Annotated in this window: 47 protein-coding genes (1 of these 47 running past the window's edge); 26 read left to right on the top strand and 21 right to left on the bottom strand. The window is 68.7% G+C overall.

Annotated features, from left to right (window positions below; all coding sequences use genetic code 11):
• Window positions 1-387 precede the first annotated feature (387 nt).
• From U1T56_RS16085 to U1T56_RS16030, 12 genes are all read left to right on the top strand, one after another.
• Window positions 388-1122, top strand: coding sequence for a GntR family transcriptional regulator (locus U1T56_RS16085; protein WP_418160502.1), 735 nt, complete (start codon window positions 388-390; stop codon window positions 1120-1122).
• Between the two features lie 474 nt (window positions 1123-1596).
• The gene (locus U1T56_RS16080) at window positions 1597-2502 is read left to right on the top strand and encodes a dihydrodipicolinate synthase family protein (RefSeq protein WP_418160501.1); all 906 of its coding nucleotides are present in this window, start codon (window positions 1597-1599) and stop codon (window positions 2500-2502) included.
• A 3-nt stretch (window positions 2503-2505) separates the two neighbouring features.
• Window positions 2506-4023 carry an aldehyde dehydrogenase gene (locus tag U1T56_RS16075; RefSeq protein WP_418160500.1) on the top strand — a complete coding sequence of 506 codons (1518 nt, stop codon included), beginning with the start codon at window positions 2506-2508 and terminating at the stop codon, window positions 4021-4023.
• Window positions 4020-5366 (top strand): NAD(P)/FAD-dependent oxidoreductase, encoded by a 1347-nt coding sequence (locus U1T56_RS16070; protein WP_418160499.1) that lies wholly within the window; start codon window positions 4020-4022, stop codon window positions 5364-5366. The genes U1T56_RS16075 and U1T56_RS16070 overlap by 4 nt, the downstream gene beginning before the upstream one ends.
• A 44-nt stretch (window positions 5367-5410) precedes the next feature.
• Window positions 5411-6265, top strand: coding sequence for a glycine betaine ABC transporter substrate-binding protein (locus U1T56_RS16065; protein ID WP_418160498.1), 855 nt, complete (start codon window positions 5411-5413; stop codon window positions 6263-6265).
• A gap of 118 nt (window positions 6266-6383) precedes the next feature.
• On the top strand, window positions 6384-7472 hold the full coding sequence (locus tag U1T56_RS16060; protein ID WP_418160497.1) for a quaternary amine ABC transporter ATP-binding protein: 1089 nt from the start codon (window positions 6384-6386) through the stop codon (window positions 7470-7472).
• Window positions 7473-7506: 34 nt separating this feature from the next.
• Window positions 7507-8355, top strand: coding sequence for an ABC transporter permease (locus U1T56_RS16055; protein ID WP_418160496.1), 849 nt, complete (start codon window positions 7507-7509; stop codon window positions 8353-8355).
• On the top strand, window positions 8352-9203 hold the full coding sequence (locus U1T56_RS16050; RefSeq protein WP_418160495.1) for an ABC transporter permease: 852 nt from the start codon (window positions 8352-8354) through the stop codon (window positions 9201-9203). Before U1T56_RS16055 ends, U1T56_RS16050 begins: the two co-directional genes overlap by 4 nt.
• Before the next feature lie 26 nt (window positions 9204-9229).
• Window positions 9230-10027, top strand: a complete 798-nt coding sequence (locus U1T56_RS16045) for a pyrroline-5-carboxylate reductase family protein (protein WP_418160494.1) — start codon at window positions 9230-9232, stop codon at window positions 10025-10027.
• A 42-nt stretch (window positions 10028-10069) separates the two neighbouring features.
• Window positions 10070-10675 carry a dimethylsulfonioproprionate lyase family protein gene (locus U1T56_RS16040; RefSeq protein WP_418160493.1) on the top strand — a complete coding sequence of 202 codons (606 nt, stop codon included), beginning with the start codon at window positions 10070-10072 and terminating at the stop codon, window positions 10673-10675.
• A gap of 47 nt (window positions 10676-10722) precedes the next feature.
• A complete protein-coding gene (locus U1T56_RS16035) occupies window positions 10723-11454 on the top strand; it encodes an SDR family NAD(P)-dependent oxidoreductase (protein WP_418160492.1) in 732 nt (243 codons plus the stop codon).
• On the top strand, window positions 11451-12185 hold the full coding sequence (locus U1T56_RS16030) for an SDR family NAD(P)-dependent oxidoreductase (RefSeq protein ID WP_418160491.1): 735 nt from the start codon (window positions 11451-11453) through the stop codon (window positions 12183-12185). The genes U1T56_RS16035 and U1T56_RS16030 overlap by 4 nt, the downstream gene beginning before the upstream one ends.
• 8 nt (window positions 12186-12193) lie before the next feature.
• Here the strand turns inward: U1T56_RS16030 and U1T56_RS16025 are convergent, their stop codons facing one another.
• Complete coding sequence (locus tag U1T56_RS16025; RefSeq protein ID WP_418160490.1) at window positions 12194-13123, bottom strand: LysR substrate-binding domain-containing protein; 930 nt, start codon at window positions 13121-13123, stop codon at window positions 12194-12196.
• Between the two features lie 117 nt (window positions 13124-13240).
• Here U1T56_RS16025 and U1T56_RS16020 point away from each other — a divergent pair, with 117 nt between their 5' ends.
• From U1T56_RS16020 to U1T56_RS16010, 3 genes are all read left to right on the top strand, one after another.
• Window positions 13241-14518 carry an aromatic ring-hydroxylating oxygenase subunit alpha gene (locus U1T56_RS16020; protein WP_418160489.1) on the top strand — a complete coding sequence of 426 codons (1278 nt, stop codon included), beginning with the start codon at window positions 13241-13243 and terminating at the stop codon, window positions 14516-14518.
• A gap of 63 nt (window positions 14519-14581) precedes the next feature.
• On the top strand, window positions 14582-15670 hold the full coding sequence (locus U1T56_RS16015) for an FAD-binding oxidoreductase (RefSeq protein ID WP_418160488.1): 1089 nt from the start codon (window positions 14582-14584) through the stop codon (window positions 15668-15670).
• A gap of 28 nt (window positions 15671-15698) precedes the next feature.
• A complete protein-coding gene (locus U1T56_RS16010; RefSeq protein WP_418160487.1) occupies window positions 15699-17264 on the top strand; it encodes a trimethylamine methyltransferase family protein in 1566 nt (521 codons plus the stop codon).
• Window positions 17265-17443: 179 nt separating this feature from the next.
• Here U1T56_RS16010 and U1T56_RS16005 read toward each other — a convergent pair whose 3' ends face one another.
• The 16 genes from U1T56_RS16005 to pcaD form a co-directional block, all read right to left on the bottom strand.
• A complete protein-coding gene (locus tag U1T56_RS16005; protein WP_418160486.1) occupies window positions 17444-18220 on the bottom strand; it encodes a heme ABC transporter ATP-binding protein in 777 nt (258 codons plus the stop codon).
• Complete coding sequence (locus U1T56_RS16000) at window positions 18220-19302, bottom strand: FecCD family ABC transporter permease (protein WP_418160485.1); 1083 nt, start codon at window positions 19300-19302, stop codon at window positions 18220-18222. The genes U1T56_RS16005 and U1T56_RS16000 overlap by 1 nt, the downstream gene beginning before the upstream one ends.
• Before the next feature lie 13 nt (window positions 19303-19315).
• On the bottom strand, window positions 19316-20158 hold the full coding sequence (locus U1T56_RS15995) for a heme/hemin ABC transporter substrate-binding protein (RefSeq protein WP_418160484.1): 843 nt from the start codon (window positions 20156-20158) through the stop codon (window positions 19316-19318).
• On the bottom strand, window positions 20155-21249 hold the full coding sequence (locus U1T56_RS15990) for a hemin-degrading factor (protein ID WP_418160483.1): 1095 nt from the start codon (window positions 21247-21249) through the stop codon (window positions 20155-20157). The genes U1T56_RS15995 and U1T56_RS15990 overlap by 4 nt, the downstream gene beginning before the upstream one ends.
• A 7-nt stretch (window positions 21250-21256) precedes the next feature.
• The gene (locus U1T56_RS15985) at window positions 21257-23374 is read right to left on the bottom strand and encodes a TonB-dependent hemoglobin/transferrin/lactoferrin family receptor (RefSeq protein WP_418160482.1); all 2118 of its coding nucleotides are present in this window, start codon (window positions 23372-23374) and stop codon (window positions 21257-21259) included.
• Window positions 23375-23468: 94 nt separating this feature from the next.
• Entirely contained in the window at window positions 23469-23642 is a 174-nt protein-coding gene (locus tag U1T56_RS15980; RefSeq protein WP_418160481.1) for a hemin uptake protein HemP, read from the bottom strand.
• Between the two features lie 190 nt (window positions 23643-23832).
• Window positions 23833-24684 carry an energy transducer TonB gene (locus U1T56_RS15975; protein WP_418160480.1) on the bottom strand — a complete coding sequence of 284 codons (852 nt, stop codon included), beginning with the start codon at window positions 24682-24684 and terminating at the stop codon, window positions 23833-23835.
• Between the two features lie 6 nt (window positions 24685-24690).
• The gene (locus U1T56_RS15970; RefSeq protein WP_418160479.1) at window positions 24691-25137 is read right to left on the bottom strand and encodes a biopolymer transporter ExbD; all 447 of its coding nucleotides are present in this window, start codon (window positions 25135-25137) and stop codon (window positions 24691-24693) included.
• A gap of 1 nt (window position 25138) precedes the next feature.
• Window positions 25139-25870, bottom strand: a complete 732-nt coding sequence (locus U1T56_RS15965) for a MotA/TolQ/ExbB proton channel family protein (RefSeq protein ID WP_418160478.1) — start codon at window positions 25868-25870, stop codon at window positions 25139-25141.
• Between the two features lie 833 nt (window positions 25871-26703).
• The gene (locus tag U1T56_RS15960) at window positions 26704-28065 is read right to left on the bottom strand and encodes a 3-carboxy-cis,cis-muconate cycloisomerase (RefSeq protein ID WP_418160477.1); all 1362 of its coding nucleotides are present in this window, start codon (window positions 28063-28065) and stop codon (window positions 26704-26706) included.
• 52 nt (window positions 28066-28117) lie between these two features.
• On the bottom strand, window positions 28118-28951 hold the full coding sequence (locus tag U1T56_RS15955; RefSeq protein WP_418160476.1) for a 3-oxoadipate:acetyl-CoA acetyltransferase: 834 nt from the start codon (window positions 28949-28951) through the stop codon (window positions 28118-28120).
• Window positions 28952-28983: 32 nt separating this feature from the next.
• Window positions 28984-29157, bottom strand: coding sequence for a CoA-transferase (locus tag U1T56_RS15950; protein ID WP_418160475.1), 174 nt, complete (start codon window positions 29155-29157; stop codon window positions 28984-28986).
• 13 nt (window positions 29158-29170) lie between these two features.
• Window positions 29171-29779 (bottom strand): protocatechuate 3,4-dioxygenase subunit alpha, encoded by a 609-nt coding sequence (pcaG, locus tag U1T56_RS15945; RefSeq protein ID WP_418160474.1) that lies wholly within the window; start codon window positions 29777-29779, stop codon window positions 29171-29173.
• A gap of 4 nt (window positions 29780-29783) precedes the next feature.
• Window positions 29784-30509, bottom strand: coding sequence for a protocatechuate 3,4-dioxygenase subunit beta (gene pcaH, locus U1T56_RS15940; RefSeq protein WP_418160473.1), 726 nt, complete (start codon window positions 30507-30509; stop codon window positions 29784-29786).
• Window positions 30506-30910 carry a 4-carboxymuconolactone decarboxylase gene (gene pcaC, locus U1T56_RS15935; RefSeq protein ID WP_418160472.1) on the bottom strand — a complete coding sequence of 135 codons (405 nt, stop codon included), beginning with the start codon at window positions 30908-30910 and terminating at the stop codon, window positions 30506-30508. The genes pcaH and pcaC overlap by 4 nt, the downstream gene beginning before the upstream one ends.
• Entirely contained in the window at window positions 30903-31694 is a 792-nt protein-coding gene (gene pcaD, locus U1T56_RS15930; RefSeq protein ID WP_418160508.1) for a 3-oxoadipate enol-lactonase, read from the bottom strand. Before pcaD ends, pcaC begins: the two co-directional genes overlap by 8 nt.
• Window positions 31695-31859: 165 nt before the next feature.
• Here pcaD and pcaQ point away from each other — a divergent pair, with 165 nt between their 5' ends.
• Window positions 31860-32804: a pca operon transcription factor PcaQ gene (gene pcaQ, locus U1T56_RS15925; protein WP_418160471.1), complete on the top strand. Its 945-nt coding sequence runs from the start codon at window positions 31860-31862 to the stop codon at window positions 32802-32804.
• Window positions 32805-32813: 9 nt separating this feature from the next.
• On the opposite strand, the gene U1T56_RS15920 is transcribed toward pcaQ, so the two are convergent.
• Window positions 32814-34178 carry an MFS transporter gene (locus U1T56_RS15920; RefSeq protein ID WP_418160470.1) on the bottom strand — a complete coding sequence of 455 codons (1365 nt, stop codon included), beginning with the start codon at window positions 34176-34178 and terminating at the stop codon, window positions 32814-32816.
• 112 nt (window positions 34179-34290) lie between these two features.
• The gene (locus U1T56_RS15915; RefSeq protein WP_418160469.1) at window positions 34291-35469 is read right to left on the bottom strand and encodes a 4-hydroxybenzoate 3-monooxygenase; all 1179 of its coding nucleotides are present in this window, start codon (window positions 35467-35469) and stop codon (window positions 34291-34293) included.
• A gap of 446 nt (window positions 35470-35915) precedes the next feature.
• Here U1T56_RS15915 and U1T56_RS15910 point away from each other — a divergent pair, with 446 nt between their 5' ends.
• The 8 genes from U1T56_RS15910 to U1T56_RS15875 all read left to right on the top strand — a co-directional run bounded on the left by U1T56_RS15910 (window position 35916) and on the right by U1T56_RS15875 (window position 45367).
• Window positions 35916-36593, top strand: a complete 678-nt coding sequence (locus U1T56_RS15910; protein ID WP_418160507.1) for a TetR/AcrR family transcriptional regulator — start codon at window positions 35916-35918, stop codon at window positions 36591-36593.
• 294 nt (window positions 36594-36887) lie between these two features.
• Window positions 36888-37454, top strand: coding sequence for a TRAP transporter small permease (locus U1T56_RS15905; protein ID WP_418160506.1), 567 nt, complete (start codon window positions 36888-36890; stop codon window positions 37452-37454).
• 12 nt (window positions 37455-37466) lie between these two features.
• Window positions 37467-38747, top strand: coding sequence for a TRAP transporter large permease subunit (locus U1T56_RS15900; protein WP_418160468.1), 1281 nt, complete (start codon window positions 37467-37469; stop codon window positions 38745-38747).
• A gap of 46 nt (window positions 38748-38793) precedes the next feature.
• Complete coding sequence (locus tag U1T56_RS15895) at window positions 38794-39816, top strand: TRAP transporter substrate-binding protein (RefSeq protein ID WP_418160467.1); 1023 nt, start codon at window positions 38794-38796, stop codon at window positions 39814-39816.
• A 69-nt stretch (window positions 39817-39885) separates the two neighbouring features.
• A complete protein-coding gene (locus U1T56_RS15890) occupies window positions 39886-40308 on the top strand; it encodes a universal stress protein (protein ID WP_418160466.1) in 423 nt (140 codons plus the stop codon).
• A gap of 57 nt (window positions 40309-40365) precedes the next feature.
• Entirely contained in the window at window positions 40366-42303 is a 1938-nt protein-coding gene (locus tag U1T56_RS15885) for a bifunctional sugar phosphate isomerase/epimerase/4-hydroxyphenylpyruvate dioxygenase family protein (protein WP_418160465.1), read from the top strand.
• Between the two features lie 625 nt (window positions 42304-42928).
• Entirely contained in the window at window positions 42929-44341 is a 1413-nt protein-coding gene (locus U1T56_RS15880) for an MFS transporter (RefSeq protein ID WP_418160464.1), read from the top strand.
• Between the two features lie 192 nt (window positions 44342-44533).
• Window positions 44534-45367 carry a shikimate dehydrogenase family protein gene (locus U1T56_RS15875; RefSeq protein ID WP_418160463.1) on the top strand — a complete coding sequence of 278 codons (834 nt, stop codon included), beginning with the start codon at window positions 44534-44536 and terminating at the stop codon, window positions 45365-45367.
• A gap of 182 nt (window positions 45368-45549) precedes the next feature.
• Here U1T56_RS15875 and U1T56_RS15870 read toward each other — a convergent pair whose 3' ends face one another.
• Window positions 45550-46464: a DMT family transporter gene (locus U1T56_RS15870; protein WP_418160462.1), complete on the bottom strand. Its 915-nt coding sequence runs from the start codon at window positions 46462-46464 to the stop codon at window positions 45550-45552.
• 161 nt (window positions 46465-46625) lie between these two features.
• On the opposite strand from U1T56_RS15870, the gene U1T56_RS15865 reads away from it, so the two are divergent.
• The gene (locus tag U1T56_RS15865; RefSeq protein WP_418160461.1) at window positions 46626-47315 is read left to right on the top strand and encodes a TetR/AcrR family transcriptional regulator; all 690 of its coding nucleotides are present in this window, start codon (window positions 46626-46628) and stop codon (window positions 47313-47315) included.
• Window positions 47316-47584: 269 nt separating this feature from the next.
• Here U1T56_RS15865 and U1T56_RS15860 read toward each other — a convergent pair whose 3' ends face one another.
• Window positions 47585-48487 carry a LysR family transcriptional regulator gene (locus tag U1T56_RS15860; RefSeq protein ID WP_418160460.1) on the bottom strand — a complete coding sequence of 301 codons (903 nt, stop codon included), beginning with the start codon at window positions 48485-48487 and terminating at the stop codon, window positions 47585-47587.
• A 261-nt stretch (window positions 48488-48748) separates the two neighbouring features.
• Between U1T56_RS15860 and benA the strand changes: the two genes are divergently transcribed.
• On the top strand, window positions 48749-49734 hold the 5' portion of the coding sequence (gene benA / locus U1T56_RS15855) for a benzoate 1,2-dioxygenase large subunit (RefSeq protein WP_418160459.1). The gene runs 367 nt beyond the window's last position; 986 of the gene's 1353 nt are visible here — the first part of the coding sequence; its start codon is at window positions 48749-48751; its stop codon lies off the right edge, out of view.

The following is a 49734-nucleotide window of genomic DNA, read 5'->3' as shown; positions in this document are numbered from 1 at the left end:
CCCGCCGTGGTCGGCTGATTGGTCTTCGACCCGCATCGAGGACCGGCATTCCTACACCACGCCCAGGGGCACGATCGCATATCATCGCGGCATGGCCGAAGGGGTCACCCTCGCTTGCGGGGGTTATCCGCAGGCGGAGCCCCTTGCGAATACCGCCATGGGCCGGTACGCGGCGGAGAAGACTGGCATGGATCGCCCCTCGTTCCGCCGGACCCCGGGTTCGGCGCTCCCCCGAAGGGCAGCCCGAAGGCAGGTCTTGTTCCTTCCCAAGGATTGTGTACATATTGCATATAGCTTGTACTCTCCCGAGATGCGACGACGCGTGTGGCCCCGGGACGCACGGGAAGTCGATGCCTCGCCGATGGAAGCCGGCGCCAAGAAAGTGACATGAAGAGCAGCAAGACGACGCTCTACGAGACGCTGAAGCGTCAGATACTGACGCTCGAGCTCCCTCCCGACCACGACCTCGACGAGGTCGGGCTCAGCGAGGAGTACGGGATTTCGCGCACGCCCGTCCGGGACGTCCTCCGGCAGCTGGCGGGCGAGGGCTATCTCGACATCCGCGAGAACCGGGGCGCTCGCGTCATCCCGATGAACCACGCGACGCTCCGCGACTTCTTCCTCGTCGCCCCGATGATCTACGAGGCCGTGGGCCGGCTGGCCGTGCAGAACTTCAAGCCTGCCCAGATGGAGCAATTGAAGGAATGCCAGGAGCGGTTCCGCGCCGCCGTCGCGCGGCGCGACTCCGATGCCATGGTCGTCGAGAACACCCGGTTCCATGCGATCATCGGCGAGATGGCGAACAGCGCCTTCCTCAAGCCCAGCCTGAACAGGCTGCTGATCGACCATGCGCGGATCGGCTACACCTTCTTCCGGCCCACGGATGACGAGATGGAGGCGAACCTGGCGAAGGCCTGCGAGCACCATGACCAGTTCATCCGGGCGATCGCCGAGAAGGACGAGGCTGCGGTCGTGCGTCTCGTGTTCGAGCACTGGGAGCTGTCGCGCCGGAACATGGAGATGTTCATCGCGCCGAAGGGCCTGAGCTCGGAGGCCTTGAAGCGGCTGGGATCCGCGCCGCGGGACCTCAAGCCGAAGATCCGCCATCCGGCCAAGGCCTGACGCGATCCCCGGCAGAGCCTCCTCCCCCTCGGGCCCTTGGGCCCATGAACCTGCCATCGGTGCGCCGGGGCCGCCCCCGGCCCGCGCCGCCGATCCGGCCTGGATGACGCCAGGCATCCGCTCCCTTTCCCGTTCATGCTCGCGCACCGGCGAAGCCCGTGCCCTCGGTGCTCGGACACGAGACGCACACGACCCGGCTGCGTCCGGCCGGCACACATGCTGCATACTGCTTGTTCGATATATTGTGTAACTTAATAATACATTTTGTTGACAGCGCCCGGCCGCGATGGCATTCTTGCTGCCAGTCGATCGACGAGCCAGCGCGTGCAGTCGGGGAGGATCGGCAGCCCACTGCCGTCACGAGAGCGCCGCAACGGGCTCGTGATGCCGACGTTCGACCGCCGGCTCGTGAGCGGCGCCCGCCCCAGGGCGGCCGGGCCAGGCCATCAGGGTCTCACCAGTAGGATCCGAAACGTGAAGTTCGAAGGCATCTACACACCTGCCGTGACACCCTTCGGGCCGGGAGGCGAGATCGACCGGGCCGCGTTCGCCGACGTGCTCGAGAGCCTGATCGCCGCGGGCGTCCACGGCATCGTCGTCGGCGGCTCGACCGGGGAATATTACGCGCAGACCGCCGAGGAGCGGCTCGCCCTGGCGGCCTTCGCCAAGGAGGTGATCAAGGGTCGCACCGCCCTCATCGTGGGCACGGGCGCCACACGGACCGAGGATTCGGTCGCTTACGCCGAGCACGCCAGGGAGATCGGTGCCGACGCCATCCTGGTCGCTTCGCCACCCTACGCGCTGCCGACCGAGCGCGAGAACGCGGTCCATGCGCTGACGATCGACCGCGCCGCGAATCTGCCGATCATGCTCTATAACTATCCCGGTCGTACCGGCGTCATGATGGGGGAGACCTTTCTGTCGCGGGTCAGCCGTTCGAAGAACTTCCGGGCCATCAAGGAAAGCTCGGGCGACATCAACCGCGTGCACCTGCTGGCGCGCGAGTTCCCGCACATCGAGATGTCCTGCGGCATGGACGACCAAGCGCTCGAGTTCTTCGCCTGGGGATCGAGAAGCTGGGTGTGCGGCGGGTCGAACTTCCTGCCCAGGGAGCACATCGCTCTCTACGAGGCCTGCGTCGTCGAGAAGGACTTCGACAAGGGCCGGGCCATCATGAAGGCTTTGCTGCCCCTCATGGCCCTGCTCGAGGGCGGTGGCAAATTCGTCCAGTGCATCAAGTTCGGCTGCCAGCTCGCGGGCCTCGAGGTCGGCGACGTCCGCCCGCCGCTCAGGCCCCTGAACGACGAGGAGAAGCGCGGCCTGCAGACGGTCGTGGCCAACCTCAAGCGCACGATCGCGCACATCACGTCGGAAAACTGAACCATGAGCGATCTGCTGACCGCCCACGAGTACAAGGCCATCGCCGAGACCATGACGATCGGCGGCAATGCCTTCATCGACGGCATCGCCCGGCCAGCGATCTCGGGCGAGACGTTCCCGACCATCAATCCCGCCACGGGCCGCGAGCTGGCCCGGGTCGCCGCCTGCGACAAGGCCGACGTCGACCTCGCGGTCCAGAAGGCGCGGGAAGCCTTCGAGGATGGCCGCTGGCGCAACCGGGCCCCGGCCGAGCGCAAGCGGGTACTGCTGCACTTCGCCAGGCTGATCGAGCGCAACCGGCATGAGCTCGCGGTGCTCGAGAGCCTGGACAGCGGCAAGCCCGTTGCCGAGTGTCAGACGATCGACGTTCACGAGACGATCAACACCATCCGCTGGCACGCGGAGCTGATCGACAAGATCTACGACAGCACGGCTCCGGTCGGCCAGGGTGCCGTGGCGCTGGTGGTGCGCGAGCCGATCGGCGTCGTCGCCTGCGTGCTGCCGTGGAACTTCCCGCTGCTGATGATGGCGTGGAAGATCGGTCCGGCGCTGGCCGCGGGCTGCTCCGTCATCGTCAAGCCGGCCGAGGAGACCTCGCTCACCGCGATCCGCCTCGCCGAGCTCGCCTTCGAGGCCGGTGTTCCGGCCGGTGTGCTCAACGTCGTGACGGGCAGCGGTCCGGCGGTCGGCGAGCCCATCGGCCGCCATCCCGGCATCGACATGGTCAGCTTCACCGGCTCCACCGAGACCGGCAAGCGCTTCCTGCGCTACGCCGCGGACTCGAACATGAAGCGGGTCGTGCTCGAATGCGGCGGCAAGAACCCGGCCATCGTGTTCGACGACGCCGAGGACCTCGACCTGGTGGCCGAGCAGGTCGTGCTCGGTGCCTTCTGGAACATGGGCGAGAATTGCTCGGCGACCTCCCGCCTGATCGTCCACGAGAAGGTCAAGGACGAGCTTCTCAGCCGGATCAAGGCCTACATGCGCGAGTGGCGCATGGGCGATCCGCTCGATCCGAGCAACCGGGTAGGCGCCCTCGTCAGCCGCGACCACTTCGAGAAGGTCAAGTCCTACATCGACCGGATCCCGGCCGAGAATCTCGAGCTCGTCGAGGGCGGCAGGACCGAATGCGGCGCGTTCATCGAGCCGACCGTCGTGGACGGTGTGACGCGCGAGAGCAGCCTTTTCCGGGACGAGGTCTTCGGACCGCTCCTTTCGGTCACGACGTTCTCGAGCATGGCTGAAGCCATCGCCCTCGCCAACGACACGCCCTACGGTCTCGCGGCCTCGGTCTACACCGGCAGCCTCAAGCGGGCCCTCAAGGCGGCGCGCGAGATCCGGGCCGGCACCGTGACGGTGAACTGTTTCGGCGAGGGAGACATCACCACCCCCTTCGGCGGGTTCAAGGAATCCGGCTTCGGCGGCCGTGACAAGTCGATCTTCGCCCACGATCAATACACCGAGCTGAAGACGATCTGGATCGACACGTCCGACCGTTCAGTCGACGAGACGATCTGGTGACCGGGCACGTGATCCGCCGCCTGCCCGTCGACACCGGCCCGTCCGGCTGGCTGGCCCTCAGCGCGCGACGAATGCCCGTCCGCGCCCTCGACCGCGACCGGACCGCGGACTGGCTCATCGTCGGCGCGGGCTTCGCGGGCCTGTCGGCGGCCCGGCGTCTCGCCCAGCTCCGGCCCGGCGAAACGATCGTGGTGGTCGATGCGCGCGAGGTCGCGCAGGGGCCGGCCGGACGCAACTCGGGCTTCATGATCGACCTGCCGCACAACCTGGCGGCGGGCGAATATTCGCCGGGGAGCGCGGCACAGGCGAAGCAGGAGATCGCCCACAACCGCTTCGCCATCGCCTTCGCCACCGCCGCGGCCGCCGAATACGGCATGCCGCGGAGCATCTTCGATCCTTGCGGCAAAACGAATGCAGCCGCGACCGCGCGCGGCGAGAAGCTGAACGCGGACTTCGCGCGCGCGCTCGATCGCGCGGGCGAGCCGTTCGAAATGCTCGACGCCAAGGCGATGCGGGACATGACCGGCACGTCCTACTACACGAGCGGGCTGCACACGCCCGGTGCCGTCATGATCCAGCCAGCGAGCTACATCCGCATCTTCGCGGCGGCCCTGCAGCCCGTCGCCGACATCTACGAGAACTCGCCGGTGGTGGGCCTCCGGCGAGAGGGCAAGCTCTGGGCGGCGCGTACACCGCGCGGCACCGTCCGGGCGCCGAAGGTCATCCTGGCCGTCAACGGCCACATCCAGGACTTCGGTCACTTCGGCGGCCGGCTGATGCACATCTTCACCTACGCGTCCATGACCAGGGCGCTGCGCCCCGGCATGGCCGGGTACGGGCGCACGGGCGTGGCGGCCTGGGGGCTCCTGCCGGCCGACCCGATGGGGGCGACGGTGCGCAAGATCACGCATGGCGACGAGGAGCGCATCGTCATCCGTACCCGTTTCACCTACGACCCGAGCCTCGAGGTCTCGGAGGCGCGGGTCGCCGGGATCGCGGCCGAGCAGCGCCGGTCCTTCGACGCGCGCTTCCCGCATCTCGAGGGCCTGCCGTTCGAGTTCAGTTGGGCGGGGGCGCTCTGCCTCAGCCTGAACCACGTCCCGGCCTTCGGCGAGATCGAGGAGGGCTTGTTCTCGGCCTGCTGCGAGAACGGCCTCGGTACCGTGAAGAGCACGCTGGCGGGGGTACTGGCGGCGGATCTCGCGACCGGCACTGCTTCGACGATCCTCGATGAATACCGGGCACAGCCGGCGCCCAAGCGCCTGCCCCCGGCGCCGCTGGCCTATCTCGGCATCAACGCGTTCATCCGATGGCAGGAATGGCGCGCCGGCCGCGAGGGCTAGGGGCCTGATGGTGAAGACAATCGTCAGACAGGAGAGGTGAGAACATGAGGAAGTGGCTTCGGGCGGCGCTCGGCGCGCTCGCCCTCTTGGGGATCGCGGCCGGGCCCGGCCACGCGGAGGACAAGACGATCCGCATGGGCACGATGTCCTGGGAGGATCTGACGCCGATCACCGGCATCACCAAGAAGGTGCTCGAGGATGCCGGCTACACCGTCGAGGTGACCAGCTTCTCCGAATGGGGCATCGCCTACGCCGCCCTGACCAAGGGCGACACGCAGATCATGGTCTCGCAGACCGACTACGTGGCGCACGACTACTGGAACCGGAACAAGAACCGGCTCGAGAAGCTCTCGCCCGTGTCGCACGGCCTCTATCAAGGGATCGCCGTGCCGAAGTACGTGCCGATCGACTCGCTGGAGCAGCTCAACGAGGTGGCCGACAAGCTCGGCAACAAGATCATCGGCATCGAGCCCGGTGCCGGCCTGATGCGCGACACCGCCAATGCCGTCTCGGCCTACGGCCTGAAGCTGCAGCTGGTCGAGGGCAGCACCGCCGGCATGACCGCCGCCCTGAAGTCGGCGGTCGACCGCCAGGACTGGATCGCAGTGACACTCTGGGAACCGTCCTGGATGTCCCAGAAGTTCGACGTCAAGTATCTGAAGGACCCGAAGGGCGTCTTTCCGCCGCCGCAGACCTACTACTGGATCGGCCAGAAGGGCTTTTCGGAGAAGTATCCCCACGCCCGCGAGGTGATCGCCAGTGTCTACGTGCCGCTCGCCGAGATCACGGCGATCAACGCCGCGGTCAAGGACGGCAAGACCATGGACGAGGCCATCGCCGATTGGATCAAGAGCCACGCCGACCTGATCAAGCGCTGGGAAAACATCAAGAAGGGCTGATCCGGCTCGCCGGCAGCGCCGCCCCGCAAGCCTCATATCGGCGGGGCGGCGCTGCCCGAAAGGGTTTTTGGGACCGCACCAAGGCACGGCGCGACGTCCCGAGTGAAGGGAGGTCAACATGTCACCCGCCATGGACGGCAACGGTCCCCTGATCGACTGCCGGTCGGTCTGGAAGGTCTTCGGCAGGCAGGCCGAGGCGGCGATTCGCGCCATCGCCGAGCGCGGGCTCGGCAAGGCCGAGGTGCTCAAGGAGTTCGGCTGCGTCGTCGGCGTCGCCAATGTCAGCCTCACCCTGAACAAGGGCGAGATCTTCTGCATCATGGGGCTCTCGGGCAGCGGCAAGTCCACGCTGATCCGCCTGTTCAACCGCCTGATCGAGCCGAGCCTCGGCAAGATCTATGTCCGCGGCGAGGACATCGGCGCCATGAACGCCGCGCGGCTGCGGGAGACCCGGGCGCGGCACGTCGGCATGGTGTTCCAGAACGTCGCGCTGCTGCCGCACCGCACCGTGCTCGAGAACGCCGCTTTCGGCCTCGAGGTGCAGAAGGTCGACAAGGCCAGGCGTCTCGAGATCGCGAAGGCGGCTTTGGCGAAGGTCGGCCTCGGCGATTGGGGCAACCGCTTCCCCAACGAATTGTCGGGCGGCATGCAGCAGCGCGTCGGCCTCGCCCGGGCACTCGCCGCCGACCCCGAGATCATCCTGATGGATGAGCCGTTCAGTGCGCTCGACCCGCTGATCCGGCGCCAGCTGCAGGACCAGTTCCGTCGGCTCTCCAAGGAGCTGGGCAAGTCGGCGATCTTCATCACGCACGATCTCGACGAGGCCATCCGCATCGGCGACCGCATCGCCATCATGAAGGACGGCGCCATCATCCAGGTGGGCACGGCCGAGGACATCGTCTTGAAGCCCGCCGATGATTATGTGGCGGACTTCGTCGCCGGTATCTCGCGGCTGCACCTCGTCAAGGCCCATTCCGTCATGCACCCGATCGATGCCTTCCGGGCCACTCGCCCCGACCTCGACCCGTCGAGCCTGCCCCGGACGTCAGCCGACGCCGACGTCGACGAGCTGATCCGGATCACCCTCGCGAGCCGGCAGGACGGGATCGCGGTGGTCGAGAACGGCGCCCTCGTCGGCGTGGTCACCACGCGCAGCCTGCTACAGGGTGTCAAGGGCAAGGAGCCGGGCGAGACGATGGCACTTTGAGGCAAGGACCGGATCGGAACGGGAGCGGCGAGCCATGGACACCCAGGACCTGACGAGCGCCATCGACGACGCGATCGACAACGGCCTCGACTGGCTCAACACCTACGGCGGGGATGTGTTCGACGCGATCCGCCTCGTGCTCGACGGGCTCTTCGAGGCGATCGCCTGGGCGCTGCTGGCGCCACCCTTCTACGTGACCGCGCTGCTCGTCGGCGCCTTGGGCTGGTGGGCCGTGAGCCGGCGCTTCGGTGTCGCGGCTGCGCTCGGGCTCGCGTTCTGCGCCGTGATGGGGCTGTGGCCGGAGACGATGCAGACCCTGGCCCTGGTGCTGGCGGCGAGCGCTCTGGCGCTCTTGATCGCCATCCCGCTCGGGATCGTGGCCGGCTTCTACCCGCGGCTGAACGCGGCGCTGCTGCCGGTGCTGGACATGATCCAGACGCTGCCGCCTTACATCTATCTTCTGCCGGCGGTGGCGCTGATGGGCTTCGGCCCGGCGACCGCCCTCGCTGCGACCGTCGTGGTCGCGATCCCGCCCGCCCTGCGGCTGACCGCGCACGGCATCCGCTTGACGCCGCTGAACTTCCTCGAGCTCGGCCAGGCGAACGGCAGCTCGTCGGCGCAGATGTTCGTCAAGATCCGGCTGCCGTTCGCCATGCCGAGCATCATGGCGGGCGTCAACCAGTGCCTGATGATGGCGTTCGGCATGGTGGTGATCGCCGGCATCGTCGGCTCCGGCGGCCTGGGTGCCACCATCTACGACGCGGTCCGCACGCTGCAGATCGGCAAGTCGATCGACGCGGCCATCGCCATCGTGATCCTGACCATGATCCTCGACCGCATCACCGAAGGGGCGGTCAAGGACGAGCGGGAGGCAGCCGCATGACGCCCGACCTGCCCTTCATCTTCTCGCCAGGGTCCCTCGTCGCACCCGGCGTCGACTGGCTGAATACCCATCTCCATCCGCTCTTCGCCGGAATCAGCATGGTCGTCGAAGCGGTTCTTACGGCGGTGCAGTACGTTTTGACGGCCCTGCCGGCCGGCGCGCTCATAGCATTCGTGGCGGCGCTCGCCTGGGCGCTGGCGAGCTGGCGGATCAGCCTGCTCGCGGTGGGCACCTTGGGCTTCTGCTGGGTGATGGGCCTGTGGACGGCATCGCTGCAGACGATAGCACTGGTGTTGGTTGCGGTCGCGATCTCGGTCGCGATCGCATTTCCACTCGGCATCCTGGCCGCGCGCGAGAAGCGGCTCGAGCGGGCGCTGCGGCCGGTGCTCGACGTGATGCAGACCGTGCCGCCCTGGGTCTATCTCATCCCGGCGGTGATCTTCTTCAGCCTGGGGCCGGTGCCGGCGCTGATCGCCACCGTCGTCTACGGCGTGCCGCCGATGCTGCGCCTGACGACGCTGGCGCTGAACCAGGTGCCGAAGCCGCTGCTCGAGCTGGGCGATGCGCTAGGTGCCACCCGTGGCACCATCCTGCGCAAGATCGAGCTGCCCTCTGCCAAGCCGACGCTGCTCGTCGGCCTCAACCAGTGCATCCTCCTGTCGCTGGCCATGGTGGTGCTGGCGGGCCTGGTTGGTGCTGGCGGGCTGGGGGCCGAGGTGACGCGGGGCCTCGCGCGCATGGAGCTCGGCGTGGGTCTGCGGGCGGGGCTGTCGATCGTGGCGGTGGCGCTCCTGCTCGACCGGCTGTCGCGCGCCGCCCTCGACCGCCCGGCGCGACGGGCACGCTGAGCGGCAACCTGGCGAAGGAAGACATCATGACCATCGAGGCGCGGATCGGCATCATCGGCGGCAACGGCTGGCTCGGCAACGCCATCGCGCGGGCCGCCGTCGCCACGGGCGCCGTCGATCCCACCCGCCTGACCCTCTCGAGCCGGTCGGGCAACCTCGGCGCGGCGACGATCCCCGGTGTCCACTGGACCAGGGACAACGGCGAGCTGGTGGACCGCTCCGACGTCGTGGTGCTGTCGGTGCGCCCGGAGCAGTTCCAGGGCGTCCACATCGCCGCGCACGGCAAGCTGGTCGTCTCGGTGATGGCCGGCGTGCCGGCCCGTGCCGTCGCGGAGCGAACGGGGGGCGACGAGGTGGTCCGCGCGATGCCGAACGCGGCGGCGGCCATCCGCCGGTCCTTTACCCCGTGGTACGCGACCCCGCCCGTCTCGGCGGCGGGCAAACAGCTCGTCCAGGCACTCTTCGATGCCTGCGGCGAGGCTGCCGAGGTGCCGCTCGAAGCCCACATCGACTACTGCGTCGGCATGACGGGTTCGGGTGCTGCCTTCCCGGCGCTGCTCGCCCAGGCTCTGATCGCGCACGCCGTGGCGCAGGGTCTACCGCCCGCTTTCGCCGAGCGCGCCGCCAGGGGTGTCGTGGCCGGGGCGAGCCAGCTCCTCGCCGGCGAGGGCGGCGACCCGGCGCAGATCGTGCAGGCCATGATCGATTACCGCGGCACCACGGCCGCGGCGCTGCAAGCCATGATCGACCGCGGCTTCATGGGCGCGGTCGCGGCTGGTCTGGAGGCCGCGGCCGCCAAGGCAGCGGCCATGGCGTCGGGCTGAGCGCCCCGCCGTCGCGAGAGGCCGTGAGGAAGGATATCAGGGATGCCGAGCCGAGACCCCTTGCTTCAAGCGTTCCTGACGAGCCTCGCCGCGGCGTTGCCCGCCCATGCCATCGGCCCCGAGGCCGCGGCCGCGATCGGCAGGATCTACGACGCCCTGCGAACGCCTCGCGCGTGCGGGCACGTCGCTCCTCGACGCCTGCCGGTCTGCCGCTACCTGGCCGAAGCGGTCGCCACGGCCCGTGCCGGCTCGCCGCCCGTGGCCCGCGTCGCCGACGCCTTCGCAGCGCTGGAGCCGTCGCTGGCCTGGGCGCCGCGCGCCACGGGCGGTCCTTTCGCCAGCGACAACTGGCCGGAGGGGCACGCGAACACCACCATCGTCGGGCCGAAGGGTCTGGAAGACCGGAGCGACCTCGCCATCGGGGCCTCCCTGCTGGCACCGCACGTACGCTATCCCGACCACAATCACGCTCCCGAAGAGGTCTATCTCGTCCTGTCGCCGGGGCGCTTCCAGCACGGCGAGTCCGGCTGGTTCGAGCCGGGGATCGGCGGGACGCTCTACAACCGGCCGAACATCCGGCATGCCATGGCGTCGGACGACGTGCCCCTGCTCGCCATTTGGTGTCTTTGGATCGGGCAGCCTGCATAGGTCCAGGGCAGAGAAGTGCTTCAACTCAGGAATCCAGGGAATCCAGGATGAATCTGACGGGGAAACGTGCGCTGGTGACCGGCGCGTCCGGGGGGATCGGCGCGGCCATCGTCCGCAAGCTGCGGGCGGCGGGCGCGCGGGTCGTAGCGGCCGACCGCGACGTGTCCGGTATCGAGGCCGAGGCGCATCTGCCGGGTGACCTGCTGGACTCTGCCTATGCCGATGGCTTGCCGCAGGCCGCGGCGGACGCGCTCGGCGGGCTCGACATCGTCGTCAACAATGCCGGCGTGATCACCCGAGGCCCGGTGACCGAGACCTCGGATGCCGACTGGAAGCTGTCCGTAGGGGTGAACGTCGAGGCGCCTTTTCGCATCTGCCGCGCCGCGATCCCCATCATGGCGGCAGCGGGCGGAGGGGCCATCGTCAACGTGGCCTCCTGCTGGGGTCTGCGGCCCGGGCCGAACCACGCGGTCTACTGCATGACCAAGGCGGCGATCGCATCCCTCACGCAATGCATGGGGATGGACCACGCACGCCAGGGCATCCGGATCAACGCGGTCTGCCCGAACGAGGTCAACACGCCGATGCTGCGCACCGGCTTCGCCAAGCGCGGCTTCGATCCGGACACGGCGGTGGCCGAACTGGGCAGGACGGTGCCCCTCGGCCGGATCGCCGAGCCCGAGGACATCGCCGACGTGGTTCTCTTCCTCGTCTCGGACGCCGCTCGCTACATGTGCGGCTCACTGGTCGAGGTCAATGGCGGGAAGCCGGTGGGATGACGCGCTTCGCAGGCAAGGTTGCCCTGGTCACCGGCGGGCGAAGCGGGATCGGTCGGGCCATCGCCCGGCGTCTGCGGGACGAGGGTGCCCGCGTCTTCACCGCGCAGCGCGGGGCGGACGCCGAATGCGAGTGGATCGCTGCGGATTTCACCGATCCCGACAGCCCCGGGCAGGTCGTTGCCGAGGTGATCGCCCGCGCCGGGCGGCTGGATGTTCTGGTCAACAATGCCGGCATGATGCAGGAGGCGCGCGTCGAGGAGATGAGCCTTGCCGACTGGCAACGCAATCTCACGGTCAATCTCACGGCACCCTTCCTGATGATCCGCGCCGCCCTGCCGCATCTGCGCGCGAGCCGGGGCAGCATCGTCAACGTCGGCTCGATCGAGGGGCTGGGCAGCAATCCCCGCCACGCGGCCTATTGCGCCTCCAAGGCCGGGTTGCACGGGCTGACCCGCGCGGTCGCGGTGGATCACGGGGCCGAGGGCATCCGTTGCAATGCCGTGGCACCCGGCTGGATCGATACCGATCTGAACATCGAGTTCATCGAGAGCATGCCCGATCCTGTGGCCTTCCGCCGCGACCTCGGCCGTATCCATCCGGTCGGCCGCACCGGCCGGCCGGAGGAGGTGGCGGCATTGGTGGCCTGGCTCGCCTCGGCGGAGGCGAGCTTCGTCACCGGGCAGGTCTGGACCGTGGATGGGGGCAGGATGGCGCAACTGAGCCTCCCCTGAGACCACGCTCATAACCGCCTTTCCGGGCCGGCAGCCTTGCCCTCGAGGTGCGCGCCGAGCCAAGCGACGAAGGCCTGCGCGCTCGGCTTCAGGCTTTCGCGGCTCGGCACGACGACGAAGTAGGCGCCGCGCGTGCGCAGGTGGAGGTCGGTGACCCGGCGCAGCCGGCCCTGCTGCAGCAGATCCTCGACCAGGCAGTTCCAGCCCAGAGCGATGCCGTGGCCGGCGACGGCGGCGTGGATCACGTCGGTGTAGTAGCTCAGGCGCAGCACCGGTCGGCCGGGCCGGGCCGCCGAGAAGGCGGCGAGCCACTCCTTCCAGCCGATCCAGCCGGGATTGGCGGAGTCGTAGTCCAGGAGGGTGTGGTCCAGAAGCTCGTCCGCCGTTTCCGGCAGGCGGCAGCCGGCGGCGTAGCTCGGGCTGCAGACGGGGAAAAGCTCGTCCTCGCACAAGAACACGCTGCGACCGTCGGGCCAGACGCCGTCGCCGTAGCGGATCGCGACATCGACCATGTCCCGCTCGAGATCGATCGGCGTGTCCTGGGTGATCAGGCGGATCTTGGTGCTCGGGTGCAGCCGGCGGAACGCCGAGATCCGCGGCAGCAGCCAGAGCTGGGTGAAGGCGACCGTGGCGCCGATCACGAGCTCGTCCTCCTCGCTCTGCGCCCGGACATTGGCGATCGTCTGGTCGATGAGGCTGAACGACTGCGACAGGACGCCGGCCAGGATCCGGCCGCGCTCGGTGAGCTCGACCCGGCGATGGAGGCGGCGGAACAGGGCGAAGCCCAGCTCCTGCTCGAGCGCGTGGATCTGCCGGCTGACCGCGGCCTGGGTCACGCCGAGCTCGCCCGCCGCCTTGGTGAAGCTCAGGTGGCGCGCCACTGCCTCGAGCACGACGAGCGAGGTCAGCGACGGCAGGCGGCGGCGGAACCCTTGCATGAGCTGGAATTATGCCAGAACAGCGAGGAAGTGTCGTTGACCGTGAGCGGTGGGACGAGGATTCATCGTGCCATCGAGCGTTGCGTTCACAACTTTCTCTGTGGAGTCCGGTGCATCATGGCAACCGTCCTGGATCGTTCGGCGGTGGCGAAGGAACGGCTGTCGATCGGCCAGCTCATCCGAGCGCGCCGGCCGGGGTACATGCTCCCGGCCGATTTCTACCTGCGGCAAGACGTGTTCGCGGCCGATCTCGAGGTGATGTTCCGGCGCCAGTGGCTGCTGGTCGGCGTCGCCGCCGACGTGCCCGAGCCCGGCGACGCGTTCACGGTCGACATCGGCGACGCCTCGGTGATCCTCGTGCGCGGCGACGACGATCATGTCCGGGCGTTCCGCAACGTGTGCCGGCATCGCGGCGCCCGTCTGCTCGAGCCCGGGCCCACGACCATCGGCAAGCTGGTCTGCCCCTATCACCAGTGGACCTACGAGCTCACCGGTGAGCTGGCCCACGCCCAGCACATGGGCAAGGACTTCGACCGGAGCTGCCACGGCCTCTTGCCCGTTCACCTGCGCGTCGTCGGCGGCTTCCTGTTCGTCTGCCTCGCCGAGGAGGCGCCGGCCGACATCGACGAGCTCGCCCGGGTGATGGAGCCGCGCCTCGCTCCTTACGACCTGGCCAACACCAAGGTCGCGTTCGAGAAGTCGATCGTCGAGGAGGGCAACTGGAAACTCACGATGGAGAACAATCGTGAGTGCTACCACTGCGCCGGCTCGCATCCGGAGCTGACGAGCTCGTTCATCGCCGCCGATTTCGGCTTCGACCCGGACGCGCTCGAGGGCGAGGAGGCGGAAGAGGTGGCGGCCCACCTGGCGAAGCGCGAGGCGAAGCTCGCCGAATGGGAGGCGCAGGGCTTCGGCTCGTGCCCGGTCGAGCATCTGAGCGGCGGTGACATCAACTTCCGCACCGAGCGCCTGCTGATCGCGGGTGCCGGCGAGTCGGCGACGCTGGACACCAGGATCGCCTGCAAGAAGCTCCTGGGCGGAATCGAGCGCAAGGAGCTGGGCGACCTGCACCTGTGGACGCACACCTCCTGGAGCCACGTCTTCAGCGATCACGCGGTCTGCACCTTCGTCCTGCCGCTGGCGCCGGACCGTACGCTCGTCACCTCGAAATGGCTGGTCCACAAGGACGCGGTGGAGGGCGTGGACTACGACGTCGAGGCGCTGACCCGCGTCTGGCAGGCCACCAACGAGCAGGACGCGGCGCTCGTCGCGCGTGCGCAGCGCGGCGTCCGCGACCCGGCCTACGTGCCGGGCCCCTACTCGCCCTTCACCGAGCGCTACCTCGACCTGTTCGCCACCTGGTATCTCGGGCGCCTCCAGGCGCACGGGTACTGACCGCAGGACCGGGGGAGACCTCGCGTGGGCACCGCCGTCGACGGCTGACGAAGGACATCCGAGATGGACATGGAGGCAAAGATCGCGGCGCACCTCGCCGACGCGCGCGGGACCTGGGATGCCGATACCGACGATGCGCTCGTCTGCCGGCAGGTCCGGCCGGAAACGCACGACGTCAAGACGTTCATCCTCGAGGCACGGCGACCCCGGCTCTTCCGCTACCGGCCCGGGCAGTTCCTGACCTTCGACTTCGCGATCGACGGCCTGCGCATCAACCGCTGCTACACGATCTCCTCGACACCCACCCGCCCGCACCTGATCGCGATCACGGTGAAGCGCGTGCCGGGCGGGCCGGTGTCGAACTGGCTGCACGACCGGCTCGAGCCCGGTATGGAGTTGCGCGCGACCGGGCCTTTGGGCGAGTTCACCTCGCTGGCACATCCGGCGCAGAAGTATCTTTTCCTCTCGGGTGGCAGTGGCATCACGCCCTTGATGTCGATGGCCCGCGCCTACCACGATCTGGCGCTGCCGCGCGACATCGTCTTCGTCCACTTCGCGCGCACGCCGGCCGACATCATCTTCCGCGCCGAGCTCGAGCTCATGGCGCGCAACCTACCGAGCTTCCGCTTCGTGCCGGTCTGTGAGGCCGACGGCCCGGGCGAGCGCTGGGCCGGCTTCTCCGGCCGCGTCTCGCCGCCCCTCCTGCGGCTGATCGCACCGGATTTCCTCGAGCGCGAGGTCATGGTCTGCGGGCCCGCCCCCTTCATGGCGGCGGTGCGCGGCATCCTGGCCGGAGCCGAGTTCGACATGGCCCGGCATCACGAGGAGAGCTTCGACTTCGCGACGCCAGCAGGCGGCACGGAGGAGGAGATGGCGGCACCCGCCGCAAGGGTATTCAAGATCGAGTTCAGGAAGAGCGGCCGCACCGTGGCGTGCGGTGCCGGCAGCTCCGTGCTCGCGGCGGCCAAGGCGGCCGGGATGCGGCTGCCTTCCTCCTGCTCGAAGGGGTTGTGCGGCACCTGCAAGAGCCGGCTCGTGTCGGGCGAGGTCGACATGAAGCATCAGGGCGGCATCCGCCAACGTGAGATCGAGCAGGGGATGGTCCTGCTCTGCTGCGCGAAGCCGCTCACCGACCTCGTCGTCGATCGCTGAAGCAGGAAGAGGCAAAGGAGACGGCGTCATGGAAACCGAGATGCCACAGGCGGAGGCGCGGCGCACGCGGAGCGGCGGGAGAAGTGCCAGACGGGCGCTCAGGTCCGCACCCGACCTCTCCATGCTCCCCGCCCTGCGCCGTAACCTGCCACCCTGCGAGGTCATGGACCCCTCGCAGGTCGAGCGGATCGATGCCGCCTCCATGGCGATCCTCGAGGAAGTGGGGGTCGTCTTCCGCGACCCCGTGGCGCTCGCCGACTGGCGTCGCGTAGGCGCCGACGTGCGCGGCGAACGGGTCCATCTCGACCGCGGCCTCGTGCGCGAGCTCATCGCCACGATACCGGCAACGTTCACCTACCGGGCGCGAAATCCCGACCGTAGCCTGCCTTTCGGTGGGCCTCACGCCATCTTCGTGCCGATGACGGGAGCACCCTACCTGCGCGACCTCGACGACGTGCGCCGCCTGCCGACGCTCGCCGACCTCGAGATGTTCCACAAGCTCGCGCACATGAGCCCGGCGCTGCACTCGACGGCGCATCACATCGTCGAGCCCATGGACGTCAAGGTCAGCCACCGGCACCTTCACATCACCTACTCGTCCATGAAGCACTCGGACAAGACGTTCATGGGGATGACCACCTCGCCCAGGAACGCCGAGGACGTCATGGAGATGTGCGCGATCCTCTTCGGTGAGGACGTCATGGAGGAGACGCCGGTCGTCACCGGCAACTGCAACGGCAACTCGCCGCTCGTTTGGGACGAGGTGATGCTGGGCGCCATGCGCGCCTTCTGCCGGCGCAACCAGCCCGTCCTTTGCTCGCCCTTCGTGCTGGGCGGTGCCAATACCCCGGCCTCCGTCGCCCCCGCCGTGGCCCAGCTCAATGCCGAGGCGCTGAGTGCCTTGGCCTACACGCAGGTCGTGCGCAAGGGCTGCCCCGCGATCTACGGCCACTATCTCTCGACGGTGTCGATGAAATCCGGGGCACCCATGGCGGGCACGCCCGAGATCTCGCTGATGAACTTCATGATCGGCCAGATGGCGCGCTTTTACGGCGTACCCTGGCGGACCTCGAGCCTCCTCGGCGGTGCGAAGACCTTCGACGCGCAGGCGGGCTACGAGAGTGCTACGACCCTCTCGGCCGTGCTCCATGCCGGCGCCAACTACATCTGGCATGCGGCGGGGTGGAACGAGGCCGGGATGCACTGCTCGGTCGCCAAGTTCGTCGTGGATGCCGAGCAGTGCGCCATGGGCTATCGCCTGGCCGAGGGGATCCGTTGGGACGACTTCGACGAGGCGCTCGCGGCGGTGCGGGACGTCGGCCCCGGCGGGCACTATCTCGGACACCCGCACACCCAGGCCAACTTCGAGCGGGCCTTCTTCATGCCCAGGCTGTTCGACAACAATTCCATCGAGCAATGGCAGGCCGAGGGAAGCCAGGAGATCACCGCCCGCGCCCTGGCCCATGCCCGCCGGCTCCTGAGCGAGTACGAGGAGCCGCGTCTCGATGAAGGCGTGGACGAGGCGCTGCGCGACTACATGGCCCGGCGGATGCGCGAGATCCCGGCGGTGGATGCGCTCAACAATGAATACTGATACCGGATCCGGCCGATCGGTTCGGGGAGAGCGGCTCGGTGTCGGCGGGCCACCCGTCGAAGCGGGTGTGCCGCCCGGAGCAGCGCCGGCATGGTGGCCAGCGTGCGGCAACTGGCCGCAACGAGACGCACGGCTGCGCCGTGCGCCGATGTCCCGCTCCGGCCCCGAGCGAGCATCCGTCAGACAAAGGCGAGGCAGGGGCGCCCATCCAGCTCGAGCCGCGTCATGCCGACGCCGTAGACCTCGCCTACCCGCTCGGCGCTCAGCACCTCATCCGGCGTGCCGAGCGCCACGAGGCGGCCCCGAGAGAGCATCGCGACCCGATCGGCGAAGCGTGCCGCGAGATTGAGGTCGTGCAGGACGACCACGAGCCCGCAGCCTGCGCGGGCGAGCCCGACGGCGGCCTCGAGCACGAGCTTCTGGTGCGCGAGGTCGAGGCTCGCGGTCGGCTCGTCCAGAAGCAGCCAGCGCCCGGCCGGTTCTTCGTCCGGCTCGATCACCTGCGCCAGCGCTCGTGCCAGCATCGTTCGCTGCCGCTCGCCACCCGACAGGCTCGGGTAGCGTCGCTCGGCCAGATGTGCCACCTGCGCCAGTGCCATCGCCCGTGCCACCACGGCCGCATCCGCCTCCCGACCGTGCCGCCCGCGATGGGGTGCTCGCCCGAGCATCACGACCTCGCGCACCGTGAACCCGAACGCGAGGGCGATCTCCTGGGCCATTACCGCGCGCCGCCGCGCCAGCGCCAGGGCATCCCAGCGCGCGAGCGGCCGGCCGTCGAGCGCCGCGTGCCCCCGCTCGGGCCGGCGGTGCCCGCTCAACACGCTCATGAGCGTGGACTTGCCGGCCCCGTTCGGGCCGATCAGCGCCGTGATCTCGCCCGGGCGCAGCGCCAGGGACACACCGTCCAGGAGCGCGCGCCTGCGGGCCCGGACCGTGACCTCGACCGCCTCCAGCATCAGCTTCGCCCCCGGTGCCGCAGCAGAAGATGTAGGAACAAGGGTCCGCCGATGCCGGCGGTGAGCACGCCGATCGGCAGCTCCGCCGGCACCACCAGCGTGCGCGCCGCCGTGTCGGCGAGAAGGATGAGGCAGCCGCCGAGGCAGCCCGCGGCCGGCAGGAGGCGCCGGTGGCCCGGGCCGACCAGAAGGCGTGCGAGATGTGGGGCGGCGAGGCCCACGAAGCCGATGATGCCGGTCGTCGCCACGGCGGCGCCCGTGCCGCAGGCCGTCGCCACGATCACCAGCCGTTTCGTGCGCTCGACGGCGAAGCCCAGGTGGTACGCCTCGCGCTCACCCAGAAGCAGCGCGTCGAGTGCCACGGCCCGAAGCGGCAGCGCCAGCGCCGGGGCCAAGAGGAACGGCAGTGCCGGCAGGATGCCGGTCCAGGTAGCACCGGCGAGGCTGCCCATCATCCAGAAGGTCACCTCGCGCAGCGCCCGATCGTCGCTCGCGAACACCAGCCCGCCAATGCCGGCCCCGGTCACGGCGTTGACGGCGATGCCGGCGAGCAGCACGGACGCCACGTCGAGCGCGCCGTCGCGGCGCCCGACCCTTTGCACCAGCATCGTGGCGGCGAGCCCGCCCGCGAACGCCGCGACCGGCAGGAGCCAAGCGCCGAGGCTCTGCAGCGGATCGGGAAGCGGCAGCAGGGGACCGACGACGATCCAGGCCGCGGCCGCGAGCGCCGCCCCGCCCGAGACGCCGATCAGTCCCGGGTCGGCCAAGGGATTGCGGAACAGGCCCTGGATGGTGCCGCCGCACGTGCCGAGTGCCAGCCCCACCGCCACGGCCAGGGCGATCCGGGGCAGCCGGATGTACCAGAGCACGGTGGCCTCCTGGGCGAGCCCGGTCGTGTCGCCGTCCCCGTTCCAGCCAGCGAGGAGCAGCGCCGGCAGCCGGGCGAGCGGAATCGGCACGGCGCCGATGGCGATGGCAGCGACCGTGCAGGCGGCGAGCAGGAGAGCGAGAAGGGGCAGGGCCAGGTTGCGTGGATTCGGCACGGCCCGAGCCGTCGGCAGGCAGGCGAGGGGGCTCGTCATGCGCCGGGCCCTCTCATCCCTCGCGCGCCGAGGCGGGGTGAAGCTGCCGGGCGAGCTCGCGCACCGCCTCGGGCGTGCGCGGCCCGAAGCCCAAGAGCAGCATTCCGTCCATGGCGACGAGCCGGCCGCCCCGGCCGGCGGGTGTTTCGGCGATGCCCGGCAGCCCGAGCACCGCGGCGCGGCCGCCCATGGCCTCGACGGTCTGAGCCATGGCCAGCAGCACGTCGGGTCGGGCCGCCATGGCGGCCTCGGGCGAGAGCGGCTTGTAGCCGGTGAAGCCGGAAAGCGCGTTTGCCCCGCCCGCGAGCCGGATCATGGCATCCGCGGCCGTCTCGACGCCCGCGGCCATGGGAGCACCCTTGCCGGCGGCGATCAGGAACAGGACCCGAGGCCGGTCCGTCATGGCCGCAGTCGCGGCCGTGACGGCTGCGAGTTCCCCTTCGATCCGCGCCGCGAGCACCTCGGCCTCGGGCGCCGCATCCAGAAGACGCCCGATCGTACGCACCTTGTCGCCGATTCCGGCCACGGTCGGCACGTCGGCGATCACCTCCACCCGCACGCCCGCGATCCGGAGCTGGTCCAGCGTTGCAGGCGGACCGCTGTGCTCGATGGCGAGGACGAGGTCGGGATGCAGCGCCAGGATCGGCTCGGCCGACAGGCGCCGCATGTAACCGACATCGGGCAGCGCCGCCACCGCCGGCGGGTAGCGGCTGGTGCTGTCGACGGCGACCAGCCGGTCGCCACGGCCGAGCGCGTGGACGATCTCGGTCACCGCCCCCCCGACCGCGATCAGTCGCTCGGCGGCGTCGACCGTCGTCGGCAGGGTCACCAGGAGAACGAGCAGCAGTGCCTTCATGCGTCGGCCGCCAAACGGGGTAGGCTCGCGGCGATGCGCCGCCAGCTCGCGGTCTCTTCGGCCTCGGGTGCCCGCTCGCCGAACATCATCAGGATCAGCCCGCCCGCGGCATCGAACAGCTCGAGGCTCGTGACGACGCCGAGATCGGTGTGTTTGCGGGCGACCCAGGCCCTGGCGACGAGATCCTCGCGCAGGTGCAGGTTGAAGCCGGGGTCGAGGATGTTCCACCACGGTCCCACCGCCTTGAGTCGCTGGATCGTGCCGGTATGAATCTGGATGCAGCCCGGGTTCGGCACGAAGATCATGATCGAGACGTCGTCCTCGACCGCCCGCTCGCAGGCGAGCTGGAAGGCGTGCGGCTCGACCTGCCAGGCGAGGTCGTCGCCCACGAGGCGGAACGCCTGCTCGCGCCCGGCACCCAGGTCCTCGAGCAGACCGTGAAACCGGTGGACGTCGCCGAGCCCGAACCAGCGCGTGCGCAAGATCTCGCGGTCGATCATGTCGTCAGGCCGATCCAGGGGCCTTCCAGCCGATGGCGCCACCGCGAGCGGGGCGTCCTGCTCCGGTATCGCGAAGCCCGCGGCCAGCTCGGCGAAGGCGCGATGATCGCTGTACTCCTTGAGGTGGATCTTGTGGACCGCCGTGCCGTCGGCGGCGAAGAACTGGAAGCTGCGCCGGGGCGGGCCGCTCGGGGACGCCTCCTCGACCGCGAAACCGAAGCGCCAGTGGCGGAGGAAGAGGCGCAGGTCGATCAGGCGGCCGAAGGCGCCGCCCACCTCGCCGGAGAAGCGCAGATCGCCATAGGCGCCGACCTTCTCGTGCACGGCGACCTCGTTGCGGGTCAGCGCCATGACCGTGCCGAGGCGGGGCACCTCGCACAAGAGCGCCGGCCATTCAGGGCGCAGGCGCGTCACGCGCATGCCCACCGGCGCATCGAAGCCGGCGTGCGCGGCCAGGAGCTCGGCCTCGCTGATGCCGAGCCGGGCGGCGAGGTCGCGCGCGCGCAGCCCTTCAGCCTGCTTCAGCCGTGCGGCGTCGGCGCGGATGGCATCGGGATGCGGACGCGCGAGGATGGGGAAAGCGGTCGGCATGAGGGTGTCACCAGCGGAGCGTGTAGGAGATGGCAGCCTTGAAGTCGCGGCCTTCTTCGACCGCACCCGTGAACACCTGGGCGTAGGTCTCGTCGAAGAGATTGTCGACGCCGAGGTCGAGCCGCACGCCCTCGAGCGGGCCTTCGGCCGGCTCCCAGGTCGCGAACAAGCCGTGGACCCGATAGGCGTCGCGCTCCTCGCCGGGGTCGGCGCGGTCGAGCCGGCCGGCGAAGATGCCCCGCCAGCCCGCGACCACGTCGATCTCGGGCAGCTTGACGGCAAGCTGGGCGGTGAGCCGGTTGGGCTGGAGCACGCCGAGCGGGCGGCCGGTGTTCTCGTCCTCGCCGTCGAGCTGCGCGTAGCCGAGCGCTGCGAGGATGCGCCGGTTCTCGTAAGCAGCCTCGATCTCGGCCCCTTGGAGCTCGGCGTCGGCGACGTTGACCGCCCGGGTAGTGCCGTCGCAGTTGGGCGGGAAGCAGCTCGGCGGCGTGGGCTGGACGACCTCGAGGTCGATGAAGTCCTTGCCCTTGATCCAGAAGTACGAGCCCTTGACCTGAACCTTGTCGCCCTCGAAGGCGACATTCTCGAGCTTCAGGCCGGCGCCGATCTCGTAGTTGGTGGTTTCCTGCGGCTTCAGGTCGGTGTTGGCGACGAAGAAGTTGTCGCCGAAGCGAGGGATCGAGAAGTGGAGGCCGTTGGCGTAGAGCTCGTCGAAGGTGGGCGCTCGGAAAGCCTGGGCATAAGTGCCGAACAGCGACAGCCATTCCACCGGCAGCCAGGTGACGCCGAGCTTCGGCGAAAGCTTGCCGTCGTCGGTGTCCTCGCCGAACGGGCTCGCGTTGCTGAAATGGTCGTAGCGCAGACCCGGGATGACGAGCCAGGTCCCCGGCGTGCCGAGCGGCCGGTCGAGCACGAGCTCGTCCTGCAGGAACAGGGCCGTGGTCGTCGCCTCGGCGTCGGGCACGCCCGCACGCTCGTTGTCGGCGGTGACGCTGCTCCTCCCGTCCTGGTCGTCGCGGTAGGCCTCGACGCCATAGGTGAAGAGCGAGCTCGTGCCGCCGCCATGGTCGAGCCGGGTGCGGTTGTCGGCGCGCATTCCCACCGTGTCGACCTTGCGGGTGAGCCTGGCTCCTTCGGGGCTCAGGCCCGTGTCGTCGAGCGGACGCTCCTCGACCTCGGTGCCGGCATAGTAGGCGGTGAGGCCGAGATCGAGCCACGGCCGGTCGGGGCTCGACCAGCGCCAGCCCGCCCGGAGCGTATCGTTGCGGATATCCTTGTCGGTGAGACCGCCGCTACCGAGGCCTTGCGGGTTGTTGGGCTCCTCCGCCTCGCCGCGGAAGCCGAGATAGGAGAGCTCGAACCGGTGGTTCCGGACGCCGGTGTAGCTCCCTTTGAGCAGGCCCGCGAACGTCTCCTGGCCGGCATCGTGCAGCCGGCTGCCGTCGCCGAGCTCGATCGAGGCGGAATCGCGCAAGCTCAGGCTGCCGACGAGGTCGGTGCCCTGGGCTTGCGCGAACCCCGTCGCCTGGAACTGGCGCTCCTTGTCGGCGGTCGCGTAGCCGGTGCGAAAGCGCGTACCCGCGGTCTCGCCCGCGCGCAGGAAGTCGGCGGCGTCCACCGTGCGGAACTCGATCGTGCCGCCGAGGCCGCCCGAGCCGTAGAGGGCGGAAGTCGGGCCGCGCACGACCTCGACCCGCTTCGTCAGGTCGGGGTCGATGAACAGGCGGCCGTCGTGGCCGGAATGGAAGCTCTGCCGGGTGCCGTCGAAAAGCACCGTCACATCGGGGCCGCTGAAGCCGCGGATGCTGGGCACCTCACCCGTGCGGCGCGGCCCGCCCTCGAACGCCACGCCCGGCACGTAGCGCAGCACGTCCGCGGGCTTGGACGGGTTCAGGCTCTCGATCTGCCGTCGCCCGACCACCGAGACCTGGCCCGGGTACTCGAAACTTTCCAGGGGGTTCGAGGTCGCGGTGACGGTGATGGGGTCGAGCACGGCCCCGTCGGGCGAGGTGGCACCCGTGCCACCCGCCTGCTCCTGCGCCGCCGCCCCGGCGCCTGCCATCGCCGCCGCCGCGGCGACGAGAAGGCCATGCGAGCGCCGCATGGCAATGGTTCGGCCAGTCATGGCCCTGCCTGCCTCCTGTCTGGTCGTCCGTGGCTGGCTCGCGGCCGGGGGATGGCTGCTGGCTGGCTGGGGTCCTCCGCGCGCGGCGGAGGTTCTATTTCGTGAGAATGAGCTTGCCGTTGCCCGTCACGCGCAGCCGGTAGATGCTGCCGTTGTGGACGATCTGGAGCTCCCGACGGCCACCCAGCAGCTCCCTGCTGCTGACCGGCTGCCGCGCATCGTCCTGCCCGGTGCTCGGCGCCTGGGGCTCGTCGGCCTGTCGGGGCATTGCGTTCGATCGGTCGGGTTTCATGGCGGCGCCCGAATAACCGTTGAAATGAATATATGTCAACAGTCCAGCCATAATCTCGAATTATTCAAGTTTTGTTCTATTCGCATAGAAAATTTGAATAATTCCAAGAAGAGAGCTCGGAAGGCCGGAGAGCCGACCATGTGCCGCGGCGGGGCCGTCCGCTCGGTCAGCCCAGGCGGAACTGGACCGGGACGGTCAGCTCGAGCCGGTCCTGCGGCAGATCGGCCGGCATGGCGGGAAAAGGGGCGGCGCGGCGGACCATGGTGGCGACCTCGCGGTCGAGCGGCTCGTGGCCCGAGCTGCGCTCGATCTTCCAGCTCAGAAGCCGACCGTCGCGGCCGATCGCGAAACGGAGCAGGACGGTGCCTTCCTCGCGGCGCAGACGGGATACAGACGGGTACTCCTTGTGACGCTCCAGCCAGGCGGCAAGCCGGGTCAGATAATTCTGCATGGTGCCCGGCTCGCTGCCGCCGGGCGCAGCACCGGCTTGGCCGGGTGCTGGGGTGGGTTCGCCGCCGGAACGGCCTTCTGCTGCCTCGGGCGCGGCTCTGTCCGCATCGGCTGGACTCGGAGCGGTGCCGGGCGCCGCCGTGGCTTGCGGCTTCGGTCCCGGCTGCGCCACCGTCCTCGCCGCCGCGCCCGGCGCGGGCTGACGCCGGGCCTGCGCCACCGGAGGCCGTGGCTTGGGCAGCGCCGGCGCGGCCGTGCTCGCCGCAGCGGGCGCCGTGGTGGTCGACGTCTGCTCTGCCGAGGGGGGCGGCTCGACCGGTGCTGGCTGCGCCGGGACGGCGGCGGCAGGCAGGACGGCCCGCGTCGTCTCGGCCTTTGGCGCTTCCGACGGCGCCGTAGCGGCGGCAGCGCTGCCGGCCGGTGCCAGCGCCACCTCGATGCCACCCCTGCCGGTCGCGATCGCGCCGGGCCGGGGCGGGTCGGTCATCGACCACAGCCAGACGAACGGCGCGAGGTGGAGCAGCGCAGCCGTGGCGACGGCCCAGGAGCGGGCAACGGTGGGCGGCATGACGGGTCAGCGCGCCGTGGTGGCGACAGGTGCCTCGCCCGCTTCGGCCAGCAGGATCACCTTGGCGAAGCCTGCGCCCGATGCCAGGCCCATGATGCGCATCACCTCGCCGTAAGCGATCGTCCGGTCGCCGCGCACATGGAGCGTGGCCGAGGGATCGGTGGCGGCGAGCGCCCGCAGGCGGTCGCCCAGGGCCGCAGGCTCGACCGGCTCGTCGTCCAGGTAGACCCGGCCGGTGCGGTCGATGCTGAGGACGAGCGGATCGCGCGGCGGGCTCGCCGCCTTGGCGCCGATCCGGGGGAGCTGCACCGGTACCTCCGCCGTCATCAGCGGCGTGGTCGCCATGAACACGACGAGCAGAACCAGCATGACGTCGACGAGCGGCGTCACGTTGATCTCGGCGAGCGGCCGGTAGCCGCCCGGGGCCTCGTTGCCGATCGGGGAAAGCGCCATGCTATTCGGCCGCCTGCAGCGCCGCGGCCCTGGGCTCGCGCGCGAGCGAGGCGCCGAGCCGGCCGATCGTCGCGTCGAGCCGCTGGCCGAGCCGGCCGAGCTCGGTCACGAGCTTGTTGTAGCCCATCACGGCCGGGATGGCGGCGACGAGGCCGATCGCGGTCGCGAACAAGGCCTCGGCGATGCCGGGCGCCACCGTCGCGAGGCTGGTGTCGTTGCTGGCGGCGATGCTCGCGAAGCTGCGCATGATGCCCCAGACCGTGCCGAGAAGGCCGACGAAAGGGGCAGCCGAGCCGACCGTGGCGAGGAACGGCAGGCCGGGTTCGGCACGGCGCAGGTGTCCGGCCGCCGCCTCGCGCATGGCCCGCTCGATGCGGCCGCGCCGCTCCGCCCGGCTCTCGCCGAGGTCGCGATCGTGCCATTCGGCGAGCGCGGCCTCGAGGACCCCGCGGCCGAGCGGCCCCAAGGCCGTCGTGTCGCTCAAGGTGCCGCCGCGGGCAAGATGCCGCTCGAGCCGTGCCGCCTGGCGCCGCAGCGCCACGATGCGCACGAGCCGATCGAGGAGGATGGCCCAGCACGCCACCGACGCCAGGACGAGCAGCGCCATGATGGCCTTGACCACGGGGTCAGCGGCCATGAAGAGGGCCACGGGCGAGAGATCGGGCAGGGCCGCCGCTACGGCCGACGGCTCCTGCAGACCAGAGGCGGGGGCATCCAAGGCCTTCTCCTCCATGCTGCCCATCGAATCGGGGGCGACTGCACCGCGCGTCGCCGATAGCACAGGCATCCGCGGTGACAAAGACGAAGCACTCCAGATTGATGTTGTAATAACTTCAAAGAAAGCGTGACCTCGTTCACGATGCAGTACCGCGATTACGCGGCTGATCCGGCGGCTCAACGGAGGGATCGAGCGGCATAGCGGGTGATCGGCGCCTGGAAGGCGCGCACCCGCTCGGGCTGGTGCCTGCGCAGCCGGCGCAGGCAGCCGCGCGGGCGGCGCTCCAGCCCCGCCTCGGTGCGCCGGGCGGGAGCTCGTCCGGGTTGTGCTCCGGGGCGTAGCAGGCCGGCAGGACGAGCAGCGCGGTCTTCTCCCGAGGCTCGGCCACCCAGGCCTGCGCCTTCCTTGTGGACCTCGAGATGGTCGACGATCGGGAGCAGCCCGCACCAGCTGCGGCGGAGTGAAGCCCATCGGGTCTCGAGGCCCGATCGATCCTCGACGGGATATGGCAAGGACCGGCAGGCACGGCGGGAGCTGATCGCCCGGACCAAGTCGCGCTGGCAGCAGGAGCTGAGCGCGATGGATCACGAGAACGACGATCCCGGCGTCACCTGGAGCAGACGCGCGGGGGCGCGATCGCAACCGGATGAGCCCGCGGCAGGCCCGGTGCGCCATCATGGCAGCCTGGCCACGGCGGCCGTGGCTTGTCGAAGCAGGCAGGGGCCGCTGGATCCAGCGACCTGCGGCCGTCGGGCTGAGCGGAGCAAGCGGTCGTGGCTACAGAACGCGACCTGCCTATCGGCTGCAGCTCCACGGTAGAGCCGAGAGTGCCGGCCTCGTGCCCGCTCTCAGGCTCCTCGCTCCCGCGCGGCGAGCGCTCGGTCGACGAAGGTGCCGGCCTCGCCGGTATAGGTGGCGGGATCGAGCAGCCGGTCGAGCTCGGGCGCGCTCAGCTCCGCCACGATCTCAGGCATCGCGCGCAGCACCTCGCCCAGATCCCGCCCTTCGGCCACCGCCCGCTTCGTCGCCCGCTCCAGCAGCGCGTGTGCCTGCTGCCGTCCGAGCTTCGCCCCCAGCGCCATCTGCACCGCCTCGGCCATGATCAGGCCCCGGGTCGTCTCCAGCCCGGCCCGCATCGCCACGGGATCGACCTCGAGCCCTTCCACGATCTCCACCATGCGGCGCAGAGCTCCCGCCGCGAGCAGCGCCAGCTCGGGCAACGTCTGCCACTCGGCATGCCAGCCGCCCAGGCCCCGCTCGTGCTCCTGCGGCATCGCAGCCAGCAGCGTCGCCACCAAGCCCGGCGCCCGGATCGCTGCCGACAGCACGACGGCGGCACCCACCGGATTGCGCTTGTGCGGCATCGTCGACGAGCCGCCCTTGCCCGGCGCCGCCGGCTCGAACGCCTCGGCGACCTCGGTCTGCATCAAGAGCGCGAGATCACGCGCCATCTTCCCCAGGCTGCCGGCGAGCAGCCCGAGCCAGGCCGCGAGCTCGGCGAGGCGGTCGCGATGGGCGTGCCAGGGCAGGTCGGGTACGGCGAGGTCGAGCTGCTGCGCCAGCGCGCGCGTCACCTCGAGCCCGCGTCCGCCCAAGGATGCCAGCGTGCCGACCGCCCCGCCGAACTGCAGCACGAGGAGCCGCGGGCGCAGCGCGCGCAGGCGCTCGTGGTGGCGCAGTACGGCGTCGAGCCAGCCCGCGGCCTTGAGGCCGAAGGTGAGCGGCAGCGCCTGCTGCAGCCAGGTGCGGCCCACCATCAGCGTGTCGCGGTGGCGGCGGGCGAGATCCGCGAGCGCCACCTCGAGGCGGTCGAGATCGGCCTCGAGCAGGACGAGACAGGCGCGGAGCTGCAGCACGAGGCCGGTATCCATCGCGTCCTGGCTCGTGGCTCCCCAATGCACGTAGCGGGCGGCCGTCTCGTCCGTCTCGGCGACCAGCGCCGTGAGCCGCTTGACCATCGGGATCGCGGGATTGCCGGCGAGCGCGGCCGCTTCCCCGAGGGCAGCGAGGTCGAACAGCTCGGCCCGGCATCTGGCCGCGATCGGCTCAGCAGCAGCAGCGGGGATCACCCCGACCGCAGCCTCGGCCCGGGCGAGCGCCGCCTCGAAGTCGAGCATGCCCTGCAGGCGTGCTCGGTCGTCCAGAAACGCGGCGACTTCGGTGGTGCCGAACAGGGGATCCAGCAGGCTGGACGGGGCGGAAGACGTCACGTGGCTCGGACCTCCTCGTCTCGGGTCGAGCAAAGGACCGTCACGGCCGGCCTCAGGCGGCGGGCGGCAAGCGCAACAGCGCGCGCGCCTCGGCAACGGTGGCGGGCCGGCGGCCGTATTCCGGGCAAAGCTCGACCACCCGCCTGACCAGCGCCGCGTTCGAGGGGGCGAGCGTGTCACGGTCGAGTCGGACATTGTCCTCCAGACCCGTCCGGCAGTGCCCGCCCAGCTCCAGCGACCAGCGGTGCAGCGTGAGCTGGTCACGGCCGATCCCCGCTCCCGTCCAGGTCGCATCCGGCGCAAGGCGCTTCAAGGTCCGCACGTAGAATTCGAACACCTCGCGGTCCACCGGCATCGCGTTCTTCACCCCCATCACGAACTGCACGTGCAAGGGGCCTTCGATCTTCCCGGCCTTTTGCATCTCGACCGCCTGGAAGATCATCGAGAGGTCGAATGCCTCGATCTCGGGCTTGACCCCAAAGCGCCGCATCTCGGCTGCCAGCCAGTCCACGAGCTCGGGCGGGTTCTCGTAGACCCGGGTCGGGAAGTTGCACGAGCCGGTCGCGAGCGAGGCCATGTCGGGGCGAAGGTGCAGCATGCCGCCGCGTTCCTGGCCGGCACCCGAGCGGCCGCCGGTCGAGACCTGCAGGATCATGCCGGGGCAGTGCTTGCGCAGGCCCTCGAGCAGGCGGGCGAAGCGCTCGGGATCGGAGCTCGGGGTCTCGTCGTCGTTGCGCACGTGCAGGTGCGCCAGCGTCGCCCCGGCTTCGAACGCCGCCTGGGTCGATTCGATCTGCTCGGTGACCGTGATCGGCACCGCCGGGTTGTCCTTCTTGCGTGGCAAGGAGCCGGTGATCGCCACCGTGATGATGCAGGGCTCGGCCATGGGGCTGTCTCCTTCGTGGGCAAAGGGCTGGGTCAGGTGGTCTGGCGGGCGTCCTCGACCGGGGCGGCGGTCCTGGCCCGGGCCTCCTCGATGCTCACCCCCCGCTCGGGGATGCCGCGCAGGCCGAAGCCGCCGGTCACGATCGTCCTCCCGTCGCGCAAGAGGCCCGAGAGCGCGGCCTGCGCATCCTCGTATACCTCCCGCATGGAACGCTCCCGCTTAGACGTCGAAGAACACGGTCTCGTCCTCGCCCTGAAGACGGATGTCGAACCGGTACACCACCTGGCCTTGGCGCTCCTCGCGCCGGGCCAGGAGCGTCTTGCGCCGCTCCTCCTGCTCGATCAGCCGCAGGACCGGGTCCTTGGCGTTGGCATCGGCCTCGTCCGCGAAGTAGATCCGGGTGTTGAGATGGATGTTGATGCCGCGGGCGAACACGGCCACGTTGATGTGGGGCGCCATCAGGGTGCCGTGCCGGCCGGGCACCGGCCCCGGCTTCACCGTCTCGAACCACCAAAGGCCCGTCGCGAAGTCGCTCACCGCCCGGCCGAAGCCGCGGAACGCAGGATCGACCGGCTTGTCCTGGCGGTCGGCGGGATGATGATACTTGCCGTGCGCGTTGGCCTGCCAGATCTCGATCATGGCGTCGCGCACGAGCGCACCGGTGCCGTCGTGGACATGACCTTCGAGCCGGATGCGCTCGCCGGCAGCACCCTCCGCGGCCAGGACGTGCCAGCGCTCGCCCTCGCGGATATCGATGCCGGCCGCGCGCGGCATCATCCCGATGTGGAGATAAGGACCGGCGGTCTGGGAAGCGGTCTCGATCAGCATGGGCTCAGGCCCCCTCGATCCTGTTCTCGAACGGCGTCTGCCGCCGCCCACGCAGCACGATGTCGAAACGATAGGCGATCGTGTCCAAGGGAATGGTCTCGTCGAGATCGAGCCGGGCGACGAGCCGCTCGCGCGCGCCCGGATCCGGGATCGACTTGTAGATCGGGCAGTGCCGCAGCAAGGGGTCGCCCTCGAAGTAGAGCTGGGTGACGAGCCGGGTGACGAAGCCGTGGCCGAAGATCGAGAAATGGATGTGCGCCGGCCGCCAGTCGTTGAGCCGGTTGCGCCAGGGATAGGGGCCGGGCTTGATCGTGCGGAACCGGTACCAGCCCTCCTCGTCGCTGAGCGTGCGGCCGCAGCCGATGAAGTTGGGATCGAGCGCCGCCACGTAGTCGTCGTTGACATGGCGATAGCGGCCGCCGGCATTGGCCTGCCAGATCTCGATCAGAGCGCCGGGCACCGGCCGCGCGTTCTCGTCGAGCACGCGGCCGTGGACGATGATCCGCTCGCCGATCGGATCCTGGTCGACACGGCCGTTCGCGAGCAGGTCGTTGTCGAGCGGGTGCAGCATCTCGTGCCCGAACACCGGCCCGGTGATCTCGGACAGGGACTGCTGCAGGGCGATCAGCGGCCGCCGCGGCGAACGCGTGACGCTCGTCTTGTAGTCGGGAAAATAAGCCGGGGGATGGATCGCGCGGTTGCGCGGGCGGTACTCGCCGTCGAAGTTCATCGCTGCTCTCCCTGTGGGCTCGGCGCCGGCGGCAGGTCGGCATAGACCTCCTTGGCGATGCGGATGGCGGTGTTGGCGGCCGGCACGCCGGCATAGACGGCGACCATCAGGAGCACCTCCTTGACGTCCTCCTCGGTAGCACCGGTGTTGCGGGTGGCGCGGATGTGCATGGCGAGCTCCTCCTCGTGGCCCAGCGCCGCCATGAGGCCGATCACCAGCATCGAGCGGGTGCGCTTGTCGAGGCCGGGCCGGGACCAGACCGAGCCCCAGGCCCCCTCGACGATGAAGCGCTGGAAATCGGCATCGAAGGCGGTTTTCCTGGCCTCGGCAAGGTCGACATGCGCGTCGCCCAGGACGCTGCGCCGGACCGACATGCCGGTTGCATATCGCTCGTCAGGCAAAGCCTTTCTCCTCCAGGAAGGTCCGGATCACCTGCGCCACGCGATCCGGCTGCTCGACGCAGGGCAGATGCCCCGCCTCGGGCACCGTCACGTAGGCGGCGTCGGGGATGAGCCGTGCGAGCTCCAGGACCAGAGCCGGCGGCGTGGCGCCGTCCTCCTCGCCGACGAGGCACAGCGCCGGCAGGCGGAGCGCGGCGGTCGAGAGGCCGAGATCGGCGTCGCGGATGGCCGCGCAGCAGCCGAGATAACCTTCGACCGGCGTGCGGATCAGCATGTTGCGCCAGCCGGCGAGCTCGTCCGGGTGCCGTTCGCGGAAGGCACGTGCGAACCAGCGCTCGAGAATCGCATCGGCGATGCTCGCTATGCCACCGGTTCTGACGGCGTCGATCCGCTGCTGCCAGGTCTCGGCGGTGCCGATCTTGTGGCTCGTGTCCATGAGCACGAGGCCCGCCACGAGATCCGGCCGTCCGACAGCGAGCTGCTGCGCGATCATGCCACCAATCGAGAGCCCGACCACGATCGCGCCGCGGACGTCCAGCGCATCGAGCAGCCGCTCGAGGTCGCTCGCGAGCTGAGGGATGGTGTAGGGGCCGGGCGAGAGGTCGGTGAGGCCGTGGCCGCGCTTGTCGTAGCGGATCACCCGGAACGAGCGCTCGAGAGCGGGCAGCAGTGCATCCCACACGCGCAGGTCGGTGCCGAGCGAGTTGACGAGAACGAGCGGCCGTCCCCGGCCGTCTCCGGAGAGCGCATGATGGACGACGATGTCGCCCGAGCGCATGAACATGGTGCTCACCTCCCGATCCGCAGCCGCCGATCCTTTGCACGCGGACTGTCTCGTTCATGGAGCCGCGAGCAGAAAGATCGCTCAGCGTTTCCGTTATGGGAAGTGATATTATAGACCATATCGATAACCATGAGGTAATGAGTATCGGGCATCAGGAGAGGGAGCTTGATCGATCCGCGCATCAAGATCCGGCATCTGCAGTGCTTTCTCGAGGTCGCGCGTTTGGGCCATGTCGGGCGGGCCGCCGACCGGCTCGCGATCACCCAGCCGGCGGTGTCGAAGACCCTGCGCGAGCTCGAGGACATCCTCGCGGTGCGGCTGTTCGAGCGCAGCCGGCGTGGCCTCGTGCTCACCGGCCCGGGCGAGCTGTTCCGGCACTTCGCCGCCACCAGCGTCGTGGCGCTGCAGCAGGCGGTCGACAGCGTGGCGCAGGGCCGGATGCGCGGCGACACGATGGTCCGCGCAGGTGCTTTGCCGACGGTGGCGGCCCGCCTGATGCCTGCGGCCGTGCGGGCCTTTGCCGCGGCCAGGCTCGGGGCCACGGTCAGCCTCCTGACCGGCCCCAACCGGTTCCTTCTGGACCGGCTGAAGAGCCGCGATCTCGACCTCGTGGTCGGCCGGTTGGCCGATACCGAGCAGATGACCGGGCTCGCCTTCGAGCAGCTCTATTCGGAGCGGCTGGCGCTGGTGGTGCGTCCCGGCCATCCGCTCCTCGCGCGTCCGGAGCTCGATCTCAAGGCCATTCGCGAGCACGTGGTGCTCATGCCGACCAAGGAGGACATCATCCGCCCGATGGTCGACCGATTGCTGCTGGTCAACGGCATCGGCGCGCTCGAGCGGCGGATCGAGACCGTGTCGGGCGACTTCGGCCGGACTTTCCTCAAGCAGAGCGATGCGGTCTGGTTCATCTCCCACGGTGTCGTGGCGCTCGATCTCGCCGCCGGCCAGCTCGTCGAGCTGCCGGTGGACATGTCGGACACGACGGGCCCGGTCGGGATGACGATCCGCGCCGACGAGCGACCTTCGCCGGCGGCAACGCTCCTCATGCAGGCGATCCGCGAGGCCGCCAAGGCGATCCGAACCAACCCGAGCCGAGCCGCGCATCCGTGAATGCCGACGTCAGTGGCCAAGCGCCCTGCTGCCGGCGAGCGCGGGCGTCGCTCCGCCCTCGGGATGGGCGAGCTGCTTGAGCACGAGCGCTGCTGCGGCGATCAGCCCCGGTACGGCGACGATCGCGAAGATCTCGCTGAAGCCCAGCTGCCGCCGTGCGAGCTCGGCCACGAGGAACGAGCCGGCGATGCCGCCGAAGCGGCCGAGACCCAGCATCCAGGCCACGCCCGTGGCCCGCCCTTCCGTCGGGTAGAACGCTGCGGCCAGCGCGGGTAGCGACGACTGCGACGTGTTCATGATGGTGCCGGCCGCGAACACCAGGAACATCAGCAGGCCGAGACTGCCGGCCACCTGCCCGATCGCGTAGACGGCGGCGGCGGTCAGCACGAAGCCGATCGCGATGATCACGTTGGCATTGAAGCGATCCATCAGCCAGCCGGAGAGGATCGCCCCCACGCCGCCGAGCGGAAACAGGGCGGAGATGAGCGCAGCGGTGCTCGGCGCCAGCCCGACGTCACGGAACAGGATCGGCATCCAGTTGATCAGCGCATAGAAGATCACCAGGCCCATGAAATAGGTGATCCACAACATCACCGACCCGACCAGATAGGAGCGCGAGAGTACCAGGCCGAGGCCACTCTTGATGTCGGCCGTCGGCGCATGCTCGTGCATGACGAACGAGGTGGCATCGACGACGGTTGCCGAGACGCGGCGCAGCACGGCGCGAACGCGTTCCACCGGCTGCCTTTTGGCCACCATGTAGCGCACCGATTCCGGCAGCAGCAGGAGCAGGAGCAGCGTCAGCGCCAAAGGCGCCGTCCCGCCGAGCACGAGAACGCTGCGCCAGCCCCACAGCGGTATCATCCAGGCAGCGAGAAAGCCGCCGAACGCCGCACCCAGCGGAAAGCCGCAGAACATGGCGTTGGTCAGCATGGCGCGCCGTCCGTCCGGACAGTACTCGCTCGTCAGGGTGACGGCATTGGGCATGGCCGCACCGAGCCCGAGCCCGGTGACGAAGCGCCAGACCACGAGCTGGCTCAGGCTGCCGGCGAACGCGGAAGCGAGGCAGGCCAGGGCGAACACCAGCACGGAGCCGACCAGCACCGCCTTGCGGCCGAAACGGTCGGCCAGGGGGCCCGCGGACAGGGCGCCCCCTGCCAAGCCGAACAGCGCGGCGCTCAGCACCGGCGCCAGTGCCGCCCGCTCCACGCCCCATTCGGCGATCAGGGAAGGAGCAATGTAGCCGATGGCGGCCGTATCGAACCCGTCCAGAAGAACGATGCAGAAGCAGAGCGTGAAGATCAGCCACTGGAAACGCGAGAACGGGTGCTCGTTCAGAAAAGTTTGGACGTCGATGCTGCAGTCTGCTGGCATGATGTTGTTCCGTTGGGCATCCGGCGCTGATGAAGAAGGTCGGATCTCTATCCCGCGCTCGAGCCGCGCCGACCTCGGCTCGGCAGGGCTCGTGCGGATCAGATGCTCGAGCTCAGGAGAGCGGCAGACCCACGTAGTTCTCCGCGATCATGGTGGCGGCGGCGCGCGAGCTGGTGACCAGCTCGAGCTCGGCGAGCTGCCGCTTGAGGTCGAACGCGCCCGCATCCGGAAAGCGGTGCAGAAGCTGGGTCATGTACCAGGAGAACCATTGCCCGCGCCACACCCGCCTTAGTGCTGTCGCCGTGTAGGCCTCGAGCAGGTCGGTGGCGTTGGCGCTGTAGTAGGCCCCGATCGCGCGGGCGAGCACATGCGCGTCCGCAGCGGCGAGGTTGAGGCCCTTGGCCCCGGTCGGCGGCACCGAATGGGCGGCATCGCCGGCCAGGAACAGGCGCCCATGCTGCATCGGCTCGGCCACGAAGCTGCGCAGAGGCACGATGTTCTTCTGGAAGATCTCGCCCTCCTTGAGCCTGAAGCCGTCGCCCGAGACCCGCGCGTGCAGCTCGGCCCAGATCCGATCGTCCGACCAGTTCGCGACCTTGTCGTTCGGATCGCACTGGAAGTACATGCGCTGCACGTTGGGCGAGCGCGTGCTGATCAGCGCGAAGCCGCGCTCGTGGTGGGTGTAGATCAGCTCGTGCGAGGAAGGCGGTGCCTTGGCGAGGATGCCGAACCAGCCGGCGGGGTAGGTGCGGAAATAGTCCTGACGCACCGTGCCTTCCGGGATCGCCTTGCGACAAACGCCATAGGAGCCGTCGCAGCCGGCGACGAAGTCGCAGATCAGCTCCTCGGCCGCGCCCTCCTTGGTGGTGAAGCGGATCCTGGGCCGGTCCGAGGTGACGTCCTCCAGGCCCTCGGCCCTGGCCTCGAACAGGATCTGGCCCCCGGTGGCGAGCCGGAGCTCGATCAGGTCCTTCAAGACCTCGTGCTGAGCATAGACGGTGATGGTCCGGCCGTTGGCGAGGTCGTGGAGGTTGATGCGATGGCTGCGGTTCTGGAAGCGGATCTCGAAGCCGTGGTGGACGAAGCCCTCGCGCTTCATCCGCTCTCCGGCGCCGATCTCGGTCATGAGATCGACCGTGCCCTGCTCGAGCACGCCGGCGCGGATGGTGGCCTCGATCGCCGCGCGCGAGCGGCTCTCGAGGATGACCGATTCGATCCCGCGCAGATGCAGCATGTGCGAGAGCAGCAGCCCCGCCGGACCGGCGCCGACGATTCCAACCTGCGTGCGCATGGCCGGTTCACTCCTTCCTAGGCTTCGAGGGTGACGCAGGAAAAGCCCGCCCGGGAAGGCAGACGAGACACGATCTCGAAAGGACCGATGCGGGCAATGCTGCCCTCGGGCCATGCACGCACGAACGCCTTCCCCTGATCTGCGGCAAGCGACCCTTCTGCTGCGGGTCGTATGGCTGGTCGAGACGACGCGGTCAGGATGACCTTTCTACTGCATCGGCGGAAATGAGATTGTGAATTTTTACGATAACCATCCGGTTATCGAGAAGCGTCGGCTGATCCTGGCGGGCTCGTCATCGCGAGATGATCCCGTATGGCTGCCAGAGAATGAACGAACCAGATGGTTATACAGCTCGATCCGAGGCTGCTTCCGGGCTAGAAGGAAGCCGGCCCCGGCAAACGGGGCGGGACGGAGGCGTGGTTCGGCATGTGCTCTCGCCACAACCGATGGACAGCGACGTGACCCTACTCGACGAGCAGAAGAAGGCACGACCCGAGACCCGTTCGCGCAAGAACGATCCGGAGCGGACGAAGAGCGACATCCTCGCCGTCGCGACCGAGGAGTTCGCCGCCCATGGGCTGAGCGGTGCCCGTGTGGACGAGATCGCGCTCCGCACCAAGACCAGCAAGCGGATGATTTACTACTATTTCGGCAGCAAGGAGGGGCTCTACCTCGCCGTCCTCGAAAAGGCCTACCGCGACATCCGGGCGATCGAGAGCAGCCTGCATCTCGAGGACATGGCACCCGAGGCAGCGATCCGCCGGCTGGTCGAGTTCACCTTCGACTACCAGGACGCCAATCCGGACTTCATCCGGCTGGTCAGCATCGAGAACATCCACAATGCCGAGCACGTCGCACGTTCCGCCTCGATCCGCAGCCTCAACGTCTCGGTCATCGAGACCATCCGGGCCATTCTGCAGCGCGGGCGGGAGCAGGGCGTGTTCCGCGTCGAGATCGACCCGATCGATCTTCACATGCTGATCAGCGCGTTCTGCTTTTTCCGGGTTTCGAACCGTCACACCTTCGGCGCCATCTTCGGCCGGGATCTGAGCGCACCGGAGCTGCGTGCGCGGCACAAGCGGATGATCGGCGACGCGATCATCCGTCTGCTCAAAGGAGACTGAGTGGGCAAAGAAAGCATTTCCGGCCCGAGCCCGGACGACACCCAAAGCCGCCGGAGCATGAGAACGCTCTTGACTGAACGAACCAGTTAGTACAAGACTGCAGGCACGCCGCGGAACACGATCCGACGAGAGGCTCCGGCGTATCCTCGATGCTCGCGGCCTTCGGTGATGGGATCGGGAATGGCCGCCGAGCCCTGCCGCCCCGGACGGTGGCAGGGCGTGTTATCCTCGAAGCGAACGATAAGCCCATGGCCCGCTCGCAGGCCGTGGCCTCGATCAGGGAGGCATGCGATGGTGGCGAGAATCGTCGACGGCTATTGCCAGCTCCTGAAGCTCCTCATCGCCGTGTTTCTGGCGGTGATGGTGGTGTTGGTGTTCGGCAACGTGCTGCTGCGCTACGCCTTCAACACCGGCATCACCACGTCCGAGGAGCTCTCGCGGCTGCTCTTCGTCTGGCTCACCTTCCTGGGTGCGATCGTCGCCATGCGCGAGCATGGCCATCTCGGCGTCGACGTGCTGGTCAAGCGCCTGCCCGCCGGCGGCAGGAAGCTCTGCCTGGTGCTCGGCCATCTTCTCATGCTCTATGCCACCTGGCTGTTCCTCGCCGGCAGCTGGCAGCAGACCCTGATCAATCTCGACGTCGCCTCGCCCGCGACCGGCTTCTCCATGGGCCTGTTCTACGCGCCGGGCGTGGTGTTCAGCCTCTCCGCCGGCCTGATCCTGCTCTACGACCTCTATCGTGTGCTCGCCGGGCGCCTGAAGGAGTCCGAGCTCGTCATGGTGCGCGAATCCGAGGAGGAGGAGCTCCTGGAGGAGCTTCATCCCGCCGCCACCAGCGCCAGCCCGCCTCCCGGGCGCTGAGGAGCCGCGCCCATGACCATCGTCGTCTTCTTGGGTTCGCTCTTGGGTGCGATGGCCATCGGCATGCCGATCGCGTTCGCGCTCATCCTGTGCGGCGTCGCCCTGATGTATCAGCAGGACCTGTTCGACGCCCAGATCGTCGCGCAGAACATCATCAATGGTGCCGACAGCTTTCCCTTGATGGCGGTGCCGTTCTTCATGCTCGCCGGCGAGATCATGAACGAGGGCGGGCTGTCCCGGCGGATCGTCAATCTCGCCCTGGCCCTCGTCGGGCACATTCGCGGCGGGCTCGGCTTCGTCGCCATCTTCGCGGCCTGCGTGCTGGCGAGTCTCTCGGGCTCGGCCGTGGCCGACGCGGCCGCCCTCTCGGCACTGCTCGTGCCGATGATGATCAAGGCCGGGCACGATCCGGCGCGCTCGGGCGGGCTGATCGCCTCGGGCGCGATCATCGGTCCGATCATCCCGCCCTCGATCGGCTTCATCATCTTCGGCGTCGCCGGCAATCTCTCGATCACCAAGCTGTTCCTGGCCGGCATCGCGCCGGGTATCCTGATCGGGCTGGCCTTGTGCGCGACCTGGTGGTGGATCGCGCGGAAGGAGGGGGCCTCGCTCCCGCCGCGCCAGAGCGGCGAGCAGCGGCGCCGTGCCTTCTTCGAGAGCCTCTGGGCGCTGTTCCTGCCGGTGATCATCATCGTCGGGCTCAAGCTCGGCATCTTCACGCCGACCGAGGCCGCGGTGGTGGCCGCCGTCTACTCGCTGTTCGTCGCCACCTGCATCTATCGCGAGCTCGGCCTGGCTCAGCTCTATGCCGTGCTGGTGAGCGCTGCCAAGGTGACGAGCGTGGTGATGTTCCTGGTGGCGGCCGCCCTGGTCTCGGCCTGGCTGATCACGGTGGCCGACCTGCCGGGGCAGGTCACGGAACTCCTGGCCCCGTTCATGGACAGCCCGAAGCTCCTCATGCTGATGATCATGCTGCTGGTGGTGGCGGTCGGCACGGCCATGGACATGACGCCCACCATCCTGATCCTCACCCCGGTGCTGGTGCCGGTGGTCAAGGAGGCCGGCATCGATCCGATCTATTTCGGCGTCCTGTTCATCATCAACAACGCGATCGGCCTGATAACACCGCCCGTAGGCACCGTGCTGAACGTGGTGTGCGGCTCGGCCAAGCTCAGCATGGACGAGATCATGAAGGGCGTGTGGCCGTTCCTTCTGGCCGAGCTTGCGGTGCTTCTCCTCCTCGTCCTGTTCCCCTCGCTGGTTACGGCACCCGCCGCCTGGCTCGCCGGATGAGCGGGCGCGGCTCTCGGCTCACCATCGTCCATCAGGGAGTGAATTCATGCCCAACCGTCTGCAGAAAGCCCTTCTCAGCCTCGCCCTGCCCGCCATGCTGCTCCTCGCCGGCGCCGGCGAGGCGGCCGAGATCGGCTCGCACCGGATCAAATTCGCGGCCCAGAACCAGAAGGGCCATCCCCAGGTCATGGGGATGGAGAAGTTCGCCGAGCTGGTCGAGCAGAAGAGCGGCGGCAAGATCAGCGTGAAGCTGTTCCCGGGCGGCACGCTCGGCGGCGATGTGCAGACCATCTCGGCGCTGCAGGGCGGCACCATCGAAATGTCGGTGATGAACGCAGGCCTGCTCTCGGGCAACGTCAAGGAGTTCGCGGTCGTCGACCTGCCGTTCCTGTTCGCCAAGCCCGAGGAGGCCGACGCCATCATGGACGGCCCGATCGGCCAGCGCCTGGCCGGGATGCTGCCCGAGAAGGGGCTCGTGGGCCTGGCCTACTGGGAGCTGGGCTTCCGTAATCTCACCAACAACCGCCATCCGGTCACCAAGGCCGCCGACATCGCCGGCCTCAAGATCCGCACGCTGCAGTCGCCGATCTTCATCGACACCTTCAACGCGCTGGGTGCGAACGCCGTGCCGCTGCCGTTCCCCGAGCTCTACACGGCCCTCGAGACCGGGACCGTGGACGGCCAGGAGAACCCGTTCACGCTGATCGAGACCTCGAAGTTCTACGAGGTGCAGAAGTACGCGACCGAGACGCGGCACGTCTACAACCCGCAGATCGTGCTGGTGAGCAAGAAGTTCTGGGACAAGCTCAACGCCGACGAGCAGAAGCTCTTGCAGGACGCGGCCGTGGAAGCGCGCGACTACCAGCGCAAGGTGAGCCGCGAGGCCGCGGCCAAGGCGGTCGAGAACCTGAAGGCCCATGGGATGCAGATCGACACCCTGCCCGAGGCCGAGTTCGAGAAGATCAGGGAGACGCTCGCACCTGTGATCGCGAAGCACAACCAGACCATCGGCGAGCCCCTCGTGCAGGAGGTCCAGGCCGAGCTCAAGAAGCTGCGCGCGCAGAACTGAACCGGCGCCGGAGCGAGGACGGCGGCTGTTGGCGGTCGCCGTCGTCGCGCATCATCCGAGGTAGGCGACATGTACAAGCACATCCTGCTGCCGACCGATGGCTCGGCGCTGTCGCGAAAGGCCATCCGGACCGGGGTCCAGCTCGCCAAGGCGCTGGAGGCGCGGGTGACCGGCCTCAGCGTGGTGGTGGAATCACCGGTGGCCGCCGGTATCGGCAAGGCTGCGAGCAGAGGGATCGAGCCGGTCGCGGCGGCCGAGAGCTTCGTGCAGGTGATCGCCGAAGAGGCGAGGCGACAGCAGGTGCCGCATGAATGCTTCTATGTCCAGGCCGAAGCACCCTACGCGGCGGTCATCCGGACGGCGACCGCTAAAGGCTGTGATCTGATCTGTATGGCCTCGCACGGGCGGCGCGGCATCAGAGGCCTGTCGCTCGGCAGCGAAACCGTGCACGTTCTCACCCATTGCAAGATACCGGTTCTGGTCTGTCACTGACCGAAGGCTAGGAGAGCCGTCGCCGGCCTGATCGCCCCCATCTCCGGGACCACGTCCATGCTCCACGCCATCGCCACCGTCTCCTTGAGCGGCACGCTGCCCGAGAAGCTCGAGGCCGCGGCCAGTGCCCGCTTCGACGGGGTCGAGATCTTCGAGGCCGATCTCCTCTATTTCGGCGGCTCGCCCGAGGACGTACGGCAGCTCGCGGCCGATCTCGGCCTCGAGATCATGCTGTTCCAGCCGTTCCGCGACTTCGAGGCGGTGCCGCGCGACCGGCTGCAGCGCAACCTCGATCGGGCCGAGCACAAGTTCGACCTGATGGAGGAGCTGGGCGTGCGCACGCTGCTCCTGTGCAGCAACGTGGCGCCGGATACCATCCAGGACGATGCGGTCGCGATCGAGGATCTGGCGCGCCTGGCAGAGCGCGCTGCGCGCCGCGGCATCAAGATCGGCTACGAGGCGCTCGCCTGGGGCCGGCACGTGCGTACCTGGAAGCACGCGTGGCGCATCGTCGATACGGTGGCGCAGCCGAATCTGGGCCTGATCCTGGACAGCTTCCACACGCTCGCACTCGGCGACGACACGCGCGAGATCGCGACCATGGTGCCGGGCGATCGCATCGTCTTCGTCCAGATCGCCGACGCGCCCAGGCTCGAGATGGACGTGCTGTCCTGGAGTCGCCATTTCCGCTGTTTTCCCGGCCAGGGCGAGTTCGACGTCGCGGGCTTCCTCGCCCCCGTCCTCGCGGCCGGCTATGGCGGCCCGCTCTCGCTCGAGGTGTTCAACGACGATTTCCGCGCCGCCCCGGCACGACAGACCGCGGTCGACGCCATGCGCTCGCTCCTCTACCTCGAGGAGCGGACGCGCGAGCGCCTGGCGCCCCCTGCATCGGACAAGGTGGCGTTCTCGACGCCACCGGTCGATCTGTTCGCGGCACCGCCGCCGAGCCCGTCCATGAGCTTCGGCTTCGTCGAGTTCGCCGTGGACGAGGCGGCGATGGCCCGGCTCGCGGCCTGGCTCGAGCGCTTGGGCTTCGCCGCGGCTGGCCGGCACCGTTCGAAGAACGTGACGCTCTTTCGTCAGGGCGGGGTGAACCTGGCGCTCAACGCCGAGGGCGAATCCTTCGCGCAGGCCTACTTCCTCGTGCACGGCCCCTCGGCCTGTGCGGTGGGCCTCGAGGTCGAGAACGCGAGCCAGGTCCTGAACCGGGCGCGGCTCTATCGCTGCCAGCCCTACGAAGGCCGGATCGGGCCGAACGAGTTCCTGATCCCGGCGGTGCGGGCACCCGATGGCAGCCTGGTCTATCTCGTCGATCGCAGCCAGATAGCACCCGTGCTCTACGAGCGCGAGTTCGCGCTGGCCTCTGGTGGCGGCGCGAACCCGGCCGGGCTTTCCCGGATCGACCACATTTCCTTGGCGGTGCCCGATGGGCAGTTCGATAGCTGGGTGCTGTTCTTCAAGGCGGTGCTCGGGTTCGAGGCCGAGAGCGTGTTCGACCTGCCCGACCCTTACGGGCTCGTGCGCAGCCGGGCGGTGCGCAGCCCCGACGGCTCGGTCCGCTTTCCGCTCAACATCTCGCAGAGCCGGAACACGGCGACCGCACGCTCGGTCTCGGCCTACAGCGGTGCCGGTGTGCAGCACATAGCGCTCGCGACCGCGGACATCTTCGCGGCCGCGGCCGAACTCAAGCGCCGGGGTGCGGCCGTCTTGCGGATTCCGGCCAACTATTACGACGATCTCGCCGCCAAGTTCGGCCTGGAGCAGGAATTCGTCGACCGGCTCGCGGCCGCGAACATCCTCTACGATCGCGACGCCGGCGGCGGCGAGTTCTTCCAGCTCTATACCGAGCCGTTCGAGGACCGGTTCGCGTTCGAGCTGGTCGAGCGGCGGCACGGCTATGACGGCTTCGGGGCCGCCAACGCGCCGGTCCGGCTGGCGGCGCAGGCACAGATGCAGGCGGGCTCGCGGTTCCGCACGCTGGCAGCGCTGACCTGAGCCGATAGCGACGGGGACGGCGGCTCGCGATAGACCGGTTCGGGGTGCCGCTCGTGGTGCCAGACCAGGAGCGGACCCCTCGAAAGGGGCAGGGAAGCCGTCGCCGGCCATTCGCACCGAACAGACCTCTTGACATATACCTACTAGTAGGTAGCTTATGCGGCAAGCAGTAACAGTCTGCGGGGGAGGCCGATGCATGCACCTGCTCGCCACAGGCGAGACACGGTGCTGATCTCCCTCCTCCGGTCGGTCGCTGCCTTGGTTCAACGGACATTGGGCCGGGTGAGGTGCCCCGGTCATCCGCTACCAGAGCGGCCGTTCACCGGCTTCATCGGTGCCGTGATCTTCGTCTGCCGCTCGACCGCGGCGCCGGCTTTATCCTCGAATGTTTTCTTCCATCTGCCAATGTGACGACGATCACACGTTTGATCTTGGCGCCTCGGGATCGAAGTTGTCGTCCGGCAGACCGTAACGGAAGCAGCGACTTCGCATTCTGCTCGGAGCCGGCCGGCACAGAAGCAACTTTTCCTGCATTGTCACGGATGGTGGCAGCGCCGTGATCGGGCAGGATGAGCCGGAAACACCGGCACGTGGACTCGACCCATCAAGGCCAGAGGAGGCACGAATGGCGACCCTGCTCATGGAGCATGAGCCCCACGGCGTACATCAGACGAAGAAGGCGGCTGCCAGCGGCTGGATCGGCTCGGCGCTGGAGTACTACGACTTCTTCATCTATGCCACGGCGGCGTCCCTGATCTTCCCCCAGATCTTCTTTCCTTCGAGCGATCCTACCGTCGCCATCGTCGCATCTCTGGCGACCTACGGGGTCGGCTACGTCGCCCGGCCCATCGGTGCTTTCGTCCTCGGCCACTGGGGCGACACCCACGGCCGCAAGACGGTGCTGATCTTGTGCATGTTCCTCATGGGCTTCTCGACGATGGCCGTCGGGCTCCTGCCCACCTACCAGCAGGTCGGCATTCTTGCCCCGGTGCTGCTCGTGATCCTGCGTCTCATCCAAGGCTTCGCGGTCGCTGGAGAGATTTCCGGCGCCAGCTCGATGATCCTCGAGCATGCCCCGTTCGGCCGGCGCGGCTTCTACGCCAGCTTCACGCTTCAGGGCGTGCAGGCCGGGCAGATCCTGGCCGCCGCGGTCTTCCTGCCACTCGCGCACTACATGCCCGAGCAGGCGTTCAACAGTTGGGGCTGGCGGATCCCCTTCCTGCTCAGCTTCGTCGTCATCGTCGCGGGCTACATCATCCGCCGCGAGGTCGCGGAGACCCCGGCCTTCGCCGAGGAGAGCGAGCACGGCGAGGTGCCGAAGGCGCCGATCGTCGAGGCCTTCAGAAGCAGCTGGCAGGACATGCTGCGGGTCGTCTGCATGGCCCTGATGAACGTCATCCCGGTGGTGACCTCGATCTTCGGCGCAGCCTATGCGGTCCAGGCGGCATACGGGATCGGCTTTCACAAGGACGTCTATCTCTGGATTCCTATCCTGGGGAACATCGTGGCCGTGGTCGTCATTCCCTATGTCGGCAACCTGTCGGACCTGATCGGTCGTCGGCCTCCGATCATCGTCGGTGCGCTCGCCTCGGGGCTGCTCTCGTTCTTCTATCTCTACGCCATCAGCATCCACAACGTGCCGCTGGCGATCGTCGTCTCGCTCCTGATGTGGGGCATCGTCTATCAGGGCTACAATGCCGTCTTCCCGAGCTTCTACCCCGAGCTGTTCTCGACCCGGACCCGGGTCTCGGCGATGGCCATCGCTCAGAACGTCGGCACGACCATCACGGCCCTGCTTCCGGCCCTCTTCGCGGCCGTAGCACCTCCCGGCTCGACCAACATCCCGCTCACGATCGGGATGCTGACCTTTGGGGTGACGCTCATCGCGGCGGCCGCGGCCTGGAGCGCTCGGGAGACCTACCGGGTCCACATGAACGACCTCGGTCATCCCGACGCCGTTCCGGTCGGCAAGAAGGAATATGATGCGATGCGGGCGCAGAGCCTTGCCCAGGCCAGGCCGGCGCACCGTCAGGCGTGAACGGATGAAGAGAGAAGGCTGCAGTCCAACGCGGACCTGCTCGGTCGTGAACGACCCGTGGGTTCTGACACCGGCGGCGCTCCGCCGGCGCTGCCACGGCCCATGGGCTCGATCTTGCACCGTTGGATGCCCTGATGGGGAGACGGCGGATCGGCAAGCGGCAGCGACCGAGCGAAATATCTGGAGGCGAGGATGATCCGTGGCACGACGACCCTGATCGCGCATCTCGGTTATCCGACCGAGACGTTCAAGGCGCCGATGATCTACAATCCCTATTTCGAGAAGGCCGGGATCGACGCGGTCGTGGTGCCGATGGGCGTCAAGGCCGAGGACTACCCGGACGTGCTCAGGGCGCTGTTCCGGCTGACCAACATCCGCGGTGCGCTAGTGACCATGCCGCACAAGGTAACGACCGTGGCCCTGCTCGACGAGGTCACCACGACCGTCAAGATCGCCGGTGCCTGCAACGCGATCCTGCGTCGCCCGGACGGCTCGCTCCTGGGCGACATGTTCGACGGTGCCGGGTTCGTCCGCGGCATCGAGCGCAAGGGCCGGTCGGTCGCGGGGGCCAGGGCGCTCGTGGTCGGCAGCGGCGGAGTCGGCTCGGCGATCGCCGCCTCGCTGGCCGGAGCAGGACTGGCCTCGATCGGCCTGTTCGACGCCAACCCCGATGCCGCGGCAGCGCTGGGCGAACGGCTGCGCGCGCACTACCCCGAGCTCGAGGTCACGACCGGCTCCAAGGATCCCGCGGGCTACGAGATCGTGGTCAATGCCACGCCCTTGGGCATGAGGGAAGGCGATCCGCTGCCGGTCGACGTGGCGCGGCTCGACTCCGGCACGTTCGTGGGCGAGGTGGTGATGAAGCAGGAGATCACGCCGTTCCTCGCGGCGGCGCGGGCGAAGGGCTGCCCGATCCAGGTCGGCACCGACATGCTGTTCGAGCAGATCCCTGCCTATCTCGAGTTCTTCGGCTTTCCCACCACCACCGCCGACGAGCTGCGCGCCTTGGCCAAGATCAGGTACTGAGCGCGATCCGTCCGACCGGGAGAACCAGCAAGACGGGCTGGTGCACGCCGCTGCCGGACGAGCGCCGGCTCGATCCGGCACAACGTCATCACGGTGCTTCTGGTGCCGGTCGAGCTGAAAGAGGAAAGCGAGGCTCGGCAGGTGCCAGGAGAGTGCTCCGAGCCTCGCTTTCCCGCGGCTCCTCAGATGGCCGCATCCGCGTTCGGCAGCCTGCGCTTCGCGCGCTCCTGGTGGAGCAGGTAGAGACCGGAGGCCATGACGATCGCACCACCCGCGAGGGTCCAGCGGTCGGGCAGCTCGCCGAACACCACGAGGCCCAGCAGCGTCGCCCACAGGAGCTGCAGATAGAAGAAGGGAGCCAGCACCGAGGCCGGGGCGCGTTCATGGGCCAGGATGAGCAGCCAGTGCCCGAGCGCGCCGAAGAGGGCGAGACCCACCATCGCGAGCCAGACCCGAGCTGAGCTCGGCGTCGTCCAGACGAAGGGCAGGCTGGGCAGGAAGACCACGGAGCCGACGAGCCCGGTGTAGAACAGGGTCGTCTCGCTGGCATCGCGCGCCGCCAGGATGCGGGTGGTGACGGCATAGAGCGCGTTGGCGCAGGCCGTGATCACCGCCAGGAGCATGGCCGGGTGAAACCCGCCGCTGCCGGGGCGGGTGATCACGAGCACGCCCAAAAAGCCGACCAGGACGGCCGCGAGCCGCCGGGCGTCGATCCGCTCGCCGAGCAGCGGACCGGCGATCAACGCCACGATCAGCGGCGAGGCGAAGGTGATCGAGGTCGCCTGGGTGAGCCGCAGGTAGCGCAGCGCGAAGAAGGCGCAGATCGTGGCGAGCACCAGGCACGAGGCGCGGGCGCACTGGAGCGCGGGGCTGCGCGAGCGCAGGATCTTGGGCCTGGTCCAAGGATTGAAGCAGGCACCGATCAGAACGAAGCTGCCGAGATAACGGACCGCAGCGGTCTGGATCGGGTCGGTCGTCCGGTTCACCCACTTCGCGGATGCGTCCAGGCAAGCGAAGCACGCGACGGCGGCGATCAGCAGGGCGATGCCGATCAGGCGCTCGCGCTGCTGCGGCATCGGCGGTTTCCGGTTCGTCATCAGGGGCCGCTCGTCCGGCAGGTCATCAGGTGGCACCGAGAGGTAGCATGGCGGTGCCGGCGGCACATCCAGCGCTTCGTGCAGGTGTCGACGGCTCGCTCTTGCCGAGACAGCCCTATCTTCGCCATGTAAGATACCTACCAGACGGTAAGGAACAGTGCATGTCGGACAGGGTAGCGCGGGCAAGGACGGCGGCTCGACGGCGCCCGCGCGACGTCGAGCGGACGCGGGGCGACATCATCGCCGCGGCCACGGCCGAGTTCGCCGAGAAGGGGCTGAGCGGTGCACGCGTGGACGAGATCGCGGCCAGGACCCGCACGACGAAGCCCGCGATCTACTACCATTTCGGCAGCAAGGAGGGCCTCTACACCGCGGTGCTGGAGGCCGCCTATGGTGGAATACGCGATGTCGAGCAGGCGTTGCGGCTGGAGGAGTTGCCGCCTAGGGAAGCCATGCGCCGGCTGGTCGAGGTCACGTTCGACTATCACGCCGCTCACCCGGAGTGGGTGCGTCTGGTCAGCGTGGAGAACATCCACGAAGCGCGCCACATCGCCGGCTCGGCCGCGATCGCCGAGCGCAACGCCGCAGTGATCGCGATCCTGCAGGCGCTCCTCGTGCGTGGCGAGCGGGAAGGTGTGTTCCGCGCCGGGGTGGACCCGGTGAACCTGCACCTGATGATCAGCTCGTTGTGTTTCTACCGGGTCTCGAACCGCCACACCTGGGGCGCCATCTTCGGCCGTGACCTGGCGGCGCCGGAGCATGCTGCCGCGCAGCGGCAGATGGCGGTCGAGGCGGTGCTGCGCTATCTGCAGCCCGATGCCGGCCAAGGCATCGGCAGTTGCGGCTCGTGACCCTTTACCCCCGAAGACGTATGATTCTCGCCGCCAGCCTCGTGACCGCCCGTCTTTTACAGAGCTTGACGCACGCTGCCCCTGCCCGCGACCGCGCCAGGGTGCGAGAAGCTCCATGACCCGTGTCGGTGCCTGTCTCTCTGCTGCCAGCGTCAGTACGCGCTGACGCTTCGCCTAAAGCGCCGCTTTCGCCGCGAACTCGGCCGGGAGCCGGTGACCATTCGTTCGATCGAGCCCGAGGCATCGGCCGAGCTTGCGGCACGAACCCCTCAGCTCAGGCCCTTCTGCCGGTACATCTCGCGGATCAGCTCCTTCATTGCCGTGACGTGGCGCGAGCGGTCCTGCTTGCGGTAGCTCATGATGATCGGCGAGACCGCGGTCTTCTCGTCCAGGCGACGGTAGAGCACGTCGTCGCGGCGGAGCTGCTCGACGCAGGCCGGCACGAGGCATAAGCCCACCCCGGCCGCGACCAGGCCCAGCGCCGTCTGCAGCCCGCTCACCTCGTGCAAGGGACCGGGTTCGACACCACGCCCTCGGTAGATGCCGAGCACCTGGTCGGCATAGGATGGGCGCGGCTCCCTGGGGTAGAGGATCAGCGGCTCTTGCGCCAGGTCCTCGAGCCGGAGCGTGGCGAGCCGGTCGAGGAGCGCATGGCCCATCGGCAGCGCCACCACGAGCGGCTCCTCGCGCAGGACCTCGCGGCGAATCGCCGGATCCTCGAGCCGGCGCAGGCGTCCGAAGCCGACGTCGATGGTGCCGTCCTTCAAGGCTGCGATCTGCTGGAGTGTCGAGAGCTCGAAGAGCACCACCTCCACGCCGGGGAAAGCCACCCGGAAGCGACGGATGAGGTCGGGCAGGGCGCCATAGAGGGTAGAGCCGGCGAAGCCGATGCTGAACCGGCCGCCTTGGAGCGGGTCGAGGCGCCGGATCATGGTCCGGATCATCTCGACCCGCTCGAGCACATCGAGCGCATGGTCGTAGAGGAACTTGCCGGCTTCGGTGAGGTGCAAAGGCCGGCTGCGGCGCTCAAACAGCGGTACGCCCAGCTCCTCCTCGAGCTGCTGGATCTGCCGGCTCAAAGGCGGCTGCGCGATGTGGAGCTTCTCTGCCGCCCGGGTGAAATTCCGCTCGCCGGCCACGGTCACGAAGTAACGCAGCTGGCGCAGATCCATCCGATACCTTCCCGGTATGAAAATCGACCGAGACAGTCTTGGACCGCGGTGCCGACCTAGTCCAGATTGCGCCTCGTTCGGAGGCTAGGGGTTGAAAGGGCAACCCAAGAGCAACGACAATGGGCTACTGCACAGCGAACGGGCAGAGCCCTTCGTTCTGAGGCCCCGGCGGGGCCGATCCCCTTCATCTCTCCCGAGTTCCCGACCCGCCCGAGGCGGCGGGAAGCGCTCGCACCGGCACGACCTTTTCAGGGGGCAGTCATGCTCGACGACATCGGATCACGGATAGAAGCGTCCTTCGAGGAGGACGACGAGCGCGGCGTCTACCGTGTCGCCCGGGACATCTTCACCGATCCCGAGCTGTTCGAGCTCGAAATGAAGCATATCTTCGAGGGCAACTGGATCTATCTCGCCCACGAGAGCCAGATCCCGAACAAGAACGACTACTTCACGACCTGGATGGGGCGGCAGCCGATCGTCATCGCGCGCGATCGGAACGATGGGCTGAACGCTTTCATCAACGCCTGCAGCCATCGCGGCGCCATGCTGTGCCGTCACAAGAAGGGCAACAAGGCAACCTACACCTGCCCCTTTCACGGCTGGACCTTCAGCAACACGGGTAAGCTCCTCAAGGTGAAGGATCCCGACGGGGCCGGTTACCCCGACTGCTTCAACAAGGAAGGCTCGCACGACCTGACCCGAGTGCCACGCTTCGAGTCCTACCGTGGCTTCCTGTTCGGCAGCCTCAACTCCGACGTCCTGCCGCTGAGCGAGCATCTCGGCGGGGCCGCCAAGATCATCGACATGATCGTCGACCAGTCGCCCGAGGGCCTCGAGGTGCTGCGCGGCTCGTCGACCTACTGTTACGATGGCAACTGGAAGCTCCAGACCGAGAACGGTGCGGACGGCTACCACGTCAGCGCCGTGCACTGGAACTACGCCGCCACCACCGGCCGCCGCAAGGAGACCGAAAAGGGCGACGACATCCGCGCCATGAGCGCGGGCGGCTGGGCCAAGCAGGGCGGCGGGTTCTACTCGTTCGAGAACGGCCATCTCCTGCTCTGGACCAACTGGGCCAATCCCGAGGACCGTCCGAACTGGGACCGGCGGGAGGAGCTGGCAGCACGGTACGGCCAGGCGATGGCCGACTGGATGGTCCAGCGCTCACGCAACCTGTGCCTCTACCCCAACGTCTATCTGATGGACCAGTTCGGCTCGCAGATCCGCCACTACCGACCGATCGCGGT

Source organism: Benzoatithermus flavus, from assembly GCF_037908215.1.
Lineage (GTDB): Bacteria > Pseudomonadota > Alphaproteobacteria > Geminicoccales > Geminicoccaceae > Benzoatithermus > Benzoatithermus flavus.
The sequence above is the reverse complement of the archived record's forward strand: the minus strand, read 5'-3'. Positions and strand labels throughout refer to the sequence as shown.

What these genes read in the sequence shown, in the direction of transcription:
- U1T56_RS16085 (WP_418160502.1), top strand. Translation starts at nt 388, where the DNA reads ATGAAGAGCAGCAAGACGACGCTCTACGAGACGCTGAAGCGTCAGATA.
- U1T56_RS16075 (WP_418160500.1), top strand. Translation starts at nt 2,506, where the DNA reads ATGAGCGATCTGCTGACCGCCCACGAGTACAAGGCCATCGCCGAGACC.
- U1T56_RS16065 (WP_418160498.1), top strand. Translation starts at nt 5,411, where the DNA reads ATGAGGAAGTGGCTTCGGGCGGCGCTCGGCGCGCTCGCCCTCTTGGGG.
- U1T56_RS16060 (WP_418160497.1), top strand. Translation starts at nt 6,384, where the DNA reads ATGTCACCCGCCATGGACGGCAACGGTCCCCTGATCGACTGCCGGTCG.
- U1T56_RS16055 (WP_418160496.1), top strand. Translation starts at nt 7,507, where the DNA reads ATGGACACCCAGGACCTGACGAGCGCCATCGACGACGCGATCGACAAC.
- U1T56_RS16050 (WP_418160495.1), top strand. Translation starts at nt 8,352, where the DNA reads ATGACGCCCGACCTGCCCTTCATCTTCTCGCCAGGGTCCCTCGTCGCA.
- U1T56_RS16045 (WP_418160494.1), top strand. Translation starts at nt 9,230, where the DNA reads ATGACCATCGAGGCGCGGATCGGCATCATCGGCGGCAACGGCTGGCTC.
- U1T56_RS16040 (WP_418160493.1), top strand. Translation starts at nt 10,070, where the DNA reads ATGCCGAGCCGAGACCCCTTGCTTCAAGCGTTCCTGACGAGCCTCGCC.
- U1T56_RS16035 (WP_418160492.1), top strand. Translation starts at nt 10,723, where the DNA reads ATGAATCTGACGGGGAAACGTGCGCTGGTGACCGGCGCGTCCGGGGGG.
- U1T56_RS16030 (WP_418160491.1), top strand. Translation starts at nt 11,451, where the DNA reads ATGACGCGCTTCGCAGGCAAGGTTGCCCTGGTCACCGGCGGGCGAAGC.
- U1T56_RS16025 (WP_418160490.1), bottom strand. Translation starts at nt 13,123, where the DNA reads ATGCAAGGGTTCCGCCGCCGCCTGCCGTCGCTGACCTCGCTCGTCGTG.
- U1T56_RS16020 (WP_418160489.1), top strand. Translation starts at nt 13,241, where the DNA reads ATGGCAACCGTCCTGGATCGTTCGGCGGTGGCGAAGGAACGGCTGTCG.
- U1T56_RS16015 (WP_418160488.1), top strand. Translation starts at nt 14,582, where the DNA reads ATGGACATGGAGGCAAAGATCGCGGCGCACCTCGCCGACGCGCGCGGG.
- U1T56_RS16010 (WP_418160487.1), top strand. Translation starts at nt 15,699, where the DNA reads ATGGAAACCGAGATGCCACAGGCGGAGGCGCGGCGCACGCGGAGCGGC.
- U1T56_RS16005 (WP_418160486.1), bottom strand. Translation starts at nt 18,220, where the DNA reads ATGCTGGAGGCGGTCGAGGTCACGGTCCGGGCCCGCAGGCGCGCGCTC.
- U1T56_RS16000 (WP_418160485.1), bottom strand. Translation starts at nt 19,302, where the DNA reads ATGACGAGCCCCCTCGCCTGCCTGCCGACGGCTCGGGCCGTGCCGAAT.
- U1T56_RS15995 (WP_418160484.1), bottom strand. Translation starts at nt 20,158, where the DNA reads ATGAAGGCACTGCTGCTCGTTCTCCTGGTGACCCTGCCGACGACGGTC.
- U1T56_RS15990 (WP_418160483.1), bottom strand. Translation starts at nt 21,249, where the DNA reads ATGCCGACCGCTTTCCCCATCCTCGCGCGTCCGCATCCCGATGCCATC.
- U1T56_RS15985 (WP_418160482.1), bottom strand. Translation starts at nt 23,374, where the DNA reads ATGACTGGCCGAACCATTGCCATGCGGCGCTCGCATGGCCTTCTCGTC.
- U1T56_RS15980 (WP_418160481.1), bottom strand. Translation starts at nt 23,642, where the DNA reads ATGCCCCGACAGGCCGACGAGCCCCAGGCGCCGAGCACCGGGCAGGAC.
- U1T56_RS15975 (WP_418160480.1), bottom strand. Translation starts at nt 24,684, where the DNA reads ATGCCGCCCACCGTTGCCCGCTCCTGGGCCGTCGCCACGGCTGCGCTG.
- U1T56_RS15970 (WP_418160479.1), bottom strand. Translation starts at nt 25,137, where the DNA reads ATGGCGCTTTCCCCGATCGGCAACGAGGCCCCGGGCGGCTACCGGCCG.
- U1T56_RS15965 (WP_418160478.1), bottom strand. Translation starts at nt 25,870, where the DNA reads ATGGAGGAGAAGGCCTTGGATGCCCCCGCCTCTGGTCTGCAGGAGCCG.
- U1T56_RS15955 (WP_418160476.1), bottom strand. Translation starts at nt 28,951, where the DNA reads ATGGCCGAGCCCTGCATCATCACGGTGGCGATCACCGGCTCCTTGCCA.
- U1T56_RS15950 (WP_418160475.1), bottom strand. Translation starts at nt 29,157, where the DNA reads ATGCGGGAGGTATACGAGGATGCGCAGGCCGCGCTCTCGGGCCTCTTG.
- pcaG (WP_418160474.1), bottom strand. Translation starts at nt 29,779, where the DNA reads ATGCTGATCGAGACCGCTTCCCAGACCGCCGGTCCTTATCTCCACATC.
- pcaH (WP_418160473.1), bottom strand. Translation starts at nt 30,509, where the DNA reads ATGAACTTCGACGGCGAGTACCGCCCGCGCAACCGCGCGATCCATCCC.
- pcaD (WP_418160508.1), bottom strand. Translation starts at nt 31,694, where the DNA reads ATGTTCATGCGCTCGGGCGACATCGTCGTCCATCATGCGCTCTCCGGA.
- U1T56_RS15920 (WP_418160470.1), bottom strand. Translation starts at nt 34,178, where the DNA reads ATGCCAGCAGACTGCAGCATCGACGTCCAAACTTTTCTGAACGAGCAC.
- U1T56_RS15915 (WP_418160469.1), bottom strand. Translation starts at nt 35,469, where the DNA reads ATGCGCACGCAGGTTGGAATCGTCGGCGCCGGTCCGGCGGGGCTGCTG.
- U1T56_RS15910 (WP_418160507.1), top strand. Translation starts at nt 35,916, where the DNA reads ATGGACAGCGACGTGACCCTACTCGACGAGCAGAAGAAGGCACGACCC.
- U1T56_RS15900 (WP_418160468.1), top strand. Translation starts at nt 37,467, where the DNA reads ATGACCATCGTCGTCTTCTTGGGTTCGCTCTTGGGTGCGATGGCCATC.
- U1T56_RS15895 (WP_418160467.1), top strand. Translation starts at nt 38,794, where the DNA reads ATGCCCAACCGTCTGCAGAAAGCCCTTCTCAGCCTCGCCCTGCCCGCC.
- U1T56_RS15890 (WP_418160466.1), top strand. Translation starts at nt 39,886, where the DNA reads ATGTACAAGCACATCCTGCTGCCGACCGATGGCTCGGCGCTGTCGCGA.
- U1T56_RS15885 (WP_418160465.1), top strand. Translation starts at nt 40,366, where the DNA reads ATGCTCCACGCCATCGCCACCGTCTCCTTGAGCGGCACGCTGCCCGAG.
- U1T56_RS15880 (WP_418160464.1), top strand. Translation starts at nt 42,929, where the DNA reads ATGGCGACCCTGCTCATGGAGCATGAGCCCCACGGCGTACATCAGACG.
- U1T56_RS15875 (WP_418160463.1), top strand. Translation starts at nt 44,534, where the DNA reads ATGATCCGTGGCACGACGACCCTGATCGCGCATCTCGGTTATCCGACC.
- U1T56_RS15870 (WP_418160462.1), bottom strand. Translation starts at nt 46,464, where the DNA reads ATGACGAACCGGAAACCGCCGATGCCGCAGCAGCGCGAGCGCCTGATC.
- U1T56_RS15865 (WP_418160461.1), top strand. Translation starts at nt 46,626, where the DNA reads ATGTCGGACAGGGTAGCGCGGGCAAGGACGGCGGCTCGACGGCGCCCG.
- U1T56_RS15860 (WP_418160460.1), bottom strand. Translation starts at nt 48,487, where the DNA reads ATGGATCTGCGCCAGCTGCGTTACTTCGTGACCGTGGCCGGCGAGCGG.